This window comes from Acinetobacter sp. ABJ_C5_2 (assembly GCF_044538485.1).
Classification (GTDB): Bacteria; Pseudomonadota; Gammaproteobacteria; order Pseudomonadales; family Moraxellaceae; genus Acinetobacter; species Acinetobacter nosocomialis_A.
On the sequence record NZ_JBIUCS010000009.1, the window covers coordinates 1 to 57671 of the forward strand.

Consider the following 57671-nt stretch of genomic DNA (forward strand, 5'->3'; position numbering starts at 1 on the left):
CTGTACTACTAATAAAAATCAGTAAATATAATAATTTTTTAGAAAACAATTTTCATTTAACCTCAACCATATTGTTTTTGACTCTAGAACTTATATAGATCGATTTTTACTTTCATAAATCATGGCATTTCTGGATAAATGCAAAAGTATTTTCATCTTGTTGTTTAGTAAGAATTTTCTCTTTATGTAAACAAAAACCTACTGTAGTGAATCCAACACCAGTTTTATTTAACCCCTGTTCACCTAGTAACATATAATAAGCATGATTTACTACAATTTTTTTTGATTTGTAGTTCTCTAAAATAATTTCTTTCATTTCTTCGTTAATTTCTTTAGAAACATATAATCGTTTAAAAGTTAAACCATCTGACTCATAGTTTTCATAATCGTTAATTTCATAATGATAAACCAGCACATCTTTATCTTTTGGAAATGAGAAATGAAGATTTTCTTCATTTTTATAAATAACAATATCAGTTCTTACACTGTTATGGCTTGCACACCCAACAACTAGAAAAGGGATAAATAAAATAAGGAATGTATTAAATAATTTCATATAAAATACTTTAAATTTTAAAACTCTAAAACAAGCTAACTAACCAATAATAGAGATTTTTTAACATAGTCCAAAGACTATTGCTAGAGTAATCATATTGGTTAGTACCACAATATATACCTTTCTCTAAGTCTGCTTTAGCATCTAATAATACAGTTTTTCCTTCAGCAGTCCTATTTACGCAAATTCTTTGCGTATATGATTGGTCTGTTTCAAGGATAACATCATACGGAAAAGGTTCTTTAAATTCAGATGCCTTAATTTTAATACAGTTCTCTTCAATAATAGGCATTTTAAGATTCAAATAAGTTTTTGAATATGAAGAATGAAAGGCATTAATTCCATCTACTTTACCCATATAAATTAAGGTCTGATTCTCATATGCTTTGTCATAGCCTCCTTTTGTAAACACACACACATCATTGTCTTTAATTTTTACATTTAGGATAGCATAGGGAGAAGCACTAGCAGTGCTACTAATAAAAAGTAGGATATAAAATAATTTCATTCAATTTTTATCTTGTTGATAATAGTTAATTGCTATCGGGGTTAAAATTTTATTTATCTTTTGCATGGCATTTTTCTATAAAACCTGAATCCTCCTCTCTACTATTTTGTAATAGTACAGTATTTTCTTTTATACAAAAACCTAGAGATTTTAGTCTAGCATTTAAATCATGATCATTTTCTTGAATCATAACATAAAAATAAGCATGATCTGGTGTAATATTATATTTTGAAATATTTTCTATTTTTATATGATCAACTTCTTTGTAGTATGAGTTTTCTAATACTTTTCTATACTCTGTTGGTCCATTTGGGTTTGAAAAATTATCTTTTTCAAAATCTTTAATTGCATATTTTTTAACAAAGATTTTATTTGAAAAATTGATAACCAAGCTATCATTTATCAAGCTTATTTCAAATTCTTCATTCTTATTTTTATTAAGCATAAAAATAATTAAAAGTAAAAATAATGCTATTAAGGTGTATCCAACAATTTCTTTCTTTTTCATATCGATCTACTTAATTACTTCTCTTACTTTTGCTTCATATATAGCTATTGTAGCTTGTAAATTATTTCTATCTATATTAATTAAGTTTTTTCTATTAATAGCCTGTAAGTTATTTGTTTTTAATGCTCAGTAATCTGCAAAAGTTTCTACTTGCAATTCTAGGTTGTGATTTACAAATTTCTTATTACTCTTATATCTGACATAGTCAACCACAGTGTCGGCATTATATATTATTTATATGGGTCCTTAAAAACTGTACATGCCTGTGCTATTCCTGCACTTATAAATACTCTATTCTTTCTTTGATGTTGCCAAACATGACGCATTTCATAAATAAATATTTATAACTTATATCTTCCTTACTATAATTCAATAAAAAATGTTTGGTTGGAATGAAAATATGTCCATTTGGAGTCACAAAAGTATCTTCATTCTGTAAATCAAATGGAAAAAACTACCGTCTATAAATGTAACTTTAGAATAATCTATTGTATTTTTATAGACTAATTGACATAACTCAATTTCCCCTGCTGTTAAAGTTCTAGTTCTTAACTTCAATTTAAGTAAACTATCTTTCTTATTGTTAGTAATTATTTTCAAGAATACTAAATCCTATTTTACTATTCTCCATCTAAATCTGAAAAATATTTAATTTTGTCTTTAAAAAAGATTTCAAATTCAGAAACCTGTGTAGCATTCTGAGTTTCAAATCTTTCTGTTTTTCCATTAGAATCTAATGTTCCCTCAATGACCTTTTCGCCAACTTTAAGACTATAGCCTAATCCTACAAAAAGCTCAGAAAAACTATTATTGATTTCTATTTGAACTTGCTCATCAAATTTTTTATTAATAGATGAGTCTTTTTGGTTATCCTTGCCAGAATAGGGGCTACCACTATCCCCTACAACATGAGACTATTGTGATTGTAGTTGCTCCACACGATAGCTTATCACCTGCATATGCCACTGGCTTACCTTCAAAAATCACATGGTCATGACTTTTAATAACTACAGACCAGCACCTGCATTTAGGACACATATGACCGTCACCAGCCCTAACAAATAAATTGCCCATTTGAGAGCTTCGCGCTTGCATAGATGGAATAACTCCACCATGATCAGTAATAGCATTGTGAATTACAAAACCTTTAGCCATGATTTACTCCTTAAAAATTAGTCATGACTCAAAAAGTTTCTAGGCTTTGGTTGATCTTTGTAAATTCTGATAGCGACTGAGGTATTAGGACTATCAATAATTTCATCACCATTTTCTAAGCGACTACCTACTAATGCTACTGGTAAGCCTTCAACAACACATGCTGTACCCGCACCAGAAATAATCTTAGAGGTTGTACCATCTGCATAAATAACTTCATCTCCAACACGGGCAATAGATAATTCTTTAATTTTCGAACTGCTAGATGATGCATTAACTAAACCACCATTCTTGGATTTAGCGCCATGTACAGCAACATGGTAAATAGTATGAGGTTTATTATCCCAATAGAGTTGTTCAGCATTAGAAATTTGTTGAATATCATTTTCTGAAAGCTTTTCTAATTGTTCAATAGGTAGGTCTTGTAAAAAATGGGACTTGTCATTATGATTCCTGCTATCATTTCTAACATAATAATATCAAAACTTACTTAAACTAAAAAATAACTTATAGGTAAATAATAAATTTTGATATTTTAAAACATTAGTATTATACAATATATGAGAATTATAGAGTAATAACTCTTTAATTTAATCACTCTTATTAACGAATAAAAATGCCCATAGCTCCATTATATCAGTCATCTAATGTGCCGTTTAATATTAACTATAATAAATTTATTTTTTAATATAACTTCATAAAAAAAGCCCTAACTATTGATAGTTAAGGCTTTTAGTCTTATATAACGTCATACTGAGTTATATAAATTTTAGTATTTGGTGGAGATGGCGGGAGTTGAACCCGCGTCCGCCAGCATTACGCTCGAGAATACTACATGCTTAGATATCGTCTATTGTTTTAACACCAAGTGACCCGACGAACAGGGTACAAGTTGCGATCCTCTAAGTTTGGTATAAAGCCCCGAGGCTTGACTCTATACGGACTTGTGTGCGTGCGCTACGGTCGGGTTCCTAAACCACAAGTATTCTAGGAAGCGGACAAACTGCCCTTAGGCAGCTAGAGCGTAAGTTTCGTCGTTTGCGACTATTAAAATGCAAATTTTATTTACGAGAGAAAATGCGCTCTCGGCATGCATCTATGAGTTTCATCACCGGCGTCGAAGCCAATAACATCCCCATGAATGTCTGAACATCATAGCATAACTAAAATAAAATGCTGTGCAATTTATCAACAGTCTGCTACTGATGAACATATTTACATAATGGAGAGCCTTTTGTTTTTTTCAAGGGCCACATAAAAAAGCTGCCAAAAATGACAGCTTTTTTTAAAGTTTGGTCTATAAAGCACCATTGCCTAACACAATACCTTCACGGCGTGGGTCTACCCCTCCTGCGTATTTACTCTGATTATTAATATTTACTTTCATAATCGTTGAAATACCGCTGGTTTGCGCAGAGTTGGAAACGCCATGCCCTTTTGCTTTTAAACCTTCAATCAAATCAAGCAAAGAAAGCTGCACATTCGAGCTATCCACATTGGTGTTTTTGCTATTGGTCGCACCAAAGTTAACAAGCGAAGTCGCCTGCTGAGCGTTTAAGTTCCAGTCCAATGCACCCACCAAAGTTTTAACCACATATTGAATGATGGTACCGCCACCTGGTGAACCTGTTGCCATATAAAACTCATCTGGCGTCGTGCCTTTAAACACTAAAGTTGGCGCCATGGTACTTCTTGGGCGTTTGCCACCTTCCACACGGTTAGCAACCAGTGCTCCCGTGCTGTCTAGGGGGTTGGCGCTAAAGTCAGTTAACTGGTTCGACAGCAAGAAACCATCCACCATGTGGAATGAACCCATGCTTGATTCAACAGTCGATGTCATTGAAACCACATTGCCATAGGCATCTACAATCGTGAACTGAGTTGTTCCGTGTTCAACAGTGGTGTCGACACCCGAAGCTGGGTTGAAATTACCTGCTGGTGCTACGCCCATACTTTGGTTCGGGTTAATCAGTGCTGCACGTTGTTTCAGGTAGTTTTTATCAATAAAGCTTGCAATACCCTGCGCTGGTAAAGCGACAAAGTCAGTATCTGCGACATATTTGTCACGGTCAGCGTAGGCCAAACGCTCTGCTTCAGACACTAAATGTACGCCCATGACATCAGGCACACCACCTTCATTTTCAGGGTTTTTAGGTGGATACAGCGACATATCAAAGTTTTCTAAAATACCCAGTGTTTGCGCAACCGCAATCCCTCCAGAAGATGGAGGTGGCATAGTACAAACATAGTAACGGTTACGGTACGTCGTACAAATCGGGGCGCGTTTTTTCACCTGATAGTTCGATAAATCCTGCAAGGTCATCAAACTTGGGGTAATTGGAGTCCGTGCTGGGTCATCACCCACGGTTTGCCCTGCTTTTGCCACAATGGCTTGCGCAATCGGCCCAGTGTGTAATGCATTTGCTCCCTGTGAAGCGAGTGCTTCAAGTGTTCTGGCATAGGCTTTATTGGTCATGGTCTCGCCGACTTTACGCGGTGATCCATCTGGGTAGAAATAGGTTGCCATTGCATTTGCATCGAGCGCTAAGCTGCTTGCATTACTTGTAATCGCATCTGCCAACCGTCCCGGTATACGGAAACCGTTGTCAGCCAAACCAATCGCTTCACCAAAAAGTTGGTTCCACTTGAGTTTGCCATGCTCTTGTTGCGCTTGTTCCAGTAAACGCATCACACCCGGCACACCAATCGAGCGACCGCTACGGCGCGCACTTGGTACAGGCGCTGGTGAATTTGGGTCATATATATCTTGGCGAATTAAATAAAATTCGTTGGCTGCGGCTGGTGCGGTTTCGCGGCCATCATAAGCCGTGACTTTCTTGGTTTTGGCATCGTAATACATCATAAAACCACTACCGGCAATGGTACTCGACTGTGGCTCGACTAAACCAAGTACTGCTTGTACTGCAACGGCTGCATCGACTGCGCTACCGCCTGCTCTTAAAACATCACATCCAGCTTTTACCGCAAGTGGTGTGTTTGCCACCACCATATATTTATCTGCGTATTTAACCGTGTTACCAAGCTTGTAACCCGATGCACCCTCTGGCGCGGCGGGGTCACCATTTTGGTTTGAACCGACCACCACGTTTGAACCATCTTGTGCCAGTTTGCTACAACTGGTCGGATCATTATCAACAATTAAATTGGGTGGAGTTGTATTTGAATCATCCTTGGGCTGATCTGAAGAATCATCTCCACATCCTTGTAATAAACCGACTGCTAATAAACTACTGAACAAAAATGAATATCTTTTATTCACGTGATAACTCCAATATATACGCCTGCCTATCCATGCAATTGCCATGCAAGCTTCTTTGTTTTCAGGTCTTCAGTTTTTTAATCTTTGATAAAAATAAAGTTTTAATAATATTAAATGATTAAGGGTGTTTATTTTGTGCTCTGTGTGATGTCTCCTTGTTTGTTATCACACTCTTTTATAACTGATTTACCCAGTTCTGGCATGCTTTATTTCTTTAAATGTAGACAAAATCTGCTATTTATAAACCCACTCATTTTTTAGCAGGCCTAAAAAAAGCACCTCCGAAGAGATGCTTTTTGATGTTTAGTGAGAAGGCATTCCGCTGACCTGTTTGGGTTTTGGACATAGCCAAATGACCAGCCCCGCAAAGACAAACACGATCGCAAACAGCAAAAACACATGGTTTGCCGACATGGTAATGGCTTCTTTATCGACAAGGTTTGAAATAATTCCAAGCGTCGAGTCAGCTGTAAAACCATTTTGCAAAAGATTGTTTTGAACTTCAGTTGGGTTCAGGTTTGACACAATTTCACTACGAGCAACTTTGGCGTGGTCATCCCACACAGTCACTGCAATTGAAGCACCAATCGCCCCTGCCATGGTTCTTAAGAAGTTCATGAGGCCCGCAGCAGATGCAATTTCTTGCTGGAGTACCGAACCGAGGGCAATGTTCGACAGTGGAATAAAGAAGAATGGTACAGCAAAACCTTGCAAAATTTGCGGCCAAGCCAGTGCCATAAAGTCGGCATCTGTAGTCCAGAATGCCCGCATTAAAGTCACTATACCCAGCAAAATTAAACCAAAGCTCGCCAGCGCACGCGGGTCATGTTTGGTCGAAAGTTTTGCCACAATCGGTGACATGGTCAAACTACCAAAGCCCATCGTTGCAGTTAAATACCCGGCCCACGTCGCGGTATAGGAAAGGTTCATTTGCAGCCACTGCGGAATCAGTACAATACTGCCAAAGAATGCGCCAAAGCCAAGCGATAAGGCCAGTACCGAAATGGCAAAGCCCCTATGCCTAAAGACTTTGACATCCACCACGGGGTGTTTGTCGGTCAGCTCCCATATCAGGAACACCACAAAGCCAATGGCAGCAGTTAAAGCTAAAACGACAATGCTCGTGCTATTAAACCAGTCGCGTTCGTGCCCTAAGTCGAGCATAAGCTGTAATGCACCAATCCACAGAATTAACAGGCCTAAACCAACAGTGTCGATTCTTAAAGAAATGGTTTCTGTTTCGGCTACTCTTAATAAGCGCATTGCTGCTAATACGCAGACAATACCAACCGGTAAGTTAATAAAGAAGATCCAGTGCCAAGACAGGTTGTCACTAATTAGACCACCTAAAATTGGTCCTAAAATTGGCCCGACGACTGTGGTCATTGCCCATAGGCCCATTGCTTGCGCATGCTTTTCTTGAGGGAAAATACGCATAAGCAAAGTTTGGCTAAGTGGCATAAGTGGACCACCACAAAGACCCTGCCCAATACGGAAAAATACCAACATTTCTAACGATGTTGCTAAACCGCACAGGAAAGAAAAGACCGTAAAGCCAATTAAACCAAAGATAAAGACCCGCACCGTTCCAAAGCGGCCTGCTAGCCAACCCGTTAAGGGTACACAAATCGCTTCTGCAACTGCATATGAAGTAACGACCCATGTCCCTTGCGTACTTGAAACAGCAAGGTTACCGGTAATGTGCGGTACAGAGACGTTGGCAATGGTCGTATCAAGTACGACCATAAAGTTCGACAAGGCAATAACAAACGCTGCCAGTAGTAAACGGCCACCGCTTAACTCGGCAAAAGGTGTTTGCGTTTTCATAAGCGTTTACTTCGCAGATAAGTCGACTTTTGCTTCCATCGACAAGCCAACACGCAGTGGGTGTTCAGCAAGTTCTTTCGGGTCAAGTGCAATACGAACTGGTAAGCGTTGAACCACTTTAATCCAGTTACCTGTTGCATTTTGAGCCGGAATTAAGGCAAAGGCAGAGCCTGTACCACCAGAGAAGCCCACCACTTTGCCGTGGTATTCAACGTCATCGCCATATAAATCTGAAGTCAGTGTCACTGGTTGACCTGGGCGGACTTTTTTCAACTGACTTTCTTTAAAGTTCGCGTCTACATATAACTCGTTCAGCGGCACAATCATCATCATGCTGGCACCCGGTGCAACGCGTTGTCCAACTTGAATATTACGACGGGTAATTACACCATCGACTGGGGCACGAATGACCGTACGTTCTAAGTCAAGCTGAGCTTGTTCTACATGGGCTTGTGCAACTTGTACATCCGGAGTCGATGTTTCGCTTACACCCTGAATTAAGGCTTCGTTTGCAGCTAAAGTACTTTCAGCAGCTTTACGGCTCGAAGACGCTTGCGCTAAACCAGCTTTGGCAAGCTCTAGCCCTGCTTTAGCTGTTTCAACCGCACTTTGCGCTTTAGTGAGTTCTTCTTTAGACACCGCACCAGAGGCAGCAAGCTGCGCACGGCGGTTTAACTCTAAAGTAGCTTTGTCGTAGTCGGCCTGTGCTTGTGCAACTTGTGCTTTGGCACTGTTAATTTCGTCAGCACGAACCACAACTTGAGAATTTAATGAACTACTGTTTGCCGCAGTCTGTTTGTATTGGCGTTTTGCTTTGGCAAGTTCAGCCTCGGCTTGTGCCAATGCAATTTTGGCATCACGGTCATCAATACGAACCAGCACATCACCCCGATGTACTGTTTGAGTATCATTTACCAAAACCTGAGCGACCTGACCGCTCACCATTGAGGTAATTTGCGCGGTTTCTGCACCGACATAAGCATTATCTGTACTCACCGAGTGATTTAAAAATAATGCCCAAATTGCATATAAAATAGCGGCGATCAATAAAATCAGCGCAAAAAAACCAAGAAATTTTTTGCGCTTGTTTTGGTTGTTGTCATCCGAGGCAGATGTTGTTGGCACTGTTTCTTGTACATTGCTTTGTGCATCAGTCATGGTATGTTCCTAAAGATGAGTTGGCTTTGCCATCAATCTCGCACTACACCTTGTTATAGAGTTTTTATTATTCTATGAACAAGACATATCGCATTGTCAAAGCAGTCAATTTTAACGCTAAAACCTCATGATATGAGAATAAAAAAATATAACTCATGCGTTCGTTCTAATTAAATTAATGTTTATCTCAAGATTTTTATGAAAATTCCAGCTTTTCAAGCACTAAAAAAAGCGCACATGGCGCTTTTAAATAGTTCAATTCATCGCCTAATAGGCATATGAAGCGATACCCGCAGCGATGGCTTTATCTTCATCATTGACCATCGTCATACGCATAGTGCAGCCCTTACGACCTAAACGTAACACTTCCGCACGTGCAATAAAATACTTACCGCGTCCCGGCGCTAAATAATCTACACGCATGTCGACGGTTGCCAATCGCGATACTTGCTTAATAGTCTCAGGCAGAGTTTCAGGTGTTGAACGGCGATAGAGATGTTCCATTGCCACAATTCCACCAATACTATCGAGCAAAGTTGCAGCAACGCCGCCATGCAAAATCTGAAATGCCAGATTACCAATCAGGTTAGGTTGCATCTCGATATAGCCTTCAATGTGCCCATCTACCACACGCATAATCATTCCACTATGCTTAAAAAAAGGAGAGCTATTAAACGCCTTACATAATTGGCTGAGCACCACATTTAGGTCAGTTTTTACACCTAATTGTATGTTCCCCGTCCAATTTTTCTTTTCATCACTCATACGTTGCCTAAATTTAAAAGCATGATAAACACCCATAATTTTGTACAAATACAGCATTATGGGGCTACAATACAGCAGTCGGTTGACAGTAATGGAATATCCGCCAACCTATCCTAGTGTAATACCGAACATCGAGATTGTTATGACTTATACGTTCAATCGTCCTGCATTTCCAGCTACTCGCATGCGCCGTATCCGTAAAAATGACCAGTTGCGTGCGATGGTCAGCGAAACACAGCTCACTACCAATCACTTGATTTATCCAGTATTTGTATTACCGGGACAAAATCAAACCCAAGATATTCCAAGTATGCCAAACATTCAGCGTTTGTCGGCAGATTTATTACTGAAAAAAGCTGAAAGACTTCTGGAATTGGGCGTATCAAAACTGGCTCTTTTCCCTGTAACACCTCAAGAAGATAAAAGCCTCACCGCAGAAGCTGCATGGCGTGAAGATGGTTTAGTTCAAACCACTTGTCGTTTGCTTAAAAAAGAATTACCAGAAATGGTATTAATCACCGATGGTGCACTCGACCCATACACGACTCATGGTCAAGACGGCATTATTGATGAAACTGGCTATGTGCTTAATGACGAGACTGTAGAATGCTTGATTAAACAAGCATTGAGTCACGCTGAAGCAGGTGCCGAAGTAATTGCACCAAGTGACATGATGGATGGCCGTATTGGCGCAATTCGTCAAGCTTTAGAAGCCAATGGTCACATCTATACCAACATCATGGCCTACTCTGCGAAATATGCGTCTAGCTTCTATGGTCCGTTCCGTGATGCTGTTGGCTCTGCATCCAACCTAAAAGGTGGTAATAAATATAACTACCAGATGGACTTTGCCAACCGTGCCGAAGCGTTACATGAAATCGCGCTTGATATTCAAGAAGGCGCTGACATGGTGATTGTAAAACCGGGCATGCCATATCTGGATGTGGTACGTGAAGTGAAAGATACCTTTGGTATTCCGACATTCATTTACCAAGTGAGTGGCGAATACGCAATGTTAGCTGGCGCAATTCAAAATGGCTGGTTATCAGACTCAGTGATTTTAGAATCGCTCATGTGCTGCCGCCGTGCTGGTGCAGACGGGATCTGGACTTACTTTGCAGAAACCGCTGCTGAAAAACTCAAGGAAATGAACTAAGTTCGCAGAGAAAGGATAACACTGCATGCATATTGCAATCATTGGCGCGGGCATAAGTGGATTAATGTCTGCGCTGGAGTTGGTTGAACAAGGTTGTAAAGTCAGCATTTTTGATCAACAACAAGCGGGACAAGCAGCCTCTTGGGCTGGCGGAGGCATTCTCTCTCCGATGTACCCGTGGCGCTATGTGCATGCAGTGAACCAACTTGCCCAATTTGGCAAAGCCTCTTATCAAGCATGGAACCAAAAGCTCTACCCTGTTACAGGGATTGATTTTGAAATTCATGACACAGGCATGCTGATTTTTGATGAAGAAGATTTTGACGTTGGTTTGTCCTACGCCGAGCAGCATCAAGAACCGATGCAGCGCTGTGAATATTTACAAAGAGATGCCTTAGAGCAAGTAAATCCACATATTTCCGGTCAGTTCCAAGAAGCAATTTATTTCCCCGAACTGTCTAATATTCGTAACCCTCGCGTATTACAGTCCCTCATTAGCTATTTAAAACAACATCCAAATGTTGAGTTTTTTGAACACGCTGCTGTTAAAAAACTGATTCAACAAGGTGATGTGATACAGGCGCTACAAACCGAAGATGGTCGCAAACATACAGCAGATCATTTTGTAATAACTTCGGGCGCTTGGAGCAATTACTGGAACTCTCAATTGCAACTCGACATTCCAGTCGAACCTGTTCAAGGTCAAATGCTGCTATTTAAAACCCCTGCTCACTGGCTACCGACCATGTGTATGAATCGAGTCATGTATTTGATTCCACGTATGGACGGGCATATTGTGTGCGGGTCTAGCATGGCACATCGTGGCTTTGACACTTCTACCGACGAAACGACTCAGCACAATATTTTAGAAGCATGTTTAGAAATGGTACCTGAACTGGTCGATTTTCCGATTGTACAGCGCTGGGCAGGCCTCAGACCAAGTTCACCAAACGGTGTTCCATACATTGGTAAAATGCCTGAAATGGACAACCTGTGGGCAAACTTTGGGCACTTTAGAAATGGTTTGTGTATGGGCGCAGGTTCTGCACAATTGCTTCGTCAGCTTATGCTAGGGCAACCGACATTAGTGGATGCCAAAGCATATTCGCCAGAGCGTTTGCAAAATAAAATCTTAGCCTGAGGCGAGTATATTCTCTAAAGCCATTTTTAACTGAGGATAAGCAAACTCAAATCCTTCTGCTTGCAGGGCTGCGGGTTTAACGTATTGCCCATTTAAGATCAATTGCGACTGCTCTCCTAGCAAACAGCGAAAAACTGTGCTCGGCCCTGACAACAGTGGTTTCTTATTGAGTACCGCAGCAGCTTGTTCAACAAATACCTTTTGAGTCACATTTTCTGGCGCCACGACATTGTGAATTTGGGCAGATTGAGGATGCTTAAATATAAACTCGATGGCGCTTAATACGTCTTCAATGTGTACCCAAACCACAGGCTGACGACCATGACCAATTTGACCGACTAAATTGAGTCGAATCGGAAATAACATTTTAGGCAAAATACCACCACCCTGCCCGAACACTACACCTAAACGAATAATTTTAGTATTTTGCTGAGGATCTGCTAAAGCTACGCGTTCCCACTCTTGGCAAAGCTTGGACATAAAAATAGGCTGTGGTGAGCTTTGTTCAGTGCACACCTCTGTCCACTTTTCTTGAGCATCTATGCCGTAATAACCAATTGCTGAACCAGAAACAATCACTTCTGGAAAAATTTCAGATTGCTTGAGCCACGCATACAATTTTCGGGTCGTATTTACACGGCTTTCAATGAGTTGTTTTTTACGTGACTCAGTCCAGCGTTTCTCACCAATATTTGCACCAGCCAAATTCACTACATAGTCAATTTGACGTGTCGTAATATCTTCAAACTTTTGTACCCACTGTAAGGCAGGATGGTCAGATTCCTTTCCAGCCTGCCGTGTCACAGCAATCACATTATAATTTTTTTGTAATAGGAACTTAATTAAATGCGTTCCGATAAAACCACTGGCACCAGTGATTAATACATTCTTATTCATATTTCCTCCAAAACCGAGGACAGCAGTTTTATTTCATTATATAAGGATCATTTAGATCTAATCTTAGCTGTTTTTGTAGTGTTCTATTGCACATTCAACATTTTGTCTGCCATTCGCTGTGCCTGTTTGCCATAGAACCAGTAAGTAATTAAGTAAAGTGGAATAGCCAACATTAAAATCATAATCACCATAATACTTAAGAACTGAGGCTGCTTGAGGTAAAGCATAAAGTTTTGCAAAATCTCTGGGTCTTGTCTTGAAAATAAAAACAGACCAAACAAAACACCACACAAGTTATAACCCCAAAAGATGAGGGTAAAGCCTAAAGTAAATTTCTTTTTTTCTGGTACAGTCGGCGCACGGCGTTCTTTCTTTAAAAATCTAAACAAGACAAAAATCATTGCACCTAAATATGGAACGGCTGTTAAAATACCACCTACACTCGCTGGCAATAGTGCTGCAACTACACCGACTATTAAGGTAAGTACGATGCATATAGCAAAAAACCAGAGAAAGTAAGAACGTAATTTGGTCATATTTTTGCCTAATTTATGGGTTCAAAAAATAATTATAAATTTTTTTCGATTTTTTTTCATTTTTCTGTCAACCAATCCTGATCTCTCGACGTTATATAGGGTAACAAGGTCGCAGCAACCGAATACTTCCTTTGCACGGCATCCGCAAAATTGTTTCGGTGACCTTTCATTACGACTCTTTCTTCCTTCGGATTAGGTTTTGTTAGCAGCCAAACCCTTGATGAAGTCTTTGACCGACGATTCTCTCATCACTCGAATCGTCGGTTTTTATTTTCTAGCACTTTCATTTTACGCTCAACATACACAATCGTTATTTCATAGCCATGAAAGCCATGCCTATACTTTTTACATCATAAAAATATGTTTTAAATAATATGAACAACATTGCCTACTTTGAAATCCAGTCTTCAAACCCTGCCCGCGATGCGCAGTTTTATCAAGCTGTGTTTGGCTGGCAATTTAAACTCGATAAAAACTTACCGATTGAATATTATCGTATTGAAACGCCTTCAATTATGGGTGGACTATTAAAACGCCCAGCCCAAACGCCGCCAATGGAATATGGCACCAATGCATTCACCTGTTCGGTTCAGGTGGAAAACTTCGATGAGGTAGCTGCAAAAATTTTAGCGCAAGGCGGTATTGTCGCAATGGATAAATTCGCTATTCCAGGCCGCGCTTGGCATGGCTATTTTGTCGATTTAGACCACAACGTTTTTGGTATTTTTCAAGTCGATGAAAATGCAGCTTAAAGATCTTATTTAACGGCTCTATTTATTTTTAATGTATAGCCACCGCCTTTTTATCGGTGGCTATTTCATATTAATTATTCAGCAAAGCTAAAAGTGGCTTCACATGTAATTGGAAAATTTACCGAATTGGCAATCATGCATTCATGATGCGCTTCTTCATGCAATTTTGCAGCAAGCTCTGGGTCAGCACCTTTTTCTAAAACAACCTCGGGCCTTAAAATAATTTGGGTAAAGTGACCGCGTTTAACTGGATCTACATCTTCCATAAAGCCAAGTGCATGATCGACATAACTCAACACATGAATATGATTGACTGCACACAGGTGTAAATACCAAAGCTTATGACAAGCTGAAGCAGAAGCCACCAATAAATCTTCTGGATTCCATCTGGTCACATCGCCCAAATAAGCAGGGTCTGATGAACCTTGAATAGTAACTTTTTGAGGATGTTGAATACTAAAATCGCGTTTATATGAACGATAAGATGAAGTACCTGTACCCGTATTGCCTTCCCACTGTATTTTTACTTCATATTTATGAATGGTCATTTTTTTCTCAAAGTTCATGGTTTAAGTCGATAGTAACAAAGCAGAGCTTAAGGAGACAAAATAATTCAGATTTCATTGCTGGCTTAAATAACGAGCACTTTAAAATGTCTTGATAAAATCTCCTGCCAATTTATGCTAACGTATCTGTGTTTATTTTGGCTTGATGTCTGTTTCTATGTCCGTACATTTTCTACATACTTCTGACTGGCATTTGGGGCAGTTTTTTTATAATCATTCACGCCACTACGAACACCAACAATTTTTAAGCTGGTTACTCACTCAAATTCAAGAAAAACAACCACATGCTCTGCTCATTGCTGGCGATATTTTTGATGTCATTAACCCAGGTTCTCAAGCACAAAAACAACTCTACCAATTTTTAGCAGATGCACACCGTATTGCACCACACATGCAAACACTCATGATTGCGGGTAACCATGACTCAGGCTACCGTATTGAACAGGTCGAGCCACTATTAGAAAAATACAACGCAAAAACCGTGGGCGTGGTTCGCTGGAATGAAGACAAAACCCTAGACCTCGATCGACTACTTTTACCTATTTATAATCAAAATCAAGATATTGTAGCGTGGTGCCTTGCCTTGCCTTTTTTACGCTCGGCCGAAATTACGGGCTTTAATGAACATACCACTAACAGTAAAAATGCGATTGCCTATTTGCACCAGCAACTCATTGCAGAAGCCAAACGTCGCAAAACACCAGACCAAGCCCTTATTTTAATGTCGCATGCCCACATGCAAGGTGGAGAAACATCTGACTCTGAACGTCCAATTATTATTGGTAATGAAGAGGCACTTTCAACGACGTTGTTTGAAGATGCTGTTGACTACGTGGCTTTAGGGCATCTACATAAACCACAAAAAGTGGGTCAGCCGCACATTCGTTATAGTGGCTCGCCAATTCCGCTTTCTTTTAGTGAAATTAACTATAAACACCAAGTGGTTGAAGTCAAAATTGACCCAGCTCAAGAGACAGACAACCGTTTGCAATTTGAAGCTGTAGAAATTCCACGTTGCGTACAATTACACCGTATTCGTGGTGAATTAAATGAAGTCTTGCAACAACTCAAAGCATTGCCAAACGGCGTAATTGAGAATATTGACCACCGTGAATATGTCGATATTGAATATTATAGTTTAACGCCACCACAGCCGAATGTACGTCAGCAGTTTGAAGCGGCTCTACCGCCTGACCGCTACCGTTTAGTTCGTATTTCACGTCAATATGTAAACAAAGACTCTACCGATTCAAATACCACTCAGCAAATCGCTCTTGAACCACCAACACCAGAAAAACTCTTTCAGAATATTTGGGAAAAACAAGGTTACAGCGCCGATGATGCGGTCTTAAAAGATTTTCTGAGTCTGGTACAAGAAGCACAAAAAAATCTTGAAAATGATGCAACCCCTTAAGGATATGTCATGAAAATTTTATCCATTCGAATAAAAAATCTGGCATCTCTTTCTGATGAACACTTTATTGATTTTGAAAGTGCCCCTCTAGCCCATGCGGGTCTCATTGCGATTGTGGGGAAAACGGGTGCAGGTAAGTCGACCATTTTAGATGCCATGTGTCTGGCTTTGTTTAATCGGGTGCCTCGCTTGAAAGACAGTGATGGCAAATTAAAAGAGGTTGATGGTTCAGAGTTACTCACTAACTCACCTTTGACTGTATTACGCCGTGGTACAGGACATGGTTTTGCTGAGCTTTGCTTTATTGCACAAGATCAAAAACGCTATTTGGCACGTTGGGAAATTAAACGTGCCCGTGAAAACCCAAATGGTAAATTACAAAGTGTACAGCGCCACTTAAAATGCCTGACTGATGGTGTCGTGCTTGCCGACAAAGCCAAAGCAGTTGATGAAAAAGTTAAACAAATTACACAGCTTTCTTTTGAACAATTTACGCGTGCCGTATTACTTGCCCAATCAGAAGTAACCGCATTTTTAAAAGCACGAGATAGCGAACGCGGTGAGTTACTCGAGTACCTAACTAACTCCAGCATTTTCGCCAAAATTGGTGAGCTGGCTTTTCGTAAAACCGCAGATATTGCAAAGCAGCGTAAACAGCTTGAAGAGTTCTTAGGCCACATTGAAATTTTGTCTGATGAAGAGATTGCAGCTTTTACTGCACAATATCAGCAAGCTGAACAAAATCATCAACATTTAGAACAACAAAAAAATATCTTAGACAAACAGCAACAATGGTTTGAGCGTAAGGCAAAACTTGAGCAAGAAGTTCAAGCTAAACAGCAACAGTTTCAAGCACAGCAAAATCATCATCAACAATTGGCTGGTGAGCGTGAGCAATTAAAACGACTCGAAGTTTTCTCTGAAATACGCCCACAAGTTTTTCAGCAATCTCAAAATTTACAAACGCTACAACAACTTGAGCCACAAATTCAGCAAGCTCAGACCAAGTTTAATGAGTTGGTGCAAATTTTTGAAACGGGACAAAAACAGTATCAACTTGCGGAACAACAGCTCAAACAAACGCTCGATTTTGAACAACAGCATCAACAAGCTTTAAATCAAGTTCGACAGTCTATTCAAGAACGCGCTTTTATTGCCGATGAATATAAAAAGTGCAAAGAAAAAAGACAGGTACTTGAGCAAAAACTAAGCCCATTGCAACAACAGCAAAACGCTGTACAACAGCAGGTTACACAGCTTGAGCAGAACAAAATTCATTTACAACAGCAGCTGATCCAGACTCAGCAATATGCTGTATTAGATAAGGGCCTTTCAGCGTATCTGCATCAGCTCGGACAATTTATTCAAAATTACCAAACAATTGAACAGCAGATTGGAAACCCTACCCTTGCTCGCCAGAAGCTTTCAGAAGCTAAAAGCGAACTCGAACAACTCACAGCTTCACTCGGCACCGTTGAACAGATTGAGTTAAAGCTTGAACAAAAGCGAAAAAATAAAGATCAGAAACTTGCTCAAATCACTCAGTTAGATCTGATTCAACAGAAAATAAAAATTTATCATGAACTATATGCTGAGCTTCAGCAATTCACCGAAAAACATACTCAAGCCTCCGCACAAGAACAGCAGCTTAAAACCGTTTGCCAGTTAGCTGAACAAGACTACCAAACAGCAAAAACTGAACGTGAAAAGCTACAACACATCCTGCAACAGCAGCGTTTACTACACACCGAAAATATTGAGCAGTTACGGGCCAATCTTAAAGAAGGTGAAGCGTGTTTAGTGTGTGGAAGCACACACCATCCCTATCGTGTTGATGACAGTGCAATCTCTAAGGCGTTGTTCGACTTGCAGCAACAGCAAGAGCAACAAGCAGTAGCACTAGAGCAATCTAAATTTAATGCATGGCAAACCCAGCAACATGCGCTTACCCAGTGTCATGCCGAGCTTGAACAGGTTCAGAAATACCTAGCTCAATTACAAGTAAAACAGACGAACTTACAGCAAGAAATTGAGCAAGCGTTTAACCTCAATCAATTACACATTGAGCTTAATCAAGCTCCTGAGCAGATCTTGCTAACGCTGAACGAACTCAGACAAGCTGCGCAAACTGCCATAAATTCATTTGACTCAGAAAACTTGCGTTTAACCCAAGCGATTAAACAACACAATCAGCTTGTTCAAACGATTCAGCGCAATGAAAGCTTGCTCAATACGGCACAGCAATGGCAACAACAAGTTCAACATATTGTCGAGTGTTTATCTGAAGCCGAACAGCACGCATGGCAGCAAGCAAGTAGCCAAACAGCTAAGCAGATTTGGACTATTCTTGATGTACGCGCTAAGCAGCTTGAACAACAAGAACAGCTTTCACAGCGTTTTGAACAGCAGCAACAAGAACTTAAAATGCTGTCTGCTAACCTTGAGCAAATGACCAAGCAAATTGATGAGATCGATCAAAATCTCAAAGAAATTACGCTTAAAGGCCAACACAATAATGAAAAAGCGGTGTCGCTCATTCAACAAATGACTGGCCGCGCTGACATTAAACCGCACGAATGGTTAATTGAGCACGACGCTAAACGTCAGCAGCAACAAACGGCGTACCACGAAGCTAAACAACGTTTTGAACAAACCAGACAGCATTTTGAACAGCAAAAACAAGCGCTCGACCAACTTAAGCATCAACATCAACACACTGCACAACATCAACAGCAGATTGATGGGCAAATTCAAAACTGGTTAAAAGCCCATACTGATTTTCAAGCAACTGATCTTACGGCGCTCATGCCGATTAATTCAGCCCAAGAGCAAGATATTCGTAACCGTCTTAATCATGCCGAGCGTTTATTAAGTGAAACTTCTTCTGCCCTTAAAACTATGCAAGAGCAATTGAGCGAGCATTTACAAACTCAGCCAGATATTGAACATGAAAAGCTTGTAAGCTTCATTCAAGACAATATTGCAGAGCTTAAAGCACAACTTGAAGTACGTGATCGACTTAAGCTTAAGCTCGAAGTGCATCAGCAAAACCTTGCGAAGCAGCAACAATATGCAGAGCAAATTCAAAATATTCAGCAAGAAGAACACCGCTGGAGCAAAATTTCAGGTCTCATTGGCGATGCTAAAGGTAAAGAGTTCCGTGATTATGCGCAGCAATATCACCTAGATATTTTAGTTGAACATGCTAACCAGCAACTGGCGATGCTTTCTCAACGTTACACGTTAAAACGTCTAGATCAGTCTTTAAGCCTTGCGATTATTGACCACGATATGGATGGAGAAACCCGCTCAGTTGCATCGTTATCTGGCGGGGAGTCGTTCCTAACTGCACTGGCCTTGTCTTTGGCAATCGCCAACATGGCATCAGGTTCAATGAAAATTGAATCGCTGTTTATTGATGAAGGTTTTGGCACTTTAGATGCCTCATCTTTGCATATGGTTATGAATGCTTTGGATCAATTGCAAAATCAGGGTCGTCAGGTCATTCTCATTTCACACATTCAAGAAATGCATGAGCGTATTCCTGTACAAATTCAAGTGAAACCACTTGGTGCTGGCGCAAGTACAATTGAGGTCGTGGGTTAACTTACCAAGATTTCCTATCTGGAATTTAATGAATCTTATATAACAAAGGGGCGTATTATTTACGCCCCTTTTTTCTTGTATTGTCTTGTACTAATTTTTTATTTTTAAAACATAAAAGAATTAATTCACGCAGAGTACGACAATCGCAAAACCAATACAGTACAGACCGAACAAATACCAACGGCCATGTTCTAACCATGAAGACAACCATTTCAATGCCAAAAGACCAGCACCAAAGCTAAAGCACATACCCAACAAGCTTGGAACCATCGAATGGAACACTTGTCCATGAGCTACGGTTTGTAAGCCTTGAGCGTGAACTAAACGATATAATTCTTTTAAAATTACTGCTGGTGTTAATACCACAGCCAACGCAAAACTGAACTCTTCAGCCTTTTGGCGAGATACCCCTAAAAATAGCCCTGTAGAAATGGTTGCACCTGAACGTGAAAAACCACGGAAAGGTAAACATAACGCCTGCACTGCCCCAATAATAGAAGCACTACGCAAACTAATTTCACCCTGCTGACCACGATCTAAACGCGAAGATAAAATAATCAGAACACCTGCCGAAATTAGTGCAGCAGCCATGAGTTTTGAGTTACTAAACAAATGCTCAATTTCGAAACTGCTCGCGCCGCCGAAGAACACATGTTTAATCAGAGATTGAAGCGCTAAACCGAGCACGCCTGTAATTAGCGTTGCCAAAATAATATAGAAGGCCTGTTTTTTGAAACTTTCCCAAGAAGAAAAATAGGTTTTTTTCCAAGATTTCCAAAAGTAAACGATCACTGCAAACATCGTACCTGTATGCAACATTACAAGTAAGAATGTCATGTCAGGTGCAGATGGATCATACCCCATGAGCTTTTCAGCTAAAATAACGTGTGCAGAACTAGAAACTGGCAATAATTCAGCAAAACCCTGAATGATTGCCAGAATGAAAACATGCAACAAATCCATACATTACACACTCAAATATTAAAATATCTGGGTTATAAGCGAGGAAAATTAAATTTAAATTAATTGATTACAGTTCCACCACAAAATATTTAACTAACCCTTAAAAGTTATTTTTTCTCCCTCGTGTCACGCTTACCAAACAAAGCCGTACCTACACGGACCATGGTTGCCCCTGCTGCAATTGCAGCGTCTAAATCGCCCGACATTCCCATGCTTAATGTATCCCAGTCTTGCACATTGGCATGTTGCTCTTTCACCTCATCAAATAGCTTTTTAGCATCTGCGAAAGCAGCGGTATTGTCCGGTGCCGGAATGACCATTAAGCCACGTAGTTTAATTTTCGGCAGTTGACTAATTTGAGCAACCAATTCCGCAACTTCTTCTGGTGCACAGCCATCTTTACTGTCTTGCCCATCAATATTCACTTGCAAACAAATATTAAGTGCAGCTTGGTCATCACCACGTTGGTTAGATAATCGCTCTGCAATAATCAAACGGTCTACACCATGTACCCAATCAAACTTTTCAGCCAAATGCTTAGTTTTGTTGCGTTGAACATGACCAATAAAATGCCATTCAATGTCTAAGTCATGCAAAGCTTCAATTTTATCCAAAGCTTCTTGTAAATAATTTTCGCCGAATGCCCTTTGCCCTGCTGCATACATTTCACGCAATCTTTCACTTGGATGTGTTTTTGATACGGCTAAAAGTTGCACAGTTTCAGGCGCACGCTGAGCATGTTCACAAGCAGTTCTGATTTGCTGTAATACGTGCTGTCGCGCATCTTGCAGGTAATTCATTGACAAGGTTCTCATTTTCAAAAAACTTTTTTGCTTTTCACCTAAAGCGAGGTGTTGGTAAGCCTCGGTGAAAGCCGTATATTATTCTACAAAATAATGACATATTTTAATTTACTTGGGGAAATTATGGATATTACAGAGCTACTCGCCTTCTCTGTGAAAAATGGCGCGTCCGATTTACACCTATCTGCTGGCATGCCACCTATGATTCGTGTCGATGGTGAAGTTCGTCGTATTAACTTACCAGCCTTAGAACATAAAGATGTCCACCGCCTTGTTTATGACATCATGAACGATAAACAGCGCCGTGACTATGAAGAAAAACTTGAAACTGACTTTTCTTTTGAAGTACCTAATGTTGCACGTTTCCGTGTGAACGCATTTAACCAAAACCGCGGGGCTGGCGCAGTATTTCGTACCATTCCATCTAAAGTACTCACCATGGAAGATTTAGGCTTAGGTCAAATCTTTAAAGATATTTGCGACTATCCTCGCGGGATTGTACTGGTGACAGGGCCAACAGGTTCGGGTAAATCAACGACGCTTGCAGCAATGATGGACTATATTAATGAAAACCGTTATGACCATATTTTAACGGTTGAAGACCCAATCGAATTTGTACACCAGTCAAAAAAATGCCTGATTAACCAGCGTGAAGTACATCGTGATACACATGGCTTTAATGAAGCACTTCGTTCAGCACTACGTGAAGACCCTGATATTATTTTGGTCGGTGAGATGCGTGACCTTGAAACGATTCGATTAGCACTTACTGCTGCCGAAACAGGTCACTTGGTATTTGGTACGCTTCACACCACGTCAGCTGCAAAAACCATTGACCGTGTAATTGACGTATTCCCTGCCGAAGAAAAAGACATGGTTCGTGCCATGCTGTCTGAATCTTTACAAGCCGTTATTTCGCAGACCCTACTTAAAAAGAATGGCGGTGGTCGTGTGGCAGCACATGAAATCATGATTGGTATTCCTGCCATTCGTAACTTAATTCGTGAAAACAAAGTCGCACAAATGTATTCAGCTATTCAGACGGGTGCCAACCATGGTATGACGACCCTCGACCAAAGCTTAAAAAATTTGGTGTCTCGTGGTGTAATTAGCCCGCAAACGGCTCGTACAGCGGCGAAACAGCCTGAATCATTCCTATAAAAATAACAAAACAGCGAGAATACAATTATGGATTTTAATGACTTACTCAACCTCATGGTTGAGAAAAAATCATCGGATCTTTTTATTACAGATGGCGTTGCACCATCGATGAAGATTAACGGGCAAATTGTTCCAATTTCAAAAAATAGTCTTTCAGGCGAAGTAATTGGTCAACTCTTACATTCCATCATGAGCGACAAACAGCGTAAAGAATTCGCAGAAACTCGTGAATGTAACTTTGCCATTATGAACCGCGATAAAACGGCGCGTTTTCGTGTGAGTGCTTTTCAGCAACGTGACATGCCAGGCATGGTTCTACGTCGAATTGAAACTAAAATTCCTTCGATTGATGACTTACAGTTACCTACTGTGCTTAAAGATTTATCGATGACCAAACGTGGCATTATTATTTTCGTAGGTGCAACAGGTACAGGTAAATCGACTTCATTGGCTTCAATGATCAGCCATCGTAACCATAACTCTAAAGGCCATATCATTACCATTGAAGACCCGATTGAGTTTATTCACGAACATGCTGGCTGCATTATTACTCAACGTGAAGTCGGTATCGATACTGACTCATTCGAAATTGCTTTAAAAAACACGTTACGACAAGCACCAGATGTCATCTTAATTGGTGAGATCCGTTCCCGTGAAGTCATGGACTACGCAATTGGCTTCGCTGAAACAGGTCACCTTGTATTAGCTACCATGCACGCCAACAATGCCAACCAAGCACTCGACCGTATTATTCACTTCTTTGAAAGTGACCGACATAGCCAGCTCTACATGGACCTGTCGCTTAACTTAAAAGCCATGATTGCACAGCAGCTTATTCCAACGCCGGATGGTAATTCACGTCGTGCAGCGATTGAGATTTTAATTAACTCACCATTAATTTCAGACTATATTCGTAAAGGTGAAATTCATGAAATTAAGGACTTGATGAAACGCTCACGTGAACTGGGTATGCAGACCTTTGACCAAGCTTTATTTGATTTATATAAAGCAGGCCAAATTACTTATAAAGATGCCCTTAAACATGCCGACTCACCAAACGATTTACGTTTAACGATTAAGCTTGCAAATGAAGGTCCTGATCAAATTACAGACGAAAAACAGCATTTAACTTTCGACCGTCAGTAATTTCTTCATAAAAAAAGGAAGGTTAAACGTAACCTTCCTTTTTTTATTTGTTTTCTTTATGTGAAAACGATTATTTCTTGCGCAATGCATCCTGACATTCAGGTTCATTACAGTAACCATAGAGATTTAATGAGTGACCCGTTAAGGTGAACCCATGTTGTTCTGCTACAGAATGCTGTTCTTTCTCGATAACATCATTAGTAAATTCAATAACTTTGTTACAGTTTTGGCAAACCAAGTGATCGTGGTGGTCTTCTTGCATAATTTCGAAAACAGAATGATTATTTTCAAAATGATGACGTTGAATAATACCCGCAGCTTCAAATTGTGTTAACACACGGTAAACTGTCGCAAGTCCGACATCTTCCCCTTGCTCTAACAAAGTCTTGTAAATATCTTCAGCGCTAAGATGATGTTGTTTTGAATTTTCTAATAATTCCAAAATCTTAATTCGTGGAAGGGTAACTTTAAGTCCAGCTTTGCGCAAATCTTGATTGGAAATAGGCATGAAAAAAGGTCTCTCAACAAATCTCAAGTTGGAATAGGCAATAGAATTTATATGAAGTATGATCTATCCTTTGATCAAATGCATCATAATTTATTGGGATAGTGTAGCAAAATGCAAAAACTCGTGCTGACGTTATTCGTCACTTCACTCCTAGCTGGTTGTTCAATCTTTGGTGTATATAAGGTTGATATTCCTCAAGGGACTCCATTGACTAAAGCTCAAGCCTCTCAAGTACAGGTCGGCATGAATTTCCAGCAAGTGCGCTTTTTGCTTGGTAGCCCAACAGTGACTGATCCCCTCAATCCACAACGTTGGGACTATATCTACAACTATATCCCGGGAACATATGCTAAAAAAGCGAAAATCCCCGCAGCACATGGTCAGCATTTAAAAATTTACTTTGATGGAACTGGAACTGTAACTAAAATTGAAGGTTTAGAGACTATTCCAGAATCGCAACCAGGTTTACCTGCTTCTAAAGAAGCAATTTTAACTGCCCCACCACTATAATCGTTTTTTCTAATAAAAAGAAACCCCTCAAGTGAAAAAACTTGAGGGGTTTTGCTTATTGAGCTGATTGCTTAAAGCGATTGCCTTTAATGTATCTGCCTACAGGGTTCTTCGCAGCACGTTTTCTACGAATGTCTTTTGGATTAATCGTTAAAGGTCTATAAACCTCAACTCGATCACCTGCATGTAGTACGGCATCAGCTTCTACTTTTACTCCAAAAACGCCGAGCTGAAGTGGTTCAGGCAAATCAACTTGACTTGATAAACCACTGACTTGAACTGCCTGTGAAGCAGTCATTCCCTGTTCAAATGGAACAGAGATTAGAAACTGTTGCTCTGGCGCTGCAAACGCAACCCAAACTTGTTGAATGCGTTCCATTAGATACTTTGCCCAATTACAGCAATCATTGCCACAATAATTGAAAGCGGCAATACGATACGTACAGCAATACGCCATAGGTTATAAAAAAGCTCATTGCTAAAATTCATCGATTTACGTAAGTGACTAATTTTCATAATCCAACCTGCAAAAATTGCATAGATCAAACTAATGAGTAAGCCCCAAAGCATAAGAATCAGCGTAAATAAGTTATGAAGTTCAGGCATAGCCCAAACTGCAATCGCAACAATAAGAATCACCCATTGTAAAACAGGCATAAGCTGACGCTGAGCAAGTTGTTCTCTTGCTAACTGCACAAATAATGCTGATGTCATCACGCCAGTAAATATCCACGTAAGGACTGGTAATTGAGCTTGAAGCGAGAAGAAACCAAAAGCAATTACAGCAATGAGCTGAGCCAACCAAATTGGAAGAACAGTTTTAGTTGCACCTTCTTGAGTCTGAACAGTGCCAACACTATTTTGCCAGTAAAGTCCTAAACCTAACCCGCTCGCTACAAGTGCAAGTACGGTTGCATTACCCCACTCTTTAAACTCTACATTGGTCCAATGCCAAGGCTGTAACGTGGTACCCATCATATTTGCCAACACAATAGAAGCGATTACCCCTATGGTCATTAACAAAACAAGAATTTGACGAGGAATAAATGATAAGACCAAGGCAGCAACTGCAAGGCCTGCAAAAATGATTTGACCGGAAACGCCTGGGGCAAACTGCGCAACTAATATATTGCTTGCAGTGCTCAGTACATTACCCGCTAAGAAAGGAATAAAAACAACAGCAAGCCAGCCAACCACGCGCCATTTAGGTGAACTATCTGCTTCACGAGTTAAACTCGATAACGCATTTAAAGCGGTTGTTTTAGATCGTTTTGCTAAAGCAATTTCCAAATAACAAACTGGTAATGCCAATAATAACATTGTGCCAAACCACAATAACCAGAAATCGAGCTGACGATCAATCTGGATGCCCATGGTTGGTGCCAAAGTGGCCATGATGACAAAAGATAAGCAAAACGCCATAAGAGGCGATAACCAACGTGACATAGGTATGTCCTGCATTATGCATTCCTTGAAAAAGTCTTTAGATATTTTGCCCGTCTCATGCATGAAAATCAAAGTCTGCACAATAAAAAAAGCAAACCACCGAAACGATAGTTTGCCGCGCTAACTGTATATTAGAGTTTTTCGAGTTAAATTTATGAGAAAAAACGGGCGAACCAGTTCTTTCCTTTCTTCTTTTCTTTTTCTCTAATAATCCCCATCATATTTTCTTTTACTGCCCCTACATAATCAGCATCATCATGTTGAATATGATTAATTAACCATTTAGCCAAAATTTCTTGTAATTCAGCTTCTATAGTATGCCCCATTTCAAAACGCTCACGATATAACTCTATTTTTTTAATAAATAAGTCATGTACGCGTTTATGAGGTACTCTATATTTATAATCAGCTTCTTCTTGCAAACTTTCTTCAAAGGTAAAATGTGACTGTGTATAATCGATAATATTGTCTAAAACATCTTTAATACGACGTCTATCTTCATCATCTTTTACATCATCAATCTCATTAATATAATCAAGTATTCGTTTGTGTTGCTCATCAATAACATCAATACCCGTATTATATTCTGAAGCCCATTTCATTTTCATACACCACCCCCAATGATGTTCAATGACTGTTGCATAAGCCGCATCTTATCTTTAAAGGGTATAAATAAAAACAAACCTATTTCGTCGGCTTTATATAAATAAAAATAGATAATGAATTAAGTTTTTGATTTTTAAAAAATTAATTAATATTAACCAACTAAAACAATAAAGTATTTTTTAAACAAAATACTTTATTATTAATTAAGTAAATATATATATTAATTAAGCATTTACACTCATTTACTTAAAAATTAATATTGGTCTGCCCGAGTAATACGTTTAAGTTCAGGGTTTTTCTCTTCACGTATTAATCTTTCAACATGTGTTATTGATTTTTTTATAGGCTGACCATGTTGAAATAAAATCATTTCACCGGGTTGATAAGCTGTCCAAGTTTCATTATGTGTTAAAGGCTCAGTAGTAATTACTGCCACACGATCTTCAGGAGTAGTTACCTGACTAAAATCAACTTCGACATCTAAATCAATTAAATGTGCATTATTAAATGGATATTCACGAACTAACCAATGTAATTTAGTAATGGCATAACTAAATAAAGCTTTACCATTAGATAAACAGAAATTAAATGTGCCATATTCTGCAATTTGCGGAGAAATTTTTTCTAACACTTCAAATATCTGCTCAAGACTTGGCTCTTCATAACCAAATACTTCTACGAGCTGGTCGAGTAAATAACAAAATGCTCTTTCGCTATCTGTATTTCCTACAGGTGTAAAACGCCCGCTCAAAGGTGGATTAAAATCATGTAAATCGCCATTATGGGCAAAAATCCAATGACGTCCCCACAACTCACGAATAAAAGGATGTGAGTTCTCAAGCGTGATTTTGCCTTGGGTCGCCTTACGAATATGGGCGATTACATTACGCGATTTGATGGGATAATTACGAATAAGATCAGCTATTGGAGATTCAACCGCAGACTGGTTGTCTACAAATAAACGGCATGCCTTGTCTTCAAAAAAGGCTATACCAAAACCATCACTATGGTCAGAGGTAATTCCTGCGCGCTGTGAAAAACCACGGAAAGAAAAAGTGATATCCGTTGGTGTTGCACAATTCATTCCTAATAGCTGGCACATATTGTTCTAAACTTTTCGCTTCATTACCTCATACATACTATTGTGCATGAGAGTAAAATAGCTTGTAAATCCCAATATGCGCTCGCTATTACAAAATATAAGATATCTTTATCGTTGAGCCATTTTGTTCATTACAAAGGAAGTCGCGATTTTATTTACTTCCAAAAATACAAAATAATCGAGACAGTTAAATTCAGCATCAAAAAAGGCATCTTTAGACAGTTTAGATTGCATACTCAAATACATTTGGAACAGTTTTGGCATACGTTCATCTTGAGGAAAGCTGAACTCTGGATATTCTGGTTCATAAATTTTTTTAGAACGAATATCGATGGTTTTACTGTCTGGTAATTGCTGAATCTGACGGTGCGTATAGTACGCTCTAGCCAAATTATCTTGCAGATGAATACTTACACAGCCCATCAAATATTTAGCGCGCATTGACCACAACACTTTAGGTGCTAGATTCAGCCATAACGTTGAAAGTGCCTTACCATTACGAAAGCGAGGATGTACACAGGTACGCCCTATTTCTAATACATTTGGTAAATGGGATAAATGAGGAACAATATCAAACTCATGAGCACTATAGCTTTGCGCTATTTCATGGCCTTGAAAGAGCTTGAGTCGTGTATAAGCCACAATCTCTCCTGTCCATTTCTCACGTAATACTGCATGCTCACAGCTAAAATCGTAAATATCTTGATCTAAGTTATCTTCAAAATGAATACCGAATTGTTTACTAAATTGTTGTGCGCGAAACCGTTGTACATCTTGTAATTCTTTTAAATTATCAACCCATTCAAAGCGAAATTGTGTTTGATTCGTAGTCTTATGACGATTTAGAGGTAAAGTCCACGTTTGGCGATATTGATTAAATTTTTCCAGCATAATGAACGCTCCTAGTGACACCCCTTACACTAGTCAAAGCTCATGACAAAAAAATGACCAAAATTAAATGACATAAAAAAAGACCACTTAGCGTGGTCTTTTAATCAAAATACTCACTTTAGTGAGATGCATTTGAGCGGTTAGAAATGAGTGTACCCACACCGTGATCTGTAAAGATTTCAAGTAATGTCGCATGTGGTACACGACCATCTACAATGTGTGCACTCACAACACCGCCTTTTACAGCATCAAGCGCACAACCTACTTTAGGAATCATTCCGCCGTAAATCACGCCTGTCTCGATTAAACGGTCAACTTCTTGTGTAGTTAAACCAGTTAAGAGATTTTTGTTTTCATCTAATACACCAGTAATATTGGTAAGCAGAATTAATTTTTCTGCACCTAATGCTTCAGCAACCTTACCAGCAACCAAGTCAGCATTAATGTTGTAGGTATTACCTTTTTCATCGACACCTAATGGTGCAATAACTGGAATAAAGTCACTTTGGGTAAACATCTCTAATACGTCTGTTTTTACCCCAGTCACTTCACCCACCATACCTAAGTCGATATGTTTGATAGAACCGTCTTCTTCGTGCTTTTCCATTAATAATTTACGGGCACGTAATAGATTGCCATCTTGACCTGTTAAGCCAATCGCACGTCCACCATGTTTATTAATTAAATTAACAATAGATTTGTTTACGCTACCGCCCAATACCATTTCAACCACTTCCATAGTGGCTTGATCGGTCACACGCATACCATCAATACGGTCAGACTCACGGCCTAATTGTTTTAAGAAAGAGTCAACTTGTGGGCCACCACCATGTACAACAACCGGGTTTAAACCCACAGTTTTAAGTAAAACGATATCGCGAGCGAATGAACTTTCCAATTCCGGATCAGTCATCGCATTACCACCGTATTTCACCACCAGCGTCTTACCAGAAAAACGTTGAATATATGGCAAAGCTTCAATCAAGATTTTTGCTTTGTCGACGCCAAGATGCTGATGTTGTGGCATTGCGCCTCTCCTTATTAGGCCTCAGAAAGTTCTTGTGCAATTTGCGGATAACGCTCTTGCAACATATCAATAAATTTTTGCTGAATTTCCTTTAAACGCAAAGGACTATCAGCATCAAATCTTACGGTAAAATACTCACCCGTATTTGATGCTCGAATAATGCCAAAACCATCATCAAAATCAAGACGTACGCCATCAATTTTACTAATATGAGCGCCTAAACGATGGCTCAAAATTTCAATATCTTGCAATACATGCTTAGGGTCTGATTGATGAGTACTAATATAGGTATCTTCGGTACAGCATCTTTCAGGATAAATAGAAAATAAATCAGAAACTGTTGCCGCACTAGACTCGGTGAAATATTCCATTACACGTAGTGCAGCATATATACCATCGTCATATCCAAAACCACGTCCGTCATTAAACACATAGTGGCCAGCATATTCACCACCAAAAATGGCTTGCCCTTTAGACTTAGATAAATAAGAACGGAGGAAACTACTACCCGTACGAATCATTTTCGGTTTACCACCGAGTCGCTCTACGGTTCTTTGGACCATCAGCGAGCATTTCACATCAAATACGATTTCTTTATCTGTTTGTTGTTCCAGACACATTTGTGCAAATAGCGACAATAAACGGTCAGCTGTAAGTATGTTGGCTTTCTCATCGAGTAATACGACACGATCACCATCACCATCAAGCGCAATACCAATATCGGCACCTTGCTCAATAATCGTTTTTCGTAACTCTTTCAAATGTGCAGCATGTGAAGGGTCTGGCGCATGGTCAGGGAACTCGCCATTTGGAGTAGTACGTAAGGCAATTACCTCACAACCCATTTTTTCAAGTACCAGTTTCGCACAGTGCCCTGCCGAACCGTGTAAACCATCCAGCACTACTTTTAATGGGCGTTTGAGTTGAATATCGTTAAAGAGAGCCTGTTGGTATTTTTTGCAAAATTCTGATTTAAATTGAGGAGTTGATAATTCTAATAATGAAATTGGATGAGTCGGAACATAAGTTTGCGCAAACTCACCGACTTGCTGAATCATTTCTGGAGATGGGGGTTCACCTCTTAAAATCCATTTAATACCATTATCTGATTTCGGATTATGACTAGCGGTTACCATAATTCCGTTACCACCAAACTCACGTGCAATGTAATACATCATCGGAGTCGAGCAGCAACCAATGTTTGTAACTGTTAAACCCTGCTCTACTAGTATCTCTTCGATTAAATGCGCATAAGCTGGACTCGTTAGGCGTGCATCATAACCAATGATCAGTTGAGCTTGTTCTGCTTGTTTATATTGTTGTGCCAATCCATAGGCAATTGAACGGACGACGTCCGTAGTTAAATAAGAAAGTTTGCCTCTAATATCGTAAGCACGGAAAATATTTTTTGGAAATGAGTGTCTTACATTCATAGCGTATCTTCTATTTAAAGATCAATTTGATCTATCGCAAAAACATAGAGTATTCAAAATCTGAAAAATGGGTATTTGCTAAAAAAAGTTAAAAGAATATGAGTAAAGCGTTTTGTAATATAATTCATTGTAACATTCAAGGTGTAAAAAGAAACACTTGTAAAACAAGCGTTTCTTTTCATTATTTTTTATAAATTAATTATTGTTTACCAGTGTGACCAAAGCCGCCTGCGCCACGTAAAGTTTCTTCAAATTCCTCTACTTGCTCAAATTCAGCCTGAACTACTGGAACTAAAACATACTGTGCTAAACGCTCACCCGGTTCTAAACGGAATGTGGTTTGACCACGGTTCCACACTGAAACCATCAACTCACCTTGATAATCCGAATCAATCAAACCAACTAAGTTGCCAAGCACGATACCGTGTTTATGGCCTAAACCTGAACGCGGTAGAATTAAACCAGCAAAATTCACATCATGAATATAAATTGCCATACCTGTTTTAACCAAAACAGTTTGGCCTGGTTCAATCTCAATTGCTTCATCTAAACAGGCACGTAAATCTAAACCTGCTGACCCTGCTGTTGCATATGAAGGTAAAGGCCACTCTTTACCTAAACGCGGATCGAGCAATTTAACTTGAACTTTCATGGGATTTCCTAAAAATTAAAAAAATTAACGCTTTAATAAAGCTTTTAAATTTGCCAAATATTGTTGAGCCTGTTCTTTAGGATCAACATTTGCTGCAATTTTCTTTTTACGCCCTAACCATTCGAGCTCGTCTTGCGGAAGCTCATCGAGGAAACGGCTTGGGGTCATCTGTTTCATTTGACCACCATTTTTACGCTGCTCTGCCAAAGTCAAAGTTAAGCCTTGACGTGCACGGGTAATTCCCACGTACATAAGACGGCGTTCTTCTTCAATAGTTTCAGCAGCAATCGAGTTCTTATGCGGCAACAGCTCTTCTTCAAGCCCCATAATATAGACATATGGGAATTCCAAACCTTTAGCGGCATGTAGAGTAAGTAAGTTCACTTTATCAGTGTCCTCTTCCTCTTGCTGCTGCTCTAACATATCAAGCAAGACTAGTTTTCGAATCACACTTTCAATGTTCTTTTCATCAACATCTTCAGCACGATTAATTAAGTTTTGAATACTACTAAACAAGTTCTCGATATTATCGAGTTTACTTTTTTCTTGCGCAGGCGTTGCGGACTGCTCACGAATATAGTCGATATAACCCGCTTCATTCATCATTTGACGAACTTTAGGCACAGGCTCATCATCTTCCAACAGCTCACGTGTAAACGTCGAGATAAAATCAGCAAACTCATGCAATTGAGTTTCTGCCTTTTTAGGAAGCACCATACTTAGACGTTGGTCAGAAGAAGCACCAAGTAAAGACAAATTATTTTCTTGTGCAAATAAGCCTAGTTTTTCAAGAGTAACTGGGCCAATCGCACGTTTAGGCGTATTAATAATACGTAAGAAAGCACTGTCATCTTCTGGGTTAATAATAAGACGTAAATAACTCATTACATCTTTAATTTCTGCACGAGCGAAGAACGATGTACCACCAGAGAGTTTGTACGGAATCTGCATTTGGCGAAGTTGTGTTTCCAATACACGCGCCTGGAAGTTACCACGGTACAATACAGCGTAATCTTTCCAGTTCTTACCATTCATAAGTTTGTGAGTCAGTAAGTCTTTGACCACACGTTCTGCTTCATCATCATCATTACGACAGGTAATAATTCTGATGACCTCACCATGGCCTTTATCACTCCACAATTTTTTATCAAAAATATGCGGGTTATTTTGAATCACACAGTTCGCAGCTTTCAAAATACGGCTGGTCGAGCGGTAATTTTGTTCAAGCTTAATAATATGAAGATTTGGGAAATCCTGTTTAAGCAAAGCCATGTTTTCAGGCTTAGCCCCACGCCATGCATAAATTGACTGGTCATCATCACCTACGGCAGTAAACTGCCCCATTACGCCAACTAGTAATTTCACCAAAATATATTGCGCGGTGTTGGTATCTTGATACTCATCCACTAGCAAGTAACGAACACGGTTTTGCCACTTGTCACGCACTTCTGCATTTTCTTGCAATAAGCGGGTAGGCATAACAATGAGGTCATCAAAATCAACTGCATTGTAGGCACGTAAATTACGTTCATAAAGTTGATAAAGATGGGCAAACTGGACGTCTTCAGGTGTTTCACACGTCGAATGTGCTTGCTCAGGCAAAATCAGATCGTTTTTCCAATCTGAAATTTTCTTCATTGCCTTGGCAATTAGTTCTTTACTCTCTGCACCCGATAAATTATCGCGATGCATCAAATCCATCAAAATACGTTTACAGTCATCCGCATCCAAAATCGAAAAATTAGCTTTTAAAGGTAAATTTTTAAGTTCTAAACGTAAAAGATTTAAACCAAAAGTATGGAAGGTCGAAACGGACAAACCTTTTGCTTCTTCACGTGATAAAAGCTTAGTGACACGCTCTTTCATTTCACGTGCAGCTTTATTGGTAAAGGTCATCGCTGTAATACGATGCGCAGGAATACGGCAATGTTGCACCAAATAAGCAATTTTACGCGTAATTACCGATGTTTTACCTGAACCAGCGCCAGCAAGCACCAATAAAGGGCCCTGAGTATATTTCATGGCTTCTTCTTGCTTGTTGTTCAGTTGACTGGCAGATGACATCGTGTATTACCTCTTAATTTTTCGAGCATGATTATAGTCATCTCTTTTTTAGAATCCCAATAGTAAATCTACGGATATGTATAAATGATGTCTAATAATGCAATTTATACGCCGCAGAATGTCGTGATTATTTTTTATACTTCACCCATAAAAAAACCACCCGAAGGTGGTTTTTGAAACAATAAACTAGATCTTATTGTTTAGCGTAAATGCTGATTTCTACACGGCGGTTTTGTTCACGACCAGAAGCAGTTGAGTTGTCTGCGATTGGGTTAGAAGAACCATAACCTTGTGCATCGATACGGCTAGATGGAACACCTTTACCAGCTAAATAGTTTTTAACTGATTGAGCACGCGCTTGAGATAATGGGATGTTAATAGAGTCATTACCAGTGTTATCTGTATAACCAGTAACTAAAATCGCGCTCTTGTTATCTTCAGCCAATGTTTGAGCTACTTTGTCCAAAGTTGCATAGAAGTTTGGCTTGATGTTTGATTTGTTAGTATCAAAAGTAATGCTACCAGGCATGATCAATTGAACAGAACCATCTGGGTTACGGCCTACTTCTACACCAGTACCAGCCATTTGTTCGCGTAATTTTTTCTCTTTTTGGTCAAGATATAAACCGCCAGCTGCACCAAGAACTGCACCAATTGCTGCAGCACGGTTGTTTTGACGGCTAGAGTTTGCATTTGATTTAGAAATACCGTAGCCAGCTGCTGCGCCGATCAAAGTACCTAATGCGGCTTTATCGTATTCAACGCCACCAAGGTTATTACCTGTTGTTTGACAACCAGAAAGTACTACTGCTGCCCCTACCACTGTTGAAATAACTAATGCACGCATTGCATGCCTCCTCACTTTGAGTGTTTTGTTGTTGAATGAATAATGAAACAAAAAGGAAGTATAAAACATTGATATTTTGTTAATAATAAACAGTTTAGTTAGTTTTTTGTAATATTTTGATGCACTTTAAGACGTGCACTCATCACAATTTCTTCATTGTTGTCTAAGATATCGTTGTATTTCATTTCACGATAGTTATAGTTGAACAACTTTCTATGGATTTTAGATATTCGGGGCCATTTATATGTCAACTGCACCCAATAAGCAATCTGCGCTAAAAAAAATTACACGTGGACTCACTGTAGGTACAGTCATCACAGGTAGCACCTTTTTTCATGGACCACCTGTATTGGCTTTGGGCTTAACCAAGTTATTTAAAAAATCATCCAAAGTAGATGAAACCAACATTCAAATTACAAACAGCTGGCTCAGTGTCAATAATTGGCTCATTGACCATGTTCTACCTAATTTAAAATGGGATATTACGATTGACGAAGGTCTTGATTTAAGTATGCAAGGCCGTTACTTAATGACCTGTAACCATCAAAGCTGGGTTGATACTACCGTAAATCAGTATTTCGGTTTAACCCGTATGCCCCTTACCCGCTTTTTTACCAAGTGGGAACTCATCTTTATTCCTTTCGTTGGTCAAGCCTTTAAAATTTTAGGCTTCCCAATGATGAAGCGTCATACCAAAGAGCAAATTGCGAAAAACCCTGAGCTTAAAGACCGCGATATGATGGAAGCACGTAAAGCGTGTGAACAGCTCTTGAGTCAACCTTTTACTTTATTAAACTATTTGGAAGGTACACGTTTTACCCAAGAAAAACATGACCAACAAAATTCGCCATATAAACATTTATTGAAACCTAAAGCTGGCGGTTTGGCACTCGCTCTAAATATTTTGGGCGACAAAATTGATGCTTTAGTTGATATGACCATTGTCTACCCTGACGGTGTACCGGGTTATGGCGATTTCTGGTTAGGTGATGTTTCACAAATTGCGGTAAATCTTCGTAAAATTGAAATACCAGCTTGGGTACTCGGCGGTAACTATGAAGATGACCCAGTGTACCGTGAACGCTTTCAACAATGGGTACATGAACTCTGGACTGAAAAAGATCAACTCATCGAACAAATGAAAGCTCGATATACTACTTCAACTCATTAAAAGCATTTACAGCTATGCAAAACAGTTCCAGAAAACAAGCAAAATATTACCACATGGACCCAAGCAGCGCTTCATTTAAGCTGTTTTTGATTTATGACATCTTTATGGTGTTTATCATTATTTTCAATCTGTTCTGTCTTGCAGCAAATTTCTTTTTAATGAGCAGTATTGGGGCATGGTTTTTTGAACATATTCACCTGCCCCAAGTACTTACGTTTTATAAAACTTATTTACACCCTTGGGTAATTACAACTGAAGCTTGGTTTATTGGCTTTTTAATTACTGAATTTGTTGTCCGCTGGGGCATTTCAATTGTTTATAAACATCACAAACGTTGGTTTTTCTTTCCATTCATTCACTGGTATGAAATTTTAGCCATTATTCCACAATTGCGTTTTTTACGTTTATTTCGTGCTGGCATTATCGCGTATCGCTTATATGAACTAGGCTATCCTGTTATTCCAGAAAGCTGGAGAAAAACTGGGCTATTTTATTATCGTGTTGTTATGGAAGAGCTATCTGACCGTGTTGTTATTACGGTTATTGATGGCATTCGTAATGAGCTTCAAACTAGCTCAACACATAAACAAATTATTCATGAGTTAGTTAATCACCATCGCGAACAATTTACAGTTACCCTAACCTCTATATTGCAAGAATCTTTAGCGACTGCTTTAAAAGAACAAAAACCTGCAATCACAAAAGGTGTGGGACAAATTGTTGATCAGGCAATAGAAGATACGCCGGAGTTAACCCAATTATTACGCTTAATTCCTTTAGTGGGTAGCCGTATCGAACAGCAAATTCAAAGTATTGGTCAGCGACTCGGTGAAAATATCAGTGCCGGTTTAATTGAACCTTTAATTGAAGGATCAAAAGATCAGCCCAATGCGACGTATCAATTAATTTCAGAAAAAATAAGTAACGTGAATATTAATAACCGTGAGCTTGAGCAACTTGTAGAGTCTGTGGTGTTTGAAAGTCTTGAAGCAATTCGCAAACAAGTTAAAGTCAAACAATGGCAACAAACCCTTGCGGAGCGTGATCGAATCAAAGAATAAGCATTTACTTAATTTTTTATGAAACACGCTAGAGAATTGGCACGATTTGTTCTAGCATTTGCTCTATTTACAATAAACTTAACGATATTACAGCTCGTTTTAACGCCTTGAAGGAAGACTTATGGCTGATATCCGGATTACCGGCAGAATGGTTAACTTTAGCAGGATAACCTTCGATACGAATGATCATGATGTGATCCGCCAGCAATTATCAAATATTCTAAATGAAGGTTCCTATCAGGGAACTGTCGTTATTATAGATAGTACAGTTGAACAAGAGCTCATTGCTTTAATTCAGCTCTTAGTTAGCTTAGGTTTGCAACCTATGGCGGTCATTGACGGCATTTTAGGTGATGAAGCACGCGCCATTCAGTTCCCTGTATTACCAGCCGACCAGCCATTACAACGCATCAAAGCAACCGCGGAGCAAGTTGCAATTGTAGAGAAACCGACACCTGCACAAGCTTCACCAGAAACAAAAAAACCACTAAATAATAATGCAGTTGCCCATATTACCTCTTATCATGATGAAATTTTGCGTACAGGCCAATCTCTTGTACAAGACCAAGGCGATATTATTTTAAAAGCTGGCATGAATAGTGGATCTGAAGTGATTGCTTCAGGAAATATACATATTTATGGCACGGTTCGTGGTAGAGTCATTGCTGGTGCGGGTGGGCACGCTGCTGCACGCATTTTTTGCCAATCTTTAGAGGCTGAACTCGTTTCCATTGCCGGAACATATTGTGTCGCAGATGATATCCCTAAACATGTGGTAAAAAAGCCAGTACATATTTATTTAAATGAAAAGCAAGAGCTTGAATTTGAAGCTCTAGAACTTTAGTTTATTAAGCAAATCACCAAAAAACAGCCCTTTTAAGGGTGTATGTATGACCATAATAGGAGTGGATTCGGTGGCCAAAATTGTTGTCGTAACATCAGGCAAAGGTGGTGTAGGTAAAACTACAACGAGTGCATCTTTTGCAACAGGTTTAGCCCTTCGTGGTCATAAAACTGTTGTGATTGACTTTGATGTAGGCTTACGTAACCTTGATTTAATTATGGGGTGTGAGCGTCGTGTTGTTTATGATTTCGTCAATGTAATTAACAATGAAGCACGTCTGCAACAAGCCCTTATTCGCGATAAAGATATCGAAAACCTTTATATTTTGCCGGCTTCACAAACCCGTGATAAAGATGCTTTGAGCGACGAAGGTGTTGCTCGTGTAATTGATGAGCTTGCTCAAGAATTTGATTACATTATTTGTGACTCACCTGCGGGGATCGAACGTGGTGCAATTTTAGCAATGTACCATGCAGATGAAGCAATCATTGTGACAAATCCTGAAATTTCTTCAGTACGTGACTCTGACCGCATCATCGGAATGTTAGACAGCAAAACTAAAAAAGTTGAACACAACGAAGGACGTATACGTAAGCATTTATGTATTACACGTTTTAACCCTGAACGTGCTGACCGTCAGGAAATGCTGACGATTGATGATATTTCTAAAGATATTTTACGCGTACCGACATTAGGTGTTATTCCGGAATGTCCAAGTGTATTACAAGCATCAAACGAAGGTAAGCCAGTTATTCTGTATTCAGAAACTAAAGCTGGACAAGCGTATGATGACTTGGTTGCTCGCTTTCTTGGCGAAGACCGCCCTTATCGACACATCACAGCTCAACCTAAAGGCTGGTTAGCACGACTATTTGGAGCGTAGATATGGCAGGATTCTGGAGTAAATTATTTAGCAGTGAAGAAAAACCATCAAGTGCTCAAACTGCCAAAGATCGTTTAAAAGTTATTGTTGCATCAGAACAAGGTTTAGGCCGTCGTTTAAGCCAAGACAAGATTGACCAAATGAAGAAAGAAATCATGCAGGTGGTGAGTCGTTATGTAAGCGGTGTAGGCGAACAGCATATCCAAATGCAAGTTCGTTCTGAAGCAAATATCGAAATGTTAGAAATGAATATCAATTTACCTGAAGAACGATAATTCTATTTCTGACTATTCAACAAATCAGAATCAAGGCAAAATAACGCAAGTTATTTTGCCTTTTTTAAAATGAGGAGATTGTCATGGCATTATCACAGCCAGCAACTTTCAATGAAGAATGGTCCGATGAGCGTGTTTTTGCCTACCTCAACCAACTTCCTCCAAATGGTGTGAACGCAGATTTTCACGTGCTCTACCATGCTTTCAAACATATGCGTCCAAATGACTATGAACGTCTTTTGACTAAATTTGTTGCAGATGGACGAGATATCAATGCAACAAACTCTGAAGGCGAACGCATTCATGACGTAATTGCTAAATTTCCGCGTCAATCAGCCCCGTTTTTAGAAGTTTTAGCAAAGTTTGCTTAAGCTTTTTATTTGAATAAGACTGCATAATCTATCTTGTAAAACTTAGTAGATAGATTATGTGGTTTATTCAAATATCTAAATTATTTACTTTTATAAAAAATAATCTTAAAGTCATCAGCACTATTTCATTCCAAATATAAATTCATGAATCCAGAACCTATTAATTTAAATCAAACACAATCTATCCAATCAAATCATATAGAAAATTTAAAAGTTATTAGCGTTAATAAGTTTATCTTTCTATCCTTTATTTCTTTTGGTCTATACCAAATTTGGTGGATATTTAAAGCATGGCGATTTTTTCTAATCAAAGATAAATTAAATATTATGCCTGCTGCTCGTGCAGTTTTTTCTATATTCTTTTTATATTCACTATTTAATCGCATAAAAAACTATGCAAAAGAACAAGGGTATATTAATGACTTCTCGTCAGGCTGGATGTATTTAGCATATCTCATTACAACTTTACTGGTTTACTTACCTGATCCTTATTGGCTCATCTCTCTCTGCGACATTATATTTTTAATACCCGCATTTAAAGCACTGAACTATGCACAAAAACAAATAGTAACGACAATTGAGCAAGAGAAATTCAATACCTCTCAAATCATTTTAATTATTATAGGTTCTATTATGTGGCTACTGATTTTTATCGGTTTTGTTATATCATTCCTATATAAGTGATCTAAAATTTAGTAATAAAAAAAAGCCTCTTAAAGAGGCTTTTTTTTATTGTCTGGATTTATCGGTTTCCAATCAGGAAAATACCGAATACAGTAAAAATACCACCTGAAATACCATCAATCCATTTTGAAAAATTACGGTAAGCCACTCTGAAACTCGGTAAGGAGAAAATAAACGTCACAAAGCAGAACCATAAAATCGTTTCAACTGACACAATAATAAAAAGCAACCAATGAACTTGATCAAGCTGAGGGTTAGCTAAAAATAAAGAAAACACACTACCAAAATAAATTACAGCTTTCGGATTTGATAAATTGGTGAGTAATCCTTTCATAAAAAATAAGTAAGGTGCTTTAGGCAACTCAACAGCTGTAACCTCTTCCTGCTGATTTTTTGAAAATGCTGAACGCAACATTTGATAGCCTAACCAACATAGGTACAAACCACCTGCGATGAGTAAACCTTGCTTTAACCAAGCCATTTTCTCAAAAATAATATTTAAGCCCATCAGTGCTAAAGATGCCCAAAACATAACGCCTGCTGTTATTCCTGCAACAACCAACATAGCTTCTTTACGAGAGCGGCTCACTGCGGTCTGTGATACCAGAAAAAAATCAGGCCCTGGAGTAATAAGCGCACAAAAATGAATAAAAGCTAACGTAATTAACGCGACTAACATGTTGTCCTCCTGATTTGTTTCATTGTTTTTTTATTTAGAAGCACACATTAGCATTTTTTACTATTTGATAAAATCTCAAACTCTCAGTTCAGAGCTATTATTTTTAACCACAAAAAAAGCCTCCGAAGAGGCTTAATTTCAAGTGAAGATATTAAACTAAAATATCGCGCTTACCATTGGCACCCATAGCACTCACAATACCGTTCTCTTCCATTTGGTCGATAATACGGGCAGCACGGTTATAACCTAGGCTAAACTTACGCTGTAATGAAGATGTAGATGCTTTGCGAGTTTCTAGGACAAACGATACACATTGGTCATAAAGTGCATCACGGTCTGAACCACCCTCACCTTCTTCAAAGCCACGAGATGCAGGTTCTTCATCAAATGGCGTTAAGATCTCATCTACGTAGTCTGGTTCACCACGTTCACGCCATGCGTCACAAATGCGGTTAACTTCATCATCACTAATAAATGCACCATGTACACGTTCTGGCTCAATCTTACCTGGCCCTAAGAACAGCATATCACCATGACCTAACAAGTCTTCTGCACCACCAGCATCCAAAATAGTACGTGAGTCAATTTTACTGTTTACACGTAAAGCTACACGCGTTGGAATATTGGCTTTAATAAGACCCGTAATAACATCTACCGATGGACGCTGAGTTGCAAGTAAAAGGTGAATACCGGCAGCACGAGATTTTTGCGCCAAACGCGTAATCATTTCTTCCGCTTTCTTACCTACCTGCATGATCATGTCGGCAAACTCATCTGCCACAATTACAATTGATGGTAACGGTGTTAAACGAGGTGCACGCTCTTGTGTCGCTGAGTCACTTGGCTTCCATGTTGGATCAATCAAGTCTTCCCCATTCGCAATTGCTTCTTCAACTTTTCGATTGTAGTCACTTAACTTACGAATTTTAAGGAACGACATAAGCTTATAACGACGCTCCATTTCATTTACACACCAGTTTAATGCACTAACTGCATCCTTCATGTCAGTGACTACAGGCGTTAATAAATGCGGAATATCGTTATAGTTAGCCAATTCAAGCTGTTTCGGGTCAATTAAAATTAAACGTAATTGGTCTGGCGTATACTTAAGTAACATCGATAAAATCATCGAGTTAACGGCAACAGATTTACCCGAACCTGTAGTACCCGCAACCAACATATGCGGTGCTTTTGCTAAATCGGTTAATACCGGATTACCCGAAATATCTTTACCCATTGCCATACTAATGAGTGCACTTGGGTCACGATATGTTGGAGTTTCCAATAGCTCGATCAAACGCACCATTTCACGGGCACTATTTGGTACTTCAATACCAATATATGGTTTACCCGGAATGACCTCTACAACACGTACCGAAGCCATAGACATTGAACGCGCCAAGTCACGGGAAATATTAGTCACTTTAGATGCTTTAACACCCGGTGCTAGGTCTAATTCAAAACGCGTAACAACTGGGCCTGGCTGAGCTTCAACCACCTGAGCCTTAACATTAAACTCTTGTAATTTAATCTCTAACAATTCAGACAAACGAGAAAGCTGCTCTTCAGTAAAGTTAACTTTCTTATTTGGATCAACCTTATCAAGCAGTTCAAAGCCCGGTAATGTTGGCAAATCTAAACGCTTCTTAGCTACCTGCATTGCACGAGACATTGGTCGACCAGATGCATCTGTTAATGGCGCATCAAAATCAAACTCATCTTCAAGATTGTCTTCTGGCTTTCCAGCAGTTTCTTGCCAAGCTTCAATAAACTCTTCTTTCGAAAGCTTCTCTGCACCAATCGTAGTTTGAATAGGTGCTTTTACAAATGCTGAAGATTGCGCATAGCTACTTGCTTTGACCGGTTGAGTTGCTGGAGCAATATCTTCATCAATTAATAAGTCATCGAAATCATCAAACACCTGTTCATTTGATAAGTTTTTAGGTGATTGATTTAAATTCGATACAGGTACAGATGTTTCAACTGATGTATGAGGTGTTTGCGGTGCTACTACTGGTTCAACATGATGATCTTGAACGAACGGCGTATGCACATCTGTTGCAGTTTTACTATTTGGAACTGCGGCCAGCAATTCATCAAAAATCTCATCATCATTCCAATCTAAACCTTGATGAGTATTCAATGTTTGAGGTTGTGCTTGTTTAGCCTGATAAGCCGTTTCTTGGAATTGCTCATGACTTGGATGTTCATTTGAATCATCCGCAGCTCTTAACAGCGCATCAATTTCTTGCTTATGACTTGCATCATCGCGCTGTAAAGCACGCCAAACCTCACCTGTCGCCACTAAACGCTCACTGTCTTTTTTGAGCTGTTGAGCTTGTTCAAGTGTACGCTCAAAGTTTTCTGGCTGAGGGGTTTGTTTTTCTTCAACAGTTTCAGGCTGGCTTTGCTCTTTCGCTAACACATCGGCAAATAAACGTTCCGCCATTTCATCATGTCGTGTAGAGCCAACTTTGGTTTGAGTTTTTTCTGGCTGAACATTTAGCTCTGCTTCATCAACAACTTCAGCTTTAGGCATCTCGGCAACTTTTACCGTTGCTGTTTTATTTGCAGGCTGTGTAGTTAAGTCATAAGCAGATTCATTTGGCGATACATTCTTATAGAATAAATCTTGTAAATAGCTTGGCATTGCTTTGAGCGTAACCCATGTTTTGCTCCACTGCACCCCAAATGCCAAAGTGAACAATACCACTCCGAAAACCAATAAAAATAAGGTCGCACCATAAATCGTTAACAGTTGAGATAAGCTTTGTCCTAACTCATAACCAATAATCCCGCCTGCCGCATTATCTAAAGTATCTGCGGGTACATTCCAGTGTAAGTAAAGCAAACTCGACACAACAAGAATTAAGAAGAATTGAGCAGCATAACGGAATGGACGGTTTAGAAAACTATGCGGCCACCATACTTGGATAGCTTCAACAAATAGAAAAATTGGAATAAGTAAACTTGCCCAACCTAAAAAGCCAAACAGCAAATCTGCAATCCATGCACCGGCAATACCACTTGCATTGGATACTTGCTGAGTATCACTTGAAATATGCATCCAGCCCGGATCAAATGGCGTATATGTTACTGTCGCCAGAAACATATAAATACCAAAAGAGACCAAGAATAATGTCATCAATAAGCGCTGTGCATAAACACTTGACACCGCAGTCATATACTGTCCTGTAACCCATTTAATTATTGGTTTAGAGATGTGAAGACCTACATTTCAGATCTTCAACGAATGAACTTTATATTATGCACCTGTTCTTACAAAAAAGGTGCATGATTCTTTACAGTTGTTGTTAACATAAGGCTCTTCTATATTGTTATATAACTTAATTCGATTGTCCTGATCAATATTATCCACATTGATTTCACGCTATTGGTCGGCAATTTCACGTATAATTTTCAAAATTCTCGAAATAAATAAGGATACCCTCAATGAGTGCTCGTCATTCTCGGTTAATTATTCTCGGTTCTGGTCCTGCGGGTTATAGTGCAGCTGTCTATGCAGCACGTGCAAATCTTAAACCAACACTTATTGCTGGTTTACAACTTGGTGGCCAACTTACAACAACAACCGAAGTTGACAACTGGCCGGGCGATCCTGAAGGTTTGACTGGTCCTGCTTTAATGGACCGTATGCAAGCACATGCTGAACGCTTCGGAACTGAACTCGTCTATGACCATATTAATGAAGTGGACTTAAATGTACGTCCTTTTGTTCTTAAAGGTGATATGGATGAGTACACTTGTGATGCATTAATTATTGCAACTGGCGCTACAGCTCAATACCTTGGTTTAGAGTCTGAACAAAAGTTTATGGGCCAAGGCGTGAGTGCATGTGCAACATGTGATGGCTTCTTCTATAAGAACCAAAAAGTAATGGTTGTAGGTGGTGGTAACACTGCTGTTGAAGAAGCGCTTTATTTATCAAATATTGCTGAACATGTAACGCTAGTTCATCGCCGCGATTCTTTACGCTCTGAAAAGATTTTGCAAGATCACTTATTTGCTAAAGAAAAAGAAGGCAAAATCAGCATCGTTTGGAACCATGAAGTTGAAGAAGTTCTTGGCGACAATACTGGTGTAACAGGTGTTCGCTTAAAATCTACAAAAGATGAAAGCAAACAAGATGTACAAGTTCAAGGCTTATTCGTTGCCATTGGTCACAAGCCAAATACTGGAATGTTTGAAGGCCAGTTAAACTTACGTGATGGCTATATTCAAGTACAAAGTGGTACTTCAGGTAATGCAACAGCAACTTCTGTAGCAGGTGTTTTCGCTGCGGGTGATGTGGCTGACAGTATCTACCGCCAAGCCATTACTTCAGCTGGTTCAGGCTGTATGGCAGCATTAGATGCAGAAAAATATCTAGATAATCTTTAAGTTTAGATATTTCAAACAGCCGTTTTATAACGGCTGTTTTTTTATCATTTATAATAATTACTGGCTGCCTCAAATTAATTTTTATAGCATAACCCTTAAGTACACATTATTTTAGTCTTATGAACACACTACCTCTATCTCAATATATTTTCCCAGATCCAGAGGAAGCCGATCCAGATGGTCATGGTCTAATTTGTATTGGTGCTGACCTCTCCCCTTCTACGCTCTATGAAGCATATACCCATGGTCTTTTCCCTTGGTTTAATGAAGATGAGCCTATTTGTTGGTGGAGCCCTCAACCACGCTGTGTAATTTATCCTCAAAACTATAAACCAAGTAAATCGCTCATTCGGAACATGAAAAAGCACGATTACACCATTACGGTAAATCGTGCTTTTGAACAAGTCATCCGCTCATGTTCACTACCTCGAAGCTATGCCAACGAAACTTGGATTAGCGAAGATATTATTCAGGGATATTGTGCAATGTTTGATGCAGGTTATGGCTATAGCGTAGAAGTTTGGCAAGACGAACAGCTGGTAGGTGGTTTATATGGGGTAACGATTGGTAAGGGTTGTTTTGGCGAGTCTATGTTTAGTACTCAAACCGATGTTTCTAAAATGGCTTTTTATACTTTAATGTTAATCGGTCAAGAAAATCAGCTTCCTTGGGTTGACTGCCAACTTGTAAATAGTCACTTAATTAGTCTTGGGGCTTGTACACTTTCTCGGCAAGAATATCTTAAATCGTTACAAGATGTAATTATTCACCCCTCTATCAATTGGAAAAAGTATCAAGAACGTGTATTTTCAAGTAAAACAATAGCATTAAATGCAAAATTAATGGAATGATAACAGGAGGGACCAATCATGAAATCATATCACCCGAAGTCCCTTTTAAATGATCTGCAATATTATATTACCCCACCTCACGATTGCAGCTATTTAGAAAATAAGTCAGCACGTATGGTCTTTTTAGATCCGATTCATCGCATCGATGTGGTGACTCTTTCAGAGCTTTCTCGTTTAGGTTTTCGTCGTAGTGGTGACTTTGTTTATCGTCCTGAATGTCACTTATGTAGACAATGTTTGTCTTGTCGTGTTCCAGTTGCCGACTTCCAAATGAACAGTATGCAAAAAAAAGCATGGAAGCGAAATCAAGACCTTACTATGACTGTTCTGCCAACACGGCAAGCTGCACAAATTCATTATGATTTATATGAACGTTATATTAACGAACGCCATGCCGATGGTGATATGTTTCCACCAAGTTTAGATCAGTTTGAAAAATTCTTGGTTCATAGCTGTACAGATAGTTTCTTCTTAGAGCTATGGAAAGATAATCGTCTTATTAGCGTTTCTACCTGTGATTTAATGGATGATGGATTATCGGCTGTCTATACGTTTTTTGATCCAGACGAGCATCGCAGATCTTTAGGTGTTTATTCAATTTTGAATCAGATCGAATATGTAAAATCACTTGGTTTAGAATATCTTTACTTAGGCTATTGGGTGCCACACTCGGCCAAAATGAATTATAAATCTCAATATACCCCCCTAGAACTTTTACTAGACGGACAATGGCGCCGCTTAAATCGATCATTATCGCCTGAAGAGATCAATCAGTTAGGTAACTCTCTCATGACGACGTTACCTTCTGAATGGAATAATTTAATTATTAAATAGTTTGATTCTGTCTTGTTGTTAAGTCCGCAACAAGACGGTCATTTTAAAATAAAGAAGCGAAATCATCGGTACAGCTTTTTACCATAATAACAGCATTTTCACGCCCACCCTCTTGAGTTAGGTAATAATTGCGACGCATATCAATTTGATGAAAACCTGTTTTTTCATATAAACCAATGGCTGCTTTATTACTTTCACGAACCTCTAGAAAAATTTGTACAGGTTGATTTTCTAAGCGCTCAATCGAGGTTTCCAACAATTGATATCCCAAGCCTTTACCTTGCATCTCAGGATCAATTGCCATAAGCAATAAATTCGCTTCATCTAACACAGGTTGTAAAATACAAAAACCAACAACCTTATGATTTAACTCAATTACCGTACATTGATAAGAGTTCACAGACTCTACAAATTGCTGCCTAGACCATGGATGTGTCTGAACAAGCTTCTCAATTTGAGCAACACTATCAATATCGGAGGCTTGCATAGTACGAATCATGAGTTTCAACACATTTTCAGATTTCAAAGTAAACGTATTATAGAAACTTAAATAGAAAAAACGAGCAAAAAAAAAGAGCAATTAAATTGCTCTTTTTTTAATACGTTTCTTAAAGCCCTAACTTTTCACGCCAAGTTGCTAATAAAGCTGTTGTATCCGAATCATTTGGATGAAATTTTGGTCTTAAGAAATCAAGTAACTCTGGAATTTGACGTGTCATAAAACCTTTACGGCCATACATAAACTTAAGCATGTACTTGGTGTCTTTCCAACTTAATTTGTCATCAGTCTTGAGTAATTTAGCAGTAAAATAAGATTGAGTTGCGAAGATTAAAGCCATTGCAATAATTAAAGCAGTTGAGCGCATAAAATAAGCTTTTGGCCCTTGCCCATACATACTTGTATACACATCAAATGCCACAGCTTTATGTTCATTTTCTTCTACCGCGTGCCACATCCATAAGTGATACATGGTGTCATCTTGAAACATGGCTTGAATTTCAGGATTTTGTAAAAGTTCAGCTGCAATCGTCGATGTAAAATGTTCTAAAGCGCAAGTACCGGTTAAATCAATCATCTCTTTAGTATAACCAAAAGGTTTCATTAACTTGGTTACAACTGCTGTCCCCATTTTAATGACTGTACCTGTTTGCTTTTCCATTTTGCGAACATCATATCCATATGCTTGCGCAGAAGCATTAAAAGCTAAATGCTCTTTAGAATGCATAGCTTCCTGACCAATAAAAGCACTTATTTCTTTTTGAAGAGCTGGGTCAGCTAGTTTAGGATCATTTCGCACTGCACGTGTACTATTTACAAAGAACTGCTCGCCTTCAGGAAAAAGAGCCGATAATGCTGTCATAAAGTGAGTTAATCCTGCATCGTAATTTGCCCAATAACGTGGGACTTGAGCAAATTCAAAGTCCATACGACGTACAGGGAAACTTGCTCCGGCACGATTAGAAATATTTACTTTAGCATTCATGTCAGACTCCTTTAAGTGAACCATCAATTCACTTATATCCTTATTTATTTTCCTAATATTTATAATAATACGCCTTTGAAAGCGCTATTTAAGTGCAGATGAGGACAGCAAATTATCAGATGAGGTCATCACTAGCCCCTTTCTGGAGCAAAATGAACATATATCAATTTTAAAAATGAGCAGTAGTTTCAAGACAACAAAAAAGGACTGCTAACAGTCCTTTTCACTTTGTTTTTAACTTAAAGTCCAAGTTTGGCTTTCCATGTTTTTAATAGACCAACTGTGTCTAAATCATTAGGATGAAAGCCTGGTTTAAAATAAGCCAACATTTCTTTAGCCATACCTGTAATAATACCTTTGGATGGGCTATAACCATATTTATAGATCACAGACAATTCGTCTAAGTTTAATTTTTTATCTTGTCTTAAAAGACGTAGCACAAACGAAGATTGAATTGCGAAAATAAGTGCCATCGCAAATACAAGTGAGCTTATGCGTAATGCATAAGCTTTAACACCTTTACCGAATACACCTTCGTACACATCAAAAGCAACGGCTTTATGCTCATTTTCTTCTATTGCATGCCAATACCACATTGTTGACATTGTTTTATCTGTCATAAGTTCTTGAATATGAGTATTAACTAAAAGCTGAGATGCAATCGTTGCAGTAAAATGCTCAAGAGCCGTAGTTGCAGTTAAATCTACCATTTCTTGCGTCATACCAAATGGTTTTACGATCTTTGCAAAAGTCTTACGCGCAGTCTGAATAGCTGTATCAGTAAATTTTTCCAACGTCTCTACATCATGACCAAACTTTTGTGCAGATGCATTAAAGTTCACATGTTCTTGAGTATGCATCGCCTCTTGACCAATGAAAGCACTAATTTCTTTTTGCAGCTCTTCATTGTTTTTAATCACTGGGTGATAACGTACTGCACGTACACTATCAATAAAGAACTTCTCACCAGCAGGAAATAGTGCTGATAATGCTGTCATAAAATGCGTAAGCCCAGCAGAACCATCCATCCAATATTCTGGTACATCATTAAAGTCAAAGTTCATACGACGTACAGGAAAGCTTGCTCCGGCACGATTCGTAATATTTACTTTAGCGTTCATAGTGAAAGCTCCTTGCTAGTAACCGTAGTTACTTAAACTTTATTGTTCGTTTTCTTGATTCTTATCATACAAACTTAATAAAAAGGCTTAAGTGCAAATAGGGACATTGAAGTATCAGTTAAGGCCAGCTTTCTATTGAATTGTCGAACAATTAAGCATAAAAAAAGCGCCCCAAAAGGAGCGCTTTTTTCACTGAAAAGTGATTATGCAGTTACTTTCGCAACAACACCAGCACCTACAGTACGACCACCTTCACGGATCGCAAAACGTAGACCTGGGTCCATTGCGATTGGGTGGATTAATTCTACTGACATTTCAACGTTGTCGCCTGGCATTACCATTTCAACGCCTTCTTTCAACTGGATCGCACCAGTTACGTCAGTTGTACGGAAATAGAACTGTGGACGGTAACCATTTAAGAATGGAGTGTGACGACCACCTTCTTCTTTAGAAAGTACGTATACTTCTGCGTCGAATTTAGTGTGCGGCTTGATTGTACCTGGTTTAGCAAGTACTTGACCACGTTGTACGTCTTCACGCTTAGTACCACGAAGTAATACACCACAGTTCTCGCCTGCACGGCCTTCGTCAAGAAGTTTACGGAACATTTCTACGCCAGTTACAGTTGTTTTAACTGTATCTTTAATACCAACGATCTCTACTTCTTCACCAACTTTAACGATACCAGATTCTACACGGCCTGTTACTACTGTACCACGACCTGAGATTGAGAATACGTCTTCGATTGGCATTAAGAATGCTTTGTCGATAGCACGTTCTGGTTCTGGGATGTAAGAGTCAAGAGCTGCTACAAGAGCAAGAACTGATTCTTCACCGTAAGGACCTGCTTCACCGTTAAGAGCAGCAAGAGCTGAACCACGGATTACTGGAGTGTCATCACCTGGGAAGTCGTAAGTAGAAAGAAGTTCACGAACTTCCATTTCTACTAATTCAAGTAATTCTTCGTCGTCAACAAGGTCGCATTTGTTTAAGAATACGATGATGTAAGGTACACCAACCTGACGAGAAAGAAGGATGTGTTCACGAGTTTGTGGCATTGGACCATCAGTCGCAGCACATACAAGGATCGCGCCGTCCATCTGAGCAGCACCAGTGATCATGTTTTTAACGTAATCGGCGTGGCCCGGGCAGTCAACGTGTGCGTAGTGACGAATTGGAGAATCGTATTCTACGTGTGAAGTATTAATTGTAATACCACGTGCTTTTTCTTCAGGTGCTGAGTCGATTTGTGAGTAATCTTTCGCTTCACCGCCGTAAGTTTTTGCACAAATAGTTGCAATCGCAGCAGTTAAAGTTGTTTTACCATGGTCAACGTGACCGATTGTACCCACGTTTACGTGTGGTTTATTACGTTCAAACTTGGCTTTAGCCATGATGATCTTCCTTTATTAACTACTCATGGAGGGTCACCCCATGAGCACTTGGTTTTCAACTAAGAATTAGTTAGGGCTTATAGTAATCGAAAGATTACTCGTCGTCACCTTTTTTACCGCCAGCTTGGAATTTAGCAATGATGCCTTCAGCCACGTTACGTGGAGTTTCAGCATATTTAGCAAATTCCATTGAGTAAGTCGCACGACCTTGAGACATAGAACGCATTTGAGTCGCGTAACCAAACATCTCAGCAAGAGGAACTTCTGCTTTAATTGCTTTTGTTCCACCAGGAAGATCGTCCATACCTTGAACCATACCACGACGACGGTTTAAGTCACCCATGATATCGCCCATGTAGTCTTCTGGAGTTTCTACTTCAACTTTCATGATAGGTTCAAGAAGGATAGGATCCGCTTTCATGAAACCATCACGGAAGGCATAAGAACCAGCCATTTTGAACGACAATTCGTCAGAGTCGACATCGTGGTAAGAACCGTCGAAAAGAACAGCTTTAACGCCTACAACTGGGTAACCAGCCAAGACACCATTCTTCATACGTTCTTGAATACCTTTATCAACTGCACCGAAGAATTCTTTAGGTACTACACCACCAACAACTTCTTCAGCGAATTCGTATTCTTTACCAGCAGCTTCAACGTCAAGCGGTTCTAAACGAACATATACGTGACCGAATTTACCTTTACCACCAGTTTGACGTACGAATTTACCTTCTTGCTCAACAGTTTTCTTAATCGTTTCACGATAAGCAACCATTGGTTTACCGATATTCGCTTCAACACCGAATTCACGCTTCATACGGTCAACGATGATGTCAAGGTGAAGCTCACCCATACCAGCAATAATTGTTTGACCAGATTCTTCATCAGTACGTACACGGAACGATGGATCTTCTTTCGCCAAACGACCTAAAGCGATAGACATTTTTTCTTGGTCTGCTTTAGTTTTTGGTTCAACAGCCAATGAAATTACTGGCTCTGGGAATTCCATACGCTCAAGAGTAATGATGTTTTTCTCATCACATAATGTATCACCAGTTGTAACGTCTTTAAGACCTACACACGCTGCGATATCACCTGCACGGATTTCTTCAAGATCTTGACGCTCGTTCGCGTGCATTTGCACGATACGGCCGATACGTTCACGCTTAGATTTAACTGGGTTATAAACCGGATCACCTTGTTTAAGAACACCAGAGTAAACACGTACGAATGTTAAGTTACCTACGAATTTGTCGTTCATGATTTTGAACGCAAGCGCAGAGAACGGAGCTTCGTCAGATGCTTCACGAGACGCTTTAGTTTCGTCTTTGTCGTCAAGAATACCTTCGATCGCTTTAACTTCTGTAGGTGATGGTAAGAATTCAATTACAGCGTCCAACATACGTTGAACACCTTTGTTTTTGAACGCAGAACCACAAAGCATTACTTGAATTTCAGAAGCTAATGTACGAGCACGTAAACCAGCGATGATGTCTTCTTTAGAAAGATCACCTTCTTCTAGGTACTTGTCCATTAATTCTTCAGAAGCTTCAGCAGCTGCTTCAACCATGTTAGTACGCCATTCTTGAGCAGTATCAACTAGGTCAGCAGGAATATCACCGTATTCAAACTTCATACCTTGAGAAGCTTCATCCCAGATGATTGCCTTCATTTCGATAAGGTCAACAACACCTTGGAATGTGTCTTCAGCACCGATTGGCACAACGATTGGCACAGGGTTACCGCCCAAACGTGTTTTCATTTGTTCAACAACACGGAAGAAGTTTGCACCAGTACGGTCCATCTTGTTCACGAATGCTAAACGAGGCACTTTATATTTGTTTGCTTGACGCCATACAGTTTCAGACTGAGGCTGTACACCACCAACTGCACAGTAAACCATGCACGCACCGTCAAGAACACGCATAGAACGTTCAACTTCGATTGTGAAGTCTACGTGTCCCGGTGTATCAATTACGTTGATACGGTGTTGTTGGAATTGGTTAGCCATACCAGACCAGAAACAAGTTGTAGCAGCAGAGGTAATTGTAATACCACGCTCTTGCTCTTGTTCCATCCAGTCCATTGTTGCTGCACCGTCGTGTACTTCACCAATTTTGTGAGATACACCTGTGTAGAACAAAATACGTTCAGTTGTAGTTGTTTTACCTGCGTCAATGTGCGCAGAGATACCGATGTTACGGTAACGAGTAATTGGGGTTTGGCGAGCCATGATGTCTACATTCCTAAATGTTATCTTTAAAACAGGACGCATCAATTAAATTGATGCGCACGAATACTCAAACGGGGCAACTTAAATACCCGCAAAGCCCCCACTTTGGTAGAGAGCAATGTTGAATCTAGCTACTGTATGCATGAGTATTCTCCTGATTAGGGACTGTTTTATCCGCTTAGAAACGGTAGTGAGAGAAGGCTTTGTTAGCTTCTGCCATACGATGCACGTCTTCACGTTTTTTGATCGCGGCACCTTTGCCTTCAGCTGCATCAAGCAACTCGCCAGCAAGACGTAAAGCCATAGTTTTTTCAGAACGCTTAGCAGCAGCATCTACTAACCAACGCATTGCTAAGGCAGTACGACGGGATGGGCGTACTTCCATAGGTACTTGATAAGTAGCACCACCAACACGGCGTGCTTTTACTTCGACCATAGGACGAACTTTCTCAAGAGTAGTCTCGAAAAATTCAACTGGGTCTACTTTGTTTTTTTCTTGAACGCGTTCTAAAGCACCGTAAACGATACTTTCAGCAATAGATTTTTTACCATCTTGCATTACGTGGTTCATGAATTTAGCGATTGTTTGGCTGCTAAATTTTGGATCTGGAAGGATCTCACGAGCAGCGACTACGCGACGTCTTGGCATTTTAATACACCTAATAATATGACACTTCAGGATAATCCAGCAGTTTGTACAAGTGTCATGTACACGACGCTGGCCTTACTATACGTCGCTTGAATTACAAATCTATGAAGAATTCAAACAAGCGAAACGCTAAAGGGCTTTTAGACTAGTTTCCTAGAATTACTTCTTAGGACGCTTAGTACCGTATTTAGAACGTGATTGATTACGATCTTTAACGCCAGCACAGTCCAAAGAACCACGAACGGTATGGTAACGTACACCTGGTAAGTCTTTAACACGACCACCACGGATAAGAACAACACTGTGCTCTTGTAAGTTATGACCTTCACCACCGATGTAGCTAGATACTTCAAAACCTGAAGTTAAGCGAACACGGCAAACCTTACGCATAGCTGAGTTAGGTTTTTTAGGTGTAGTTGTATAAACACGTGTACAAACACCACGACGTTGTGGACAAGCCTTCAACGCAGGAACTTTGGATTTTTCAACCAAAGTCGTACGACCCTTACGGATCAACTGATTCGTTGTTGCCATATGGCAATTCTCCCGTTATTAAAAAACCTTAAAAAGAAAACACCTCTTTTTAAGGGCACATAATTGTAAGCCAAGATGCAAAAATGGTCAACATGGCAATACTTACCAAATGTTGACCATATCAATGTTTGACAGGATGATTTACAAATTTAAATAAGGGTGAAATTTAATTTTCAAACCCTATCTTTGTAATTGTATTGTTAAGAGTACTTCTGATCCTCTACAACATCATCATTTTCAATTTCTAATGCTGGTTTTTGTTCACTGTGCTCATGCTCGACGACATGTTTTTCTGCAAGCTGTTCGATGCCTTGATGAACATTTTCTTGCACTTTTTCTTCACTTTTTTCAGAAGCATTCGACTTAACCACAATAGATACTTTTGAAATTACATCATGATTTTCAATTTTATGATGTTGTGCTGCATGAACACTGCCATTTTCTCCAACATTTAACAGACGAGGACTCGCCTTTTGAATGAGAGTTACTGCAGCATAGTAAGCTTGTAATGGTGATAAATGTTCACTTGGGTGCTCATTTAAATAATGACGCGCTGCACCAAAAATAGCTTGAGCTTTATGGCCTACATCTTCTTGTAACTTCCAGCTATAAACAGCACTAAGTACTGCACCTGCCACTGGAGTAAACTTACCCACCGCAGCAAGTTGAGGAACTTTATTTAACCAGCTCCATTTGAACTCACCATTTTCATCGACTAACCAGCTTTTTAAAGTCTCAATATCATTTGAAGACCCAAGTACTTGCTGAAACTGTTGAATGTCTTGGGTCTCTAACATATTACGTAAAGCTTTAAGTGCTAAAAGCACCGTCTGCTTCTCTGCAATCAGACTGATATCAACTTCTTTAAAAATAAATTCAACAACATCTTGATCAGTGGCTTCAGTTAAATCAAAACCGTGTGATCTGCCTGTTTGATAAATTGTTCTTAAAACTAATACTAAAGAAACTGGAATATCTACGGCTGCACCAACCATACCCGATACACCAGTAATCGCGCCTTGAATACTTGCGATTAGTTTATTTTGTTCAATTAAAGCCTGACTTAAACGTTGTGAACGTGAAGTATCTTTAGTCAGCTCAAATAGATCTTTTGCACCCGCTTCTTCTAAGATTTTTTCAGTCAGCGTACTTTTTGAACTAAAGTCATTCAGCCAATCAAATAAATAGCTCGATATTTTTTCATTCCAGTCAGGCGAAATAAATGTCGCAATACCATTGACCTTTCTAAAATGACGGCCAAACACCTGACGAGTAACTTTAGGTAAATGTTCACGTAACATTTGTTGTGGACTTTCATACTGTTCCACTTCAAACGGACTTTTACTTCTAGCATTACCTTCTACTGTTTTACCACTTGCAAGTGGCTCAACTAACTTACTAACCTCACCTATTTGGCTTTGCTGCAAGATGTTTAAACCAGTAGAACTGAGCTTTTTAGCCACTCCGAAGACCTGAGAAAACAAATTGTCAGATTGATTATTATTAAATTTTGTCATCCAGTACCTCGATTTTTTAATTTATCTAATTAGAGATAAATACTAGGTGGAATGTGGATTTATCTCAACTTGAATGTGTGTATTTTAGTTAACCCTAAATGCAACATACTATGTATTTGGTTATTTTTTTTAAATGCAAAATTGACATAAAGATTTGCCATAAGAAATAAAAAACCTTTCTGCTATCATGGTAACAACGAAAACATATGTCTAATGTTCTTACAGCTATATTCTCCTATCATTTAATAGCTGCTCATGTTCATAGACTTTAAATATCACCATAAAGGGACCTGTAGATGAAACGTGTTGTAATCACTGGTATGGGTATTAACTCATGTATCGGTAACTCTTTAGAAGCAGTTACTCACTCACTTCAAAATGGAATCTCCGGGACACGTTTTAACCCAACTTATGCTGAACTCAATTTTAAGAGTCATGTCAGCGCTGCTGCAGAACAAGATTTTGACAATATTGATCGTAAATTAAAACGATTCATGGGCGTATGTGCAATGTACGCTTATAACTCTGCTGTTGCCGCTGTTGAACATGCTGGCTTAAAAGCAGAAGATTTAGCAGATAATCCACGTTATGGTATTGCTGGCGGTTCAGGTGGTGGTTCAACTGCTTCTGTTGTAGAAATGACTGAGCTTTTAGAAACTAAAGGCGCTCGTAAAGTTGGTCCTTTCTTCGTTCCGCGTAACATGACGAACACAATTACTGCAAACGTTGGTGTTGCATTTAAACTTCAAGGTATTGCTCACTCAATCGCAAGTGCTTGTGCAACTTCTGCAGATGCAATTGGTTATGCATATAACCTTATCGCATTAGGCAAACAAGATCTTATGCTTGCTGGTGGTGGTGAAGAAGATCATTGGTCTCAAAGCTTATTGTTTGATGCTATGGGTGCTTTATGTTCTAAATACAACGACACACCTGAAACTGCATCTCGTCCATATTCAAAAGACCGTGACGGTTTCGTTATTGCTGGTGGTGGCGGTTTCGTTGTTCTTGAATCTCTTGAACACGCTCAAGCACGTGGTGCAAAAATTCTTGCTGAAGTTGTTGCCTATGCTGCGAACAGTGACGGTGCAGACATGGTTGCTCCAAGCGGTGAAGGTGCGACTCGTTGTATCTTGATGGCTCTTGAAGAAGCTAAACAACACGGCGTAGAAAAAATTGACTATGTAAATACACATGGTACTTCTACACCAGCTGGTGACGTGACTGAACTTAAAGCAATGGAACGTGCTTTTGGTGAAGGTAAAGTTCCACCTTTAAGCTCAACTAAATCTATGACTGGTCACAGCTTGGGTGCTGCTGGTGTTCATGAAGCAATTTACTCTGTATTAATGCTTCAAAATGACTTTATTGCTCCAAACATTAACGTGACTGAGCTTGATGAAGGTACTGAAGGCTTTGATATTGTGCTTGAAAAACGTGATGCAAAATTGAATACTGTAATGAGTAACAGTTTTGGCTTTGGCGGTGTAAACGCTTGCCTAATTTTCAAGAAGTGGGATGCATAATCCCACCTAGGATTAACAATGGATGCACCTTCTGATGCTTTTTTGTGGGTAAAAGCATTACATATTATTGCTGTGGTTTGTTGGTTCGCTGCTTTGTTCTACTTACCACGTCTTTATGTTTACCATGCAATGAGTGATGATGCGGCAAGTCATCAACGCTTTGAAGTGATGGAAC

Annotated in this window: 53 protein-coding genes, 1 other RNA gene and 2 pseudogenes (1 of these 56 running past the window's edge); 20 read left to right on the plus strand and 36 right to left on the minus strand. The window is 39.3% G+C overall.

The window, feature by feature from the left end:
* Positions 1–112: 112 nt before the first annotated feature.
* The 10 genes and pseudogenes from ACH8JV_RS10580 to ACH8JV_RS10625 all read right to left on the minus strand — a co-directional run bounded on the left by ACH8JV_RS10580 (position 113) and on the right by ACH8JV_RS10625 (position 9757).
* Complete coding sequence (locus tag ACH8JV_RS10580) at positions 113–556, minus strand: hypothetical protein (protein ID WP_396521151.1); 444 nt, start codon at positions 554–556, stop codon at positions 113–115.
* A gap of 25 nt (positions 557–581) precedes the next feature.
* Positions 582–1064, minus strand: coding sequence for an NF045616 family extracytoplasmic (lipo)protein (locus ACH8JV_RS10585; protein WP_396521153.1), 483 nt, complete (start codon positions 1062–1064; stop codon positions 582–584).
* Between the two features lie 49 nt (positions 1065–1113).
* Positions 1114–1572, minus strand: coding sequence for a hypothetical protein (locus ACH8JV_RS10590; RefSeq protein ID WP_396521155.1), 459 nt, complete (start codon positions 1570–1572; stop codon positions 1114–1116).
* 620 nt (positions 1573–2192) lie between these two features.
* Positions 2193–2727 (minus strand): annotated as a pseudogene (locus tag ACH8JV_RS10595) (PAAR domain-containing protein).
* A gap of 17 nt (positions 2728–2744) precedes the next feature.
* Positions 2745–3172 (minus strand): annotated as a pseudogene (locus ACH8JV_RS10600) (PAAR domain-containing protein).
* Between the two features lie 332 nt (positions 3173–3504).
* Positions 3505–3864, minus strand: a transfer-messenger RNA (tmRNA) gene (ssrA, locus tag ACH8JV_RS10605).
* Between the two features lie 160 nt (positions 3865–4024).
* Positions 4025–6007, minus strand: a complete 1983-nt coding sequence (ggt, locus tag ACH8JV_RS10610; RefSeq protein ID WP_396521157.1) for a gamma-glutamyltransferase — start codon at positions 6005–6007, stop codon at positions 4025–4027.
* 303 nt (positions 6008–6310) lie between these two features.
* Positions 6311–7834: a DHA2 family efflux MFS transporter permease subunit gene (locus ACH8JV_RS10615; RefSeq protein WP_396521159.1), complete on the minus strand. Its 1524-nt coding sequence runs from the start codon at positions 7832–7834 to the stop codon at positions 6311–6313.
* Between the two features lie 6 nt (positions 7835–7840).
* Positions 7841–8992 (minus strand): EmrA/EmrK family multidrug efflux transporter periplasmic adaptor subunit, encoded by a 1152-nt coding sequence (locus tag ACH8JV_RS10620; RefSeq protein WP_280043984.1) that lies wholly within the window; start codon positions 8990–8992, stop codon positions 7841–7843.
* Positions 8993–9259: 267 nt separating this feature from the next.
* Positions 9260–9757, minus strand: coding sequence for a thioesterase family protein (locus tag ACH8JV_RS10625; protein WP_396521236.1), 498 nt, complete (start codon positions 9755–9757; stop codon positions 9260–9262).
* Between the two features lie 142 nt (positions 9758–9899).
* Here ACH8JV_RS10625 and hemB point away from each other — a divergent pair, with 142 nt between their 5' ends.
* Together hemB and ACH8JV_RS10635 are read left to right on the plus strand one after the other, a co-directional pair.
* Complete coding sequence (hemB, locus tag ACH8JV_RS10630) at positions 9900–10913, plus strand: porphobilinogen synthase (protein WP_000222569.1); 1014 nt, start codon at positions 9900–9902, stop codon at positions 10911–10913.
* Between the two features lie 25 nt (positions 10914–10938).
* The gene (locus tag ACH8JV_RS10635; RefSeq protein WP_396521161.1) at positions 10939–12054 is read left to right on the plus strand and encodes an NAD(P)/FAD-dependent oxidoreductase; all 1116 of its coding nucleotides are present in this window, start codon (positions 10939–10941) and stop codon (positions 12052–12054) included.
* On the opposite strand, the gene ACH8JV_RS10640 is transcribed toward ACH8JV_RS10635, so the two are convergent.
* Positions 12046–12951, minus strand: coding sequence for a TIGR01777 family oxidoreductase (locus tag ACH8JV_RS10640; RefSeq protein WP_396521163.1), 906 nt, complete (start codon positions 12949–12951; stop codon positions 12046–12048). The two genes, ACH8JV_RS10635 and ACH8JV_RS10640, sit on opposite strands and share 9 nt — an antisense overlap.
* Before the next feature lie 83 nt (positions 12952–13034).
* Positions 13035–13487 (minus strand): ABZJ_00895 family protein, encoded by a 453-nt coding sequence (locus tag ACH8JV_RS10645; RefSeq protein ID WP_107972257.1) that lies wholly within the window; start codon positions 13485–13487, stop codon positions 13035–13037.
* A 374-nt stretch (positions 13488–13861) separates the two neighbouring features.
* Here ACH8JV_RS10645 and ACH8JV_RS10650 point away from each other — a divergent pair, with 374 nt between their 5' ends.
* Positions 13862–14239: a VOC family protein gene (locus ACH8JV_RS10650; protein ID WP_198071538.1), complete on the plus strand. Its 378-nt coding sequence runs from the start codon at positions 13862–13864 to the stop codon at positions 14237–14239.
* 74 nt (positions 14240–14313) lie between these two features.
* Here ACH8JV_RS10650 and ACH8JV_RS10655 read toward each other — a convergent pair whose 3' ends face one another.
* Positions 14314–14787, minus strand: a complete 474-nt coding sequence (locus ACH8JV_RS10655) for an OsmC family protein (RefSeq protein ID WP_396521165.1) — start codon at positions 14785–14787, stop codon at positions 14314–14316.
* Positions 14788–14950: 163 nt separating this feature from the next.
* Between ACH8JV_RS10655 and ACH8JV_RS10660 the strand changes: the two genes are divergently transcribed.
* Both ACH8JV_RS10660 and ACH8JV_RS10665 read left to right on the plus strand, forming a co-directional pair.
* On the plus strand, positions 14951–16219 hold the full coding sequence (locus tag ACH8JV_RS10660; protein WP_396521167.1) for an exonuclease SbcCD subunit D: 1269 nt from the start codon (positions 14951–14953) through the stop codon (positions 16217–16219).
* A 9-nt stretch (positions 16220–16228) separates the two neighbouring features.
* Positions 16229–19825 carry an SbcC/MukB-like Walker B domain-containing protein gene (locus ACH8JV_RS10665; RefSeq protein ID WP_396521169.1) on the plus strand — a complete coding sequence of 1199 codons (3597 nt, stop codon included), beginning with the start codon at positions 16229–16231 and terminating at the stop codon, positions 19823–19825.
* A 120-nt stretch (positions 19826–19945) separates the two neighbouring features.
* Here the strand turns inward: ACH8JV_RS10665 and ACH8JV_RS10670 are convergent, their stop codons facing one another.
* Positions 19946–20788: an undecaprenyl-diphosphate phosphatase gene (locus tag ACH8JV_RS10670; protein WP_396521171.1), complete on the minus strand. Its 843-nt coding sequence runs from the start codon at positions 20786–20788 to the stop codon at positions 19946–19948.
* A 107-nt stretch (positions 20789–20895) separates the two neighbouring features.
* A complete protein-coding gene (locus ACH8JV_RS10675) occupies positions 20896–21588 on the minus strand; it encodes a YggS family pyridoxal phosphate-dependent enzyme (protein WP_396521173.1) in 693 nt (230 codons plus the stop codon).
* A gap of 126 nt (positions 21589–21714) precedes the next feature.
* On the opposite strand from ACH8JV_RS10675, the gene ACH8JV_RS10680 reads away from it, so the two are divergent.
* Together ACH8JV_RS10680 and ACH8JV_RS10685 are read left to right on the plus strand one after the other, a co-directional pair.
* The gene (locus ACH8JV_RS10680; RefSeq protein ID WP_107972265.1) at positions 21715–22752 is read left to right on the plus strand and encodes a type IV pilus twitching motility protein PilT; all 1038 of its coding nucleotides are present in this window, start codon (positions 21715–21717) and stop codon (positions 22750–22752) included.
* A gap of 27 nt (positions 22753–22779) precedes the next feature.
* On the plus strand, positions 22780–23898 hold the full coding sequence (locus tag ACH8JV_RS10685) for a PilT/PilU family type 4a pilus ATPase (protein ID WP_151763478.1): 1119 nt from the start codon (positions 22780–22782) through the stop codon (positions 23896–23898).
* A gap of 70 nt (positions 23899–23968) precedes the next feature.
* Here the strand turns inward: ACH8JV_RS10685 and fur are convergent, their stop codons facing one another.
* Positions 23969–24406, minus strand: coding sequence for a ferric iron uptake transcriptional regulator (gene fur, locus ACH8JV_RS10690; protein WP_002052029.1), 438 nt, complete (start codon positions 24404–24406; stop codon positions 23969–23971).
* A gap of 111 nt (positions 24407–24517) precedes the next feature.
* Here fur and ACH8JV_RS10695 point away from each other — a divergent pair, with 111 nt between their 5' ends.
* Positions 24518–24916 (plus strand): outer membrane protein assembly factor BamE, encoded by a 399-nt coding sequence (locus ACH8JV_RS10695; protein WP_001170994.1) that lies wholly within the window; start codon positions 24518–24520, stop codon positions 24914–24916.
* A gap of 55 nt (positions 24917–24971) precedes the next feature.
* Here the strand turns inward: ACH8JV_RS10695 and ACH8JV_RS10700 are convergent, their stop codons facing one another.
* The 10 genes from ACH8JV_RS10700 to ACH8JV_RS10745 form a co-directional block, all read right to left on the minus strand.
* Entirely contained in the window at positions 24972–25295 is a 324-nt protein-coding gene (locus ACH8JV_RS10700; protein WP_311072223.1) for an RnfH family protein, read from the minus strand.
* Positions 25295–26362: a hypothetical protein gene (locus ACH8JV_RS10705; protein WP_396521175.1), complete on the minus strand. Its 1068-nt coding sequence runs from the start codon at positions 26360–26362 to the stop codon at positions 25295–25297. Before ACH8JV_RS10705 ends, ACH8JV_RS10700 begins: the two co-directional genes overlap by 1 nt.
* Positions 26363–26514: 152 nt before the next feature.
* Positions 26515–26970: a bacteriohemerythrin gene (locus ACH8JV_RS10710; RefSeq protein ID WP_000782976.1), complete on the minus strand. Its 456-nt coding sequence runs from the start codon at positions 26968–26970 to the stop codon at positions 26515–26517.
* Between the two features lie 251 nt (positions 26971–27221).
* Positions 27222–28070 (minus strand): class II glutamine amidotransferase, encoded by an 849-nt coding sequence (locus ACH8JV_RS10715; protein ID WP_032047991.1) that lies wholly within the window; start codon positions 28068–28070, stop codon positions 27222–27224.
* A gap of 108 nt (positions 28071–28178) precedes the next feature.
* Complete coding sequence (locus tag ACH8JV_RS10720) at positions 28179–28961, minus strand: GNAT family N-acetyltransferase (protein WP_114271870.1); 783 nt, start codon at positions 28959–28961, stop codon at positions 28179–28181.
* A 118-nt stretch (positions 28962–29079) separates the two neighbouring features.
* On the minus strand, positions 29080–29988 hold the full coding sequence (argB, locus tag ACH8JV_RS10725) for an acetylglutamate kinase (protein ID WP_263613091.1): 909 nt from the start codon (positions 29986–29988) through the stop codon (positions 29080–29082).
* Positions 29989–30002: 14 nt separating this feature from the next.
* The gene (locus ACH8JV_RS10730; protein WP_396521177.1) at positions 30003–31421 is read right to left on the minus strand and encodes a phosphomannomutase/phosphoglucomutase; all 1419 of its coding nucleotides are present in this window, start codon (positions 31419–31421) and stop codon (positions 30003–30005) included.
* Positions 31422–31620: 199 nt separating this feature from the next.
* The gene (dut, locus tag ACH8JV_RS10735) at positions 31621–32073 is read right to left on the minus strand and encodes a dUTP diphosphatase (RefSeq protein WP_000868152.1); all 453 of its coding nucleotides are present in this window, start codon (positions 32071–32073) and stop codon (positions 31621–31623) included.
* Between the two features lie 24 nt (positions 32074–32097).
* Positions 32098–34137, minus strand: coding sequence for a DNA helicase Rep (rep, locus tag ACH8JV_RS10740; protein ID WP_000093035.1), 2040 nt, complete (start codon positions 34135–34137; stop codon positions 32098–32100).
* Between the two features lie 193 nt (positions 34138–34330).
* Entirely contained in the window at positions 34331–34984 is a 654-nt protein-coding gene (locus tag ACH8JV_RS10745) for an OmpA family protein (protein ID WP_001202415.1), read from the minus strand.
* Positions 34985–35228: 244 nt separating this feature from the next.
* On the opposite strand from ACH8JV_RS10745, the gene ACH8JV_RS10750 reads away from it, so the two are divergent.
* The 7 genes from ACH8JV_RS10750 (at position 35229) to ACH8JV_RS10780 (ending at position 40273) form a co-directional block, all read left to right on the plus strand.
* Positions 35229–36155 carry an acyltransferase gene (locus tag ACH8JV_RS10750; protein WP_002051994.1) on the plus strand — a complete coding sequence of 309 codons (927 nt, stop codon included), beginning with the start codon at positions 35229–35231 and terminating at the stop codon, positions 36153–36155.
* A 14-nt stretch (positions 36156–36169) separates the two neighbouring features.
* On the plus strand, positions 36170–37216 hold the full coding sequence (locus tag ACH8JV_RS10755) for a preprotein translocase subunit SecA (RefSeq protein ID WP_396521179.1): 1047 nt from the start codon (positions 36170–36172) through the stop codon (positions 37214–37216).
* 121 nt (positions 37217–37337) lie between these two features.
* Positions 37338–38060, plus strand: a complete 723-nt coding sequence (gene minC, locus ACH8JV_RS10760; RefSeq protein WP_263613085.1) for a septum site-determining protein MinC — start codon at positions 37338–37340, stop codon at positions 38058–38060.
* A gap of 70 nt (positions 38061–38130) precedes the next feature.
* On the plus strand, positions 38131–38943 hold the full coding sequence (gene minD / locus ACH8JV_RS10765) for a septum site-determining protein MinD (protein ID WP_134262941.1): 813 nt from the start codon (positions 38131–38133) through the stop codon (positions 38941–38943).
* A gap of 2 nt (positions 38944–38945) precedes the next feature.
* Positions 38946–39218 (plus strand): cell division topological specificity factor MinE, encoded by a 273-nt coding sequence (gene minE, locus ACH8JV_RS10770; protein WP_000896934.1) that lies wholly within the window; start codon positions 38946–38948, stop codon positions 39216–39218.
* Positions 39219–39301: 83 nt separating this feature from the next.
* Complete coding sequence (locus ACH8JV_RS10775; RefSeq protein WP_022575112.1) at positions 39302–39589, plus strand: PA4642 family protein; 288 nt, start codon at positions 39302–39304, stop codon at positions 39587–39589.
* 144 nt (positions 39590–39733) lie between these two features.
* Positions 39734–40273 carry a hypothetical protein gene (locus ACH8JV_RS10780; protein WP_396479744.1) on the plus strand — a complete coding sequence of 180 codons (540 nt, stop codon included), beginning with the start codon at positions 39734–39736 and terminating at the stop codon, positions 40271–40273.
* A 58-nt stretch (positions 40274–40331) separates the two neighbouring features.
* On the opposite strand, the gene rhtC is transcribed toward ACH8JV_RS10780, so the two are convergent.
* The gene (gene rhtC / locus ACH8JV_RS10785) at positions 40332–40952 is read right to left on the minus strand and encodes a threonine export protein RhtC (protein WP_087606707.1); all 621 of its coding nucleotides are present in this window, start codon (positions 40950–40952) and stop codon (positions 40332–40334) included.
* Between the two features lie 151 nt (positions 40953–41103).
* Positions 41104–44136, minus strand: a complete 3033-nt coding sequence (locus tag ACH8JV_RS10790) for a DNA translocase FtsK (protein WP_396521182.1) — start codon at positions 44134–44136, stop codon at positions 41104–41106.
* 269 nt (positions 44137–44405) lie between these two features.
* On the opposite strand from ACH8JV_RS10790, the gene trxB reads away from it, so the two are divergent.
* The 3 genes from trxB (at position 44406) to ACH8JV_RS10805 (ending at position 47038) form a co-directional block, all read left to right on the plus strand.
* A complete protein-coding gene (gene trxB, locus ACH8JV_RS10795; RefSeq protein WP_396479748.1) occupies positions 44406–45353 on the plus strand; it encodes a thioredoxin-disulfide reductase in 948 nt (315 codons plus the stop codon).
* Positions 45354–45472: 119 nt separating this feature from the next.
* Positions 45473–46204 carry a leucyl/phenylalanyl-tRNA--protein transferase gene (aat, locus tag ACH8JV_RS10800; protein WP_191105597.1) on the plus strand — a complete coding sequence of 244 codons (732 nt, stop codon included), beginning with the start codon at positions 45473–45475 and terminating at the stop codon, positions 46202–46204.
* 18 nt (positions 46205–46222) lie between these two features.
* On the plus strand, positions 46223–47038 hold the full coding sequence (locus ACH8JV_RS10805; RefSeq protein ID WP_002052085.1) for an arginyltransferase: 816 nt from the start codon (positions 46223–46225) through the stop codon (positions 47036–47038).
* Positions 47039–47081: 43 nt separating this feature from the next.
* Here ACH8JV_RS10805 and rimI read toward each other — a convergent pair whose 3' ends face one another.
* The 8 genes from rimI to ACH8JV_RS10845 all read right to left on the minus strand — a co-directional run bounded on the left by rimI (position 47082) and on the right by ACH8JV_RS10845 (position 55970).
* Positions 47082–47537, minus strand: coding sequence for a ribosomal protein S18-alanine N-acetyltransferase (gene rimI, locus ACH8JV_RS10810; protein WP_396521184.1), 456 nt, complete (start codon positions 47535–47537; stop codon positions 47082–47084).
* Between the two features lie 109 nt (positions 47538–47646).
* On the minus strand, positions 47647–48522 hold the full coding sequence (locus ACH8JV_RS10815) for a metal-dependent hydrolase (RefSeq protein ID WP_396521186.1): 876 nt from the start codon (positions 48520–48522) through the stop codon (positions 47647–47649).
* A 239-nt stretch (positions 48523–48761) separates the two neighbouring features.
* Entirely contained in the window at positions 48762–49643 is an 882-nt protein-coding gene (locus ACH8JV_RS10820) for a metal-dependent hydrolase (RefSeq protein WP_396521188.1), read from the minus strand.
* 203 nt (positions 49644–49846) lie between these two features.
* Entirely contained in the window at positions 49847–51037 is a 1191-nt protein-coding gene (tuf, locus tag ACH8JV_RS10825; RefSeq protein WP_002157016.1) for an elongation factor Tu, read from the minus strand.
* Between the two features lie 94 nt (positions 51038–51131).
* A complete protein-coding gene (fusA, locus tag ACH8JV_RS10830) occupies positions 51132–53270 on the minus strand; it encodes an elongation factor G (protein ID WP_263613080.1) in 2139 nt (712 codons plus the stop codon).
* A 178-nt stretch (positions 53271–53448) separates the two neighbouring features.
* Positions 53449–53919, minus strand: coding sequence for a 30S ribosomal protein S7 (gene rpsG, locus ACH8JV_RS10835; protein WP_001138055.1), 471 nt, complete (start codon positions 53917–53919; stop codon positions 53449–53451).
* A 159-nt stretch (positions 53920–54078) separates the two neighbouring features.
* Positions 54079–54453: a 30S ribosomal protein S12 gene (rpsL, locus tag ACH8JV_RS10840; protein WP_002050319.1), complete on the minus strand. Its 375-nt coding sequence runs from the start codon at positions 54451–54453 to the stop codon at positions 54079–54081.
* Between the two features lie 200 nt (positions 54454–54653).
* Positions 54654–55970, minus strand: a complete 1317-nt coding sequence (locus ACH8JV_RS10845; RefSeq protein WP_396521190.1) for an EcsC family protein — start codon at positions 55968–55970, stop codon at positions 54654–54656.
* Positions 55971–56266: 296 nt separating this feature from the next.
* On the opposite strand from ACH8JV_RS10845, the gene ACH8JV_RS10850 reads away from it, so the two are divergent.
* Positions 56267–57496, plus strand: a complete 1230-nt coding sequence (locus ACH8JV_RS10850; protein WP_004738399.1) for a beta-ketoacyl-ACP synthase II — start codon at positions 56267–56269, stop codon at positions 57494–57496.
* An 18-nt stretch (positions 57497–57514) separates the two neighbouring features.
* Positions 57515–57671, plus strand: partial view of a protoporphyrinogen oxidase HemJ gene (gene hemJ / locus ACH8JV_RS10855; protein WP_004738397.1) — the beginning only. 296 nt of this gene lie beyond the right edge of the window; 157 of the gene's 453 nt are visible here — the first part of the coding sequence; its start codon is at positions 57515–57517; its stop codon lies off the right edge, out of view.

Excerpts from the sequence above, each read along its gene's own strand:
- ACH8JV_RS10620 (WP_280043984.1), bottom strand. The coding sequence starts at position 8,992 with ATGACTGATGCACAAAGCAATGTACAAGAAACAGTGCCAACAACATCT.
- ACH8JV_RS10615 (WP_396521159.1), bottom strand. The coding sequence starts at position 7,834 with ATGAAAACGCAAACACCTTTTGCCGAGTTAAGCGGTGGCCGTTTACTA.
- ACH8JV_RS10820 (WP_396521188.1), bottom strand. The coding sequence starts at position 49,643 with ATGAACGCTAAAGTAAATATTACGAATCGTGCCGGAGCAAGCTTTCCT.
- hemB (WP_000222569.1), top strand. The coding sequence starts at position 9,900 with ATGACTTATACGTTCAATCGTCCTGCATTTCCAGCTACTCGCATGCGC.
- minC (WP_263613085.1), top strand. The coding sequence starts at position 37,338 with ATGGCTGATATCCGGATTACCGGCAGAATGGTTAACTTTAGCAGGATA.
- ACH8JV_RS10670 (WP_396521171.1), bottom strand. The coding sequence starts at position 20,788 with ATGGATTTGTTGCATGTTTTCATTCTGGCAATCATTCAGGGTTTTGCT.
- ACH8JV_RS10710 (WP_000782976.1), bottom strand. The coding sequence starts at position 26,970 with ATGAAAATGAAATGGGCTTCAGAATATAATACGGGTATTGATGTTATT.
- ACH8JV_RS10625 (WP_396521236.1), bottom strand. The coding sequence starts at position 9,757 with ATGAGTGATGAAAAGAAAAATTGGACGGGGAACATACAATTAGGTGTA.
- ACH8JV_RS10665 (WP_396521169.1), top strand. The coding sequence starts at position 16,229 with ATGAAAATTTTATCCATTCGAATAAAAAATCTGGCATCTCTTTCTGAT.
- ACH8JV_RS10720 (WP_114271870.1), bottom strand. The coding sequence starts at position 28,961 with ATGCTGGAAAAATTTAATCAATATCGCCAAACGTGGACTTTACCTCTA.
- rep (WP_000093035.1), bottom strand. The coding sequence starts at position 34,137 with ATGTCATCTGCCAGTCAACTGAACAACAAGCAAGAAGAAGCCATGAAA.
- ACH8JV_RS10680 (WP_107972265.1), top strand. The coding sequence starts at position 21,715 with ATGGATATTACAGAGCTACTCGCCTTCTCTGTGAAAAATGGCGCGTCC.
- rhtC (WP_087606707.1), bottom strand. The coding sequence starts at position 40,952 with ATGTTAGTCGCGTTAATTACGTTAGCTTTTATTCATTTTTGTGCGCTT.
- ACH8JV_RS10695 (WP_001170994.1), top strand. The coding sequence starts at position 24,518 with ATGCAAAAACTCGTGCTGACGTTATTCGTCACTTCACTCCTAGCTGGT.
- ACH8JV_RS10650 (WP_198071538.1), top strand. The coding sequence starts at position 13,862 with ATGAACAACATTGCCTACTTTGAAATCCAGTCTTCAAACCCTGCCCGC.
- ACH8JV_RS10815 (WP_396521186.1), bottom strand. The coding sequence starts at position 48,522 with ATGAATGCTAAAGTAAATATTTCTAATCGTGCCGGAGCAAGTTTCCCT.
- minE (WP_000896934.1), top strand. The coding sequence starts at position 38,946 with ATGGCAGGATTCTGGAGTAAATTATTTAGCAGTGAAGAAAAACCATCA.
- ACH8JV_RS10730 (WP_396521177.1), bottom strand. The coding sequence starts at position 31,421 with ATGAATGTAAGACACTCATTTCCAAAAAATATTTTCCGTGCTTACGAT.
- ACH8JV_RS10640 (WP_396521163.1), bottom strand. The coding sequence starts at position 12,951 with ATGAATAAGAATGTATTAATCACTGGTGCCAGTGGTTTTATCGGAACG.
- rpsL (WP_002050319.1), bottom strand. The coding sequence starts at position 54,453 with ATGGCAACAACGAATCAGTTGATCCGTAAGGGTCGTACGACTTTGGTT.
- ACH8JV_RS10585 (WP_396521153.1), bottom strand. The coding sequence starts at position 1,064 with ATGAAATTATTTTATATCCTACTTTTTATTAGTAGCACTGCTAGTGCT.
- ACH8JV_RS10700 (WP_311072223.1), bottom strand. The coding sequence starts at position 25,295 with ATGGAACGCATTCAACAAGTTTGGGTTGCGTTTGCAGCGCCAGAGCAA.
- ACH8JV_RS10590 (WP_396521155.1), bottom strand. The coding sequence starts at position 1,572 with ATGAAAAAGAAAGAAATTGTTGGATACACCTTAATAGCATTATTTTTA.
- rpsG (WP_001138055.1), bottom strand. The coding sequence starts at position 53,919 with ATGCCAAGACGTCGCGTAGTCGCTGCTCGTGAGATCCTTCCAGATCCA.
- fusA (WP_263613080.1), bottom strand. The coding sequence starts at position 53,270 with ATGGCTCGCCAAACCCCAATTACTCGTTACCGTAACATCGGTATCTCT.
- ACH8JV_RS10775 (WP_022575112.1), top strand. The coding sequence starts at position 39,302 with ATGGCATTATCACAGCCAGCAACTTTCAATGAAGAATGGTCCGATGAG.
- ACH8JV_RS10845 (WP_396521190.1), bottom strand. The coding sequence starts at position 55,970 with ATGACAAAATTTAATAATAATCAATCTGACAATTTGTTTTCTCAGGTC.
- ACH8JV_RS10635 (WP_396521161.1), top strand. The coding sequence starts at position 10,939 with ATGCATATTGCAATCATTGGCGCGGGCATAAGTGGATTAATGTCTGCG.
- ACH8JV_RS10655 (WP_396521165.1), bottom strand. The coding sequence starts at position 14,787 with ATGACCATTCATAAATATGAAGTAAAAATACAGTGGGAAGGCAATACG.
- tuf (WP_002157016.1), bottom strand. The coding sequence starts at position 51,037 with ATGGCTAAAGCCAAGTTTGAACGTAATAAACCACACGTAAACGTGGGT.
- ACH8JV_RS10685 (WP_151763478.1), top strand. The coding sequence starts at position 22,780 with ATGGATTTTAATGACTTACTCAACCTCATGGTTGAGAAAAAATCATCG.
- ACH8JV_RS10755 (WP_396521179.1), top strand. The coding sequence starts at position 36,170 with ATGCAAAACAGTTCCAGAAAACAAGCAAAATATTACCACATGGACCCA.
- ACH8JV_RS10715 (WP_032047991.1), bottom strand. The coding sequence starts at position 28,070 with ATGTGCCAGCTATTAGGAATGAATTGTGCAACACCAACGGATATCACT.
- rimI (WP_396521184.1), bottom strand. The coding sequence starts at position 47,537 with ATGATTCGTACTATGCAAGCCTCCGATATTGATAGTGTTGCTCAAATT.
- ACH8JV_RS10580 (WP_396521151.1), bottom strand. The coding sequence starts at position 556 with ATGAAATTATTTAATACATTCCTTATTTTATTTATCCCTTTTCTAGTT.
- ACH8JV_RS10645 (WP_107972257.1), bottom strand. The coding sequence starts at position 13,487 with ATGACCAAATTACGTTCTTACTTTCTCTGGTTTTTTGCTATATGCATC.
- ACH8JV_RS10805 (WP_002052085.1), top strand. The coding sequence starts at position 46,223 with ATGAAATCATATCACCCGAAGTCCCTTTTAAATGATCTGCAATATTAT.
- trxB (WP_396479748.1), top strand. The coding sequence starts at position 44,406 with ATGAGTGCTCGTCATTCTCGGTTAATTATTCTCGGTTCTGGTCCTGCG.
- ACH8JV_RS10790 (WP_396521182.1), bottom strand. The coding sequence starts at position 44,136 with ATGACTGCGGTGTCAAGTGTTTATGCACAGCGCTTATTGATGACATTA.
- dut (WP_000868152.1), bottom strand. The coding sequence starts at position 32,073 with ATGAAAGTTCAAGTTAAATTGCTCGATCCGCGTTTAGGTAAAGAGTGG.
- ACH8JV_RS10705 (WP_396521175.1), bottom strand. The coding sequence starts at position 26,362 with ATGTCACGTTGGTTATCGCCTCTTATGGCGTTTTGCTTATCTTTTGTC.
- ACH8JV_RS10750 (WP_002051994.1), top strand. The coding sequence starts at position 35,229 with ATGTCAACTGCACCCAATAAGCAATCTGCGCTAAAAAAAATTACACGT.
- ACH8JV_RS10675 (WP_396521173.1), bottom strand. The coding sequence starts at position 21,588 with ATGAATTACCTGCAAGATGCGCGACAGCACGTATTACAGCAAATCAGA.
- ACH8JV_RS10660 (WP_396521167.1), top strand. The coding sequence starts at position 14,951 with ATGTCTGTTTCTATGTCCGTACATTTTCTACATACTTCTGACTGGCAT.
- ACH8JV_RS10850 (WP_004738399.1), top strand. The coding sequence starts at position 56,267 with ATGAAACGTGTTGTAATCACTGGTATGGGTATTAACTCATGTATCGGT.
- argB (WP_263613091.1), bottom strand. The coding sequence starts at position 29,988 with ATGCCACAACATCAGCATCTTGGCGTCGACAAAGCAAAAATCTTGATT.
- aat (WP_191105597.1), top strand. The coding sequence starts at position 45,473 with ATGAACACACTACCTCTATCTCAATATATTTTCCCAGATCCAGAGGAA.
- ACH8JV_RS10745 (WP_001202415.1), bottom strand. The coding sequence starts at position 34,984 with ATGCGTGCATTAGTTATTTCAACAGTGGTAGGGGCAGCAGTAGTACTT.
- fur (WP_002052029.1), bottom strand. The coding sequence starts at position 24,406 with ATGCCTATTTCCAATCAAGATTTGCGCAAAGCTGGACTTAAAGTTACC.
- ACH8JV_RS10780 (WP_396479744.1), top strand. The coding sequence starts at position 39,734 with ATGAATCCAGAACCTATTAATTTAAATCAAACACAATCTATCCAATCA.